The organism is Reichenbachiella agarivorans (assembly GCF_025502585.1).
Taxonomy (GTDB): domain Bacteria; phylum Bacteroidota; class Bacteroidia; order Cytophagales; family Cyclobacteriaceae; genus Reichenbachiella; species Reichenbachiella agarivorans.
Genome location: NZ_CP106679.1, coordinates 1,107,057 through 1,164,727 on the forward strand (window position 1 = coordinate 1,107,057; position 57,671 = coordinate 1,164,727).

At 42.1% G+C, this 57,671-nt stretch carries 47 protein-coding genes (2 of these 47 cut by a window edge); 14 read left to right on the forward strand and 33 right to left on the reverse strand.

Annotated features, from left to right (window positions below; translation table 11 throughout):
• Together N6H18_RS04685 and guaB are read right to left on the reverse strand one after the other, a co-directional pair.
• Positions 1-1,110, reverse strand: partial view of a GAF domain-containing SpoIIE family protein phosphatase gene (locus tag N6H18_RS04685; protein WP_262310674.1) — the 5' portion only. It extends 864 nt beyond the left edge of the window; the window shows 1,110 of its 1,974 coding nt (coding positions 1-1,110); its start codon is at positions 1,108-1,110; its stop codon lies off the left edge, out of view.
• A 255-nt stretch (positions 1,111-1,365) separates the two neighbouring features.
• Positions 1,366-2,835 carry an IMP dehydrogenase gene (gene guaB, locus N6H18_RS04690; protein WP_262310675.1) on the reverse strand — a complete coding sequence of 490 codons (1,470 nt, stop codon included), beginning with the start codon at positions 2,833-2,835 and terminating at the stop codon, positions 1,366-1,368.
• 209 nt (positions 2,836-3,044) lie between these two features.
• Here guaB and hemA point away from each other — a divergent pair, with 209 nt between their 5' ends.
• Together hemA and N6H18_RS04700 are read left to right on the forward strand one after the other, a co-directional pair.
• Positions 3,045-4,319, forward strand: coding sequence for a glutamyl-tRNA reductase (hemA, locus tag N6H18_RS04695; RefSeq protein WP_262310676.1), 1,275 nt, complete (start codon positions 3,045-3,047; stop codon positions 4,317-4,319).
• 2 nt (positions 4,320-4,321) lie between these two features.
• The gene (locus N6H18_RS04700) at positions 4,322-6,523 is read left to right on the forward strand and encodes a WG repeat-containing protein (RefSeq protein ID WP_262310677.1); all 2,202 of its coding nucleotides are present in this window, start codon (positions 4,322-4,324) and stop codon (positions 6,521-6,523) included.
• A 75-nt stretch (positions 6,524-6,598) separates the two neighbouring features.
• Here the strand turns inward: N6H18_RS04700 and N6H18_RS04705 are convergent, their stop codons facing one another.
• The 6 genes from N6H18_RS04705 to N6H18_RS04725 form a co-directional block, all read right to left on the reverse strand.
• Positions 6,599-7,864, reverse strand: coding sequence for a M16 family metallopeptidase (locus N6H18_RS04705; RefSeq protein ID WP_262310678.1), 1,266 nt, complete (start codon positions 7,862-7,864; stop codon positions 6,599-6,601).
• 4 nt (positions 7,865-7,868) lie between these two features.
• On the reverse strand, positions 7,869-8,147 hold the full coding sequence (locus tag N6H18_RS18635) for a PorV/PorQ family protein (RefSeq protein ID WP_316044835.1): 279 nt from the start codon (positions 8,145-8,147) through the stop codon (positions 7,869-7,871).
• Positions 8,134-9,081 carry a type IX secretion system outer membrane channel protein PorV gene (porV, locus tag N6H18_RS04710; RefSeq protein WP_316044836.1) on the reverse strand — a complete coding sequence of 316 codons (948 nt, stop codon included), beginning with the start codon at positions 9,079-9,081 and terminating at the stop codon, positions 8,134-8,136. Before porV ends, N6H18_RS18635 begins: the two co-directional genes overlap by 14 nt.
• A gap of 11 nt (positions 9,082-9,092) precedes the next feature.
• Complete coding sequence (gene porU / locus N6H18_RS04715; RefSeq protein ID WP_262310679.1) at positions 9,093-12,428, reverse strand: type IX secretion system sortase PorU; 3,336 nt, start codon at positions 12,426-12,428, stop codon at positions 9,093-9,095.
• 99 nt (positions 12,429-12,527) lie between these two features.
• Positions 12,528-13,223: a CDP-diacylglycerol--serine O-phosphatidyltransferase gene (pssA, locus tag N6H18_RS04720; RefSeq protein WP_262310680.1), complete on the reverse strand. Its 696-nt coding sequence runs from the start codon at positions 13,221-13,223 to the stop codon at positions 12,528-12,530.
• A complete protein-coding gene (locus N6H18_RS04725) occupies positions 13,220-13,867 on the reverse strand; it encodes an MBL fold metallo-hydrolase (RefSeq protein WP_262310681.1) in 648 nt (215 codons plus the stop codon). Before N6H18_RS04725 ends, pssA begins: the two co-directional genes overlap by 4 nt.
• 36 nt (positions 13,868-13,903) lie before the next feature.
• Between N6H18_RS04725 and N6H18_RS04730 the strand changes: the two genes are divergently transcribed.
• Genes N6H18_RS04730 through N6H18_RS04740 form a run of 3 tightly spaced genes read left to right on the forward strand, consistent with a single transcriptional unit; the run spans position 13,904 to position 19,168 of the window.
• Positions 13,904-14,989, forward strand: a complete 1,086-nt coding sequence (locus N6H18_RS04730) for an NAD(P)/FAD-dependent oxidoreductase (RefSeq protein ID WP_262310682.1) — start codon at positions 13,904-13,906, stop codon at positions 14,987-14,989.
• A 15-nt stretch (positions 14,990-15,004) separates the two neighbouring features.
• Positions 15,005-18,241, forward strand: coding sequence for a TolB-like translocation protein (locus N6H18_RS04735; RefSeq protein WP_262310683.1), 3,237 nt, complete (start codon positions 15,005-15,007; stop codon positions 18,239-18,241).
• A gap of 51 nt (positions 18,242-18,292) precedes the next feature.
• On the forward strand, positions 18,293-19,168 hold the full coding sequence (locus N6H18_RS04740; protein WP_262310684.1) for a YicC/YloC family endoribonuclease: 876 nt from the start codon (positions 18,293-18,295) through the stop codon (positions 19,166-19,168).
• A 155-nt stretch (positions 19,169-19,323) separates the two neighbouring features.
• On the opposite strand, the gene N6H18_RS04745 is transcribed toward N6H18_RS04740, so the two are convergent.
• The 10 genes from N6H18_RS04745 to N6H18_RS04790 form a co-directional block, all read right to left on the reverse strand.
• Entirely contained in the window at positions 19,324-19,998 is a 675-nt protein-coding gene (locus N6H18_RS04745; RefSeq protein ID WP_262310685.1) for a TonB family protein, read from the reverse strand.
• A gap of 78 nt (positions 19,999-20,076) precedes the next feature.
• The gene (locus N6H18_RS04750; RefSeq protein WP_262310686.1) at positions 20,077-20,418 is read right to left on the reverse strand and encodes a VanZ family protein; all 342 of its coding nucleotides are present in this window, start codon (positions 20,416-20,418) and stop codon (positions 20,077-20,079) included.
• A 33-nt stretch (positions 20,419-20,451) separates the two neighbouring features.
• Positions 20,452-20,832: a glycine cleavage system protein GcvH gene (gcvH, locus tag N6H18_RS04755; protein ID WP_262310687.1), complete on the reverse strand. Its 381-nt coding sequence runs from the start codon at positions 20,830-20,832 to the stop codon at positions 20,452-20,454.
• A gap of 106 nt (positions 20,833-20,938) precedes the next feature.
• Positions 20,939-27,973, reverse strand: coding sequence for a T9SS outer membrane translocon Sov/SprA (sov, locus tag N6H18_RS04760; RefSeq protein ID WP_262310688.1), 7,035 nt, complete (start codon positions 27,971-27,973; stop codon positions 20,939-20,941).
• An 81-nt stretch (positions 27,974-28,054) separates the two neighbouring features.
• A complete protein-coding gene (ruvA, locus tag N6H18_RS04765; RefSeq protein WP_262310689.1) occupies positions 28,055-28,648 on the reverse strand; it encodes a Holliday junction branch migration protein RuvA in 594 nt (197 codons plus the stop codon).
• On the reverse strand, positions 28,645-30,918 hold the full coding sequence (locus N6H18_RS04770) for an NADP-dependent malic enzyme (RefSeq protein WP_262310690.1): 2,274 nt from the start codon (positions 30,916-30,918) through the stop codon (positions 28,645-28,647). The genes ruvA and N6H18_RS04770 overlap by 4 nt, the downstream gene beginning before the upstream one ends.
• A 63-nt stretch (positions 30,919-30,981) precedes the next feature.
• The gene (locus tag N6H18_RS04775; RefSeq protein WP_262310691.1) at positions 30,982-32,073 is read right to left on the reverse strand and encodes a DUF4837 family protein; all 1,092 of its coding nucleotides are present in this window, start codon (positions 32,071-32,073) and stop codon (positions 30,982-30,984) included.
• A gap of 58 nt (positions 32,074-32,131) precedes the next feature.
• Entirely contained in the window at positions 32,132-33,496 is a 1,365-nt protein-coding gene (locus N6H18_RS04780) for a lytic transglycosylase domain-containing protein (protein ID WP_262310692.1), read from the reverse strand.
• Positions 33,497-33,500: 4 nt separating this feature from the next.
• The gene (gene gatA / locus N6H18_RS04785) at positions 33,501-34,937 is read right to left on the reverse strand and encodes an Asp-tRNA(Asn)/Glu-tRNA(Gln) amidotransferase subunit GatA (RefSeq protein ID WP_262310693.1); all 1,437 of its coding nucleotides are present in this window, start codon (positions 34,935-34,937) and stop codon (positions 33,501-33,503) included.
• Positions 34,938-34,940: 3 nt separating this feature from the next.
• A complete protein-coding gene (locus N6H18_RS04790) occupies positions 34,941-35,141 on the reverse strand; it encodes a Sec-independent protein translocase subunit TatA/TatB (protein WP_262310694.1) in 201 nt (66 codons plus the stop codon).
• Between the two features lie 203 nt (positions 35,142-35,344).
• On the opposite strand from N6H18_RS04790, the gene N6H18_RS04795 reads away from it, so the two are divergent.
• From N6H18_RS04795 to N6H18_RS04805, 3 genes are all read left to right on the forward strand, one after another.
• Positions 35,345-35,725, forward strand: coding sequence for a VOC family protein (locus N6H18_RS04795; RefSeq protein WP_262310695.1), 381 nt, complete (start codon positions 35,345-35,347; stop codon positions 35,723-35,725).
• A 102-nt stretch (positions 35,726-35,827) separates the two neighbouring features.
• Positions 35,828-36,403 carry a YceI family protein gene (locus N6H18_RS04800; RefSeq protein WP_262310696.1) on the forward strand — a complete coding sequence of 192 codons (576 nt, stop codon included), beginning with the start codon at positions 35,828-35,830 and terminating at the stop codon, positions 36,401-36,403.
• A 116-nt stretch (positions 36,404-36,519) separates the two neighbouring features.
• The gene (locus N6H18_RS04805) at positions 36,520-37,179 is read left to right on the forward strand and encodes a cell wall-active antibiotics response protein (protein WP_262310697.1); all 660 of its coding nucleotides are present in this window, start codon (positions 36,520-36,522) and stop codon (positions 37,177-37,179) included.
• Here the strand turns inward: N6H18_RS04805 and N6H18_RS04810 are convergent.
• Positions 37,176-37,697: a hypothetical protein gene (locus N6H18_RS04810; RefSeq protein ID WP_262310698.1), complete on the reverse strand. Its 522-nt coding sequence runs from the start codon at positions 37,695-37,697 to the stop codon at positions 37,176-37,178. The two genes, N6H18_RS04805 and N6H18_RS04810, sit on opposite strands and share 4 nt — an antisense overlap.
• Positions 37,698-37,815: 118 nt before the next feature.
• On the opposite strand from N6H18_RS04810, the gene N6H18_RS04815 reads away from it, so the two are divergent.
• Positions 37,816-38,904: an NAD-dependent epimerase/dehydratase family protein gene (locus tag N6H18_RS04815; RefSeq protein WP_262310699.1), complete on the forward strand. Its 1,089-nt coding sequence runs from the start codon at positions 37,816-37,818 to the stop codon at positions 38,902-38,904.
• A gap of 4 nt (positions 38,905-38,908) precedes the next feature.
• On the opposite strand, the gene N6H18_RS04820 is transcribed toward N6H18_RS04815, so the two are convergent.
• The 3 genes from N6H18_RS04820 to N6H18_RS04830 are packed head-to-tail and all read right to left on the reverse strand — an operon-like array spanning position 38,909 to position 40,423.
• Entirely contained in the window at positions 38,909-39,358 is a 450-nt protein-coding gene (locus N6H18_RS04820; RefSeq protein ID WP_262310700.1) for a DUF1572 domain-containing protein, read from the reverse strand.
• Positions 39,355-40,053 (reverse strand): GTP cyclohydrolase I FolE, encoded by a 699-nt coding sequence (folE, locus tag N6H18_RS04825; RefSeq protein ID WP_262310701.1) that lies wholly within the window; start codon positions 40,051-40,053, stop codon positions 39,355-39,357. Before folE ends, N6H18_RS04820 begins: the two co-directional genes overlap by 4 nt.
• Positions 40,016-40,423: a 6-pyruvoyl trahydropterin synthase family protein gene (locus N6H18_RS04830; protein WP_262310702.1), complete on the reverse strand. Its 408-nt coding sequence runs from the start codon at positions 40,421-40,423 to the stop codon at positions 40,016-40,018. Before N6H18_RS04830 ends, folE begins: the two co-directional genes overlap by 38 nt.
• 220 nt (positions 40,424-40,643) lie before the next feature.
• On the opposite strand from N6H18_RS04830, the gene N6H18_RS04835 reads away from it, so the two are divergent.
• The 3 genes from N6H18_RS04835 to purB all read left to right on the forward strand — a co-directional run bounded on the left by N6H18_RS04835 (position 40,644) and on the right by purB (position 43,945).
• Positions 40,644-41,300: a phosphoadenylyl-sulfate reductase gene (locus N6H18_RS04835; RefSeq protein WP_262310703.1), complete on the forward strand. Its 657-nt coding sequence runs from the start codon at positions 40,644-40,646 to the stop codon at positions 41,298-41,300.
• Between the two features lie 71 nt (positions 41,301-41,371).
• Positions 41,372-42,292, forward strand: a complete 921-nt coding sequence (locus tag N6H18_RS04840) for an NAD-dependent epimerase/dehydratase family protein (RefSeq protein ID WP_262310704.1) — start codon at positions 41,372-41,374, stop codon at positions 42,290-42,292.
• Between the two features lie 297 nt (positions 42,293-42,589).
• Complete coding sequence (gene purB, locus N6H18_RS04845) at positions 42,590-43,945, forward strand: adenylosuccinate lyase (RefSeq protein WP_262310705.1); 1,356 nt, start codon at positions 42,590-42,592, stop codon at positions 43,943-43,945.
• Positions 43,946-44,111: 166 nt separating this feature from the next.
• On the opposite strand, the gene N6H18_RS04850 is transcribed toward purB, so the two are convergent.
• The 8 genes from N6H18_RS04850 to N6H18_RS04885 all read right to left on the reverse strand — a co-directional run bounded on the left by N6H18_RS04850 (position 44,112) and on the right by N6H18_RS04885 (position 52,579).
• Entirely contained in the window at positions 44,112-44,534 is a 423-nt protein-coding gene (locus N6H18_RS04850) for a hypothetical protein (RefSeq protein ID WP_262310706.1), read from the reverse strand.
• Positions 44,535-44,586: 52 nt separating this feature from the next.
• Complete coding sequence (locus N6H18_RS04855) at positions 44,587-44,847, reverse strand: DUF493 domain-containing protein (RefSeq protein WP_262310707.1); 261 nt, start codon at positions 44,845-44,847, stop codon at positions 44,587-44,589.
• Positions 44,848-44,904: 57 nt separating this feature from the next.
• Entirely contained in the window at positions 44,905-47,004 is a 2,100-nt protein-coding gene (locus N6H18_RS04860) for a peptidylprolyl isomerase (RefSeq protein WP_262310708.1), read from the reverse strand.
• A gap of 92 nt (positions 47,005-47,096) precedes the next feature.
• Complete coding sequence (locus N6H18_RS04865) at positions 47,097-48,368, reverse strand: hemolysin family protein (protein WP_262310709.1); 1,272 nt, start codon at positions 48,366-48,368, stop codon at positions 47,097-47,099.
• 177 nt (positions 48,369-48,545) lie between these two features.
• Complete coding sequence (gene lptC, locus N6H18_RS04870; RefSeq protein ID WP_262310710.1) at positions 48,546-49,157, reverse strand: LPS export ABC transporter periplasmic protein LptC; 612 nt, start codon at positions 49,155-49,157, stop codon at positions 48,546-48,548.
• Between the two features lie 64 nt (positions 49,158-49,221).
• Complete coding sequence (locus N6H18_RS04875) at positions 49,222-50,514, reverse strand: tetratricopeptide repeat protein (RefSeq protein ID WP_262310711.1); 1,293 nt, start codon at positions 50,512-50,514, stop codon at positions 49,222-49,224.
• 87 nt (positions 50,515-50,601) lie between these two features.
• Positions 50,602-51,753, reverse strand: a complete 1,152-nt coding sequence (locus N6H18_RS04880) for an outer membrane protein transport protein (protein ID WP_262310712.1) — start codon at positions 51,751-51,753, stop codon at positions 50,602-50,604.
• Positions 51,754-51,856: 103 nt separating this feature from the next.
• Positions 51,857-52,579: a type III pantothenate kinase gene (locus tag N6H18_RS04885; RefSeq protein ID WP_262310713.1), complete on the reverse strand. Its 723-nt coding sequence runs from the start codon at positions 52,577-52,579 to the stop codon at positions 51,857-51,859.
• A 205-nt stretch (positions 52,580-52,784) separates the two neighbouring features.
• On the opposite strand from N6H18_RS04885, the gene N6H18_RS04890 reads away from it, so the two are divergent.
• On the forward strand, positions 52,785-54,266 hold the full coding sequence (locus N6H18_RS04890) for a sodium:proton antiporter (protein WP_262310714.1): 1,482 nt from the start codon (positions 52,785-52,787) through the stop codon (positions 54,264-54,266).
• A gap of 99 nt (positions 54,267-54,365) precedes the next feature.
• On the opposite strand, the gene ribH is transcribed toward N6H18_RS04890, so the two are convergent.
• From ribH to pdhA, 3 genes are all read right to left on the reverse strand, one after another.
• Positions 54,366-54,842, reverse strand: a complete 477-nt coding sequence (ribH, locus tag N6H18_RS04895; RefSeq protein WP_262310715.1) for a 6,7-dimethyl-8-ribityllumazine synthase — start codon at positions 54,840-54,842, stop codon at positions 54,366-54,368.
• Between the two features lie 75 nt (positions 54,843-54,917).
• Positions 54,918-55,622: a tetratricopeptide repeat protein gene (locus N6H18_RS04900; RefSeq protein WP_262310716.1), complete on the reverse strand. Its 705-nt coding sequence runs from the start codon at positions 55,620-55,622 to the stop codon at positions 54,918-54,920.
• 72 nt (positions 55,623-55,694) lie between these two features.
• Complete coding sequence (gene pdhA, locus N6H18_RS04905) at positions 55,695-56,726, reverse strand: pyruvate dehydrogenase (acetyl-transferring) E1 component subunit alpha (protein ID WP_262310717.1); 1,032 nt, start codon at positions 56,724-56,726, stop codon at positions 55,695-55,697.
• A 107-nt stretch (positions 56,727-56,833) separates the two neighbouring features.
• Between pdhA and recF the strand changes: the two genes are divergently transcribed.
• Positions 56,834-57,671 carry the 5' portion of a DNA replication/repair protein RecF gene (recF, locus tag N6H18_RS04910; protein WP_262310718.1) on the forward strand. 269 nt of this gene lie beyond the right edge of the window, so 838 of the gene's 1,107 nt are visible here — the first part of the coding sequence; the start codon lies at positions 56,834-56,836; its stop codon lies beyond the right edge, outside the window.

Genomic DNA, 57,671 nt, shown 5'->3' on the forward strand with positions numbered 1-57,671 from the left:
GGCCAGACTTCCTATTTTCCTGTTTTTGACCATTACAGGAAAATGCAATACAGATCTAAAAGCTACGTTTTTGAGGTTGGCTGAGAGTTTGGGGTGATCCGATTTTTTCTCAAAGTCCGCATTCAGTATTTTCTTGACACGACTGCTTTTCAACGCCTTGTCTATCTCATGAATATCTCCCTTTTCGAGATTGTACGTCAAGGTGAGCTGGACAGCCTCCTCCTCATCATGAATCTCAAGCCAAGCTGCATCTGAAAACACAGCACTCACAGAACTATCAAGTAAGATTTCGTACACTCTCTCCTCACTCTCGCCAGCAGGTATTGACTGACTCAATCGCTGAAAATTGACGGCCTCTTTTATTTTCCGCTCAAATACAGAAGTAGTAGGCAGGTTGAACAAAATGACTAAGAAGGAAATCAGAGCATAAATAACAATGAAGGTAATGACAGACAAGACATAGACACTGTCTAGTAAATCTCTCACCAAACCTGCCTGCTCCGAGTAAGACATCAAGGTCTTGAAGAAGTACCAGATGTAAATGACTACCAGTAGGATAAAAAGAATGCTACGCCATTTCTGTTTGAAATTGAGATAGGCTATCCACTTGAGATTAAAGGATAGAAGCAATCCCATCAATGCCAAAATCGAATAAACAACCAAAAATGAAGTGTCTCTATAATCATGAGAAAACAAATCATACACCAAAGTAGCCATCAGTGCATATTCGAAAACATGCCATGCAGCAATCAGTGATTTTGACTTTTGATACAGAATCAGCCGCTTCCACACTACAAATGTGGAAATCAAGAACCCAATAATCAGCCCCAGGATGATGTGATAAAAGAAATTGACGATCAGTGCATTTTGTACAAACTTGTGCTCACCAAATATGGTGAAGAAAAACTCTATCGCCAGTGTGACAAGTGTAGCAATCAGTCCAAATACAAATACGCGCCAAAGCATCTCTACGAAATTGACACTTTCGGCCTTGCCAATGTTGTATCGATAAAATGTGAGAACAGAAATGACAAAAAAAGTCAGGAGCATGTTGGCTACAAAGCCTGGTAGCCCAAACTCTATGTTGTTCTCTGCACTGAATAGCGCCATCAGGTCAACTATTGTCAATAGTGACCAAAAGATGGATCCAAAAATAACGCTGATTCTAGTTATGCCTTTTTGAGACAGCATATATGCCAATTATCTATTCGCAGCAAGTTAATAAGAAAAGTGAAATTGAGGTCTTGCCTCAGCCTCAGAGCCTTAGCAGACTCGTTTTTTAACAAATTTTAAAACCTTTGAGCAAAAAAATATCTTGTCAGATAGGATCTGACAAGATATTTTTCATTTCATCTTATCCAAAAACTATCTGGTATAGTTAGGGGCTTCTCTTGTGATGTGAATATCGTGAGGGTGAGACTCTGCCATTCCAGCACCTGTGATCTTCACAAATTTTGCCTTTTTCAAACCTTCGATGTCTCTGGCACCTACATAACCCATCCCAGCTTTTAATCCGCCAGTCAATTGATAGAGCACTTCGGACACCATGCCTTTGTACGGTACTCTACCGACGATTCCTTCAGGAACCAATTTTTTCACATCATCCTCAGCATCCTGGAAGTACCTATCTTTGGATCCATCTTCCATTGCCTCGACAGACCCCATTCCTCTGTAGGTTTTAAATTTTCTACCTTCATAGATGATCACTTCTCCAGGAGCCTCCTCTGTCCCGCCCAACAATGAGCCAATCATGATACAATTGGCTCCTGCAGCGATTGCCTTGACAAAATCACCAGAGAACCTGATCCCGCCATCTGCTATTACGGGAACTCCTCTACCTTCAATGGCTTTGGCTGCTTCGTACACTGCTGATAGCTGTGGCATACCCACACCTGCAATAATTCTAGTAGTACAAATACTACCTGGTCCTACACCTACTTTGATTGCATCCGCGCCTGCATCCGCCAATGCTACCGCTGCTTCTGCAGTTGCGATATTGCCTACGATGACATCCAGCTTTGGAAATTTTTCTTTAATTCTTTTACACGTGTCAATTACCCCTTTGGAATGTCCATGTGCCGTGTCGATAGATACCACATCCACCCCTGCATCTAGGAGTTTCTGTACTCGCAGTTCGATATCGGGAGTCACTCCTACTGCTGCGCCTACTCTCAATCTGCCGTATTCATCCTTGCAAGCATTAGGCTTATCCTTGTTTTTCAGGATGTCCTTGTAGGTGATCAAACCTGTCAAGATTCCAGCATCATTGACGATTGGTAGTTTCTCAATTTTATATTCTTGAAGAATGGCTTCTGCACCATGCAAACCAATCCCATCTTTGGCAGTGATGACCTTGTCTTTGGTCATGATCTCTTTGACAGCCAATTTGACATTCTTCTGAAATCTCAAATCACGGTTGGTCACAATTCCGATCAACTTTCTGTCTTCATTGATGACGGGAATGCCACCAATTTTATATTCTTTCATGCAATTCAGTGCATCTCCGACAGTTGCATCCTCCGGTAGCGTAACTGGGTCTAGAATCATTCCGCTCTGAGATCTTTTGACCTTGCGCACTTGTGCAGCTTGTTGCTCGATGGTCATGTTCTTGTGAATGATGCCGATACCACCTTCTAGCGCCATGGATATAGCCAGTGTCGCGTCAGTGACGGTGTCCATTGCAGCAGAAACCAGAGGAATGTTTAATTTGATATTCTTAGTAAGAAATGTGCTTGTGTCTGTATCACGTGGCAAGACTTCTGAATATCCTGGGAGAAGAAGCACGTCATCGTAGGTGAGGGCTTCAAAAACTAGCTTAGAACTATCGAAATGCATGGGCAAATAACTGTTTTTATTTGCGATGCAAAACTATGGTCAAAAACATGACTTTCATCATAACGCGCTACTTATTTTTCACTTTTTCATTGAAATAAACGATTTAGCACACACTCATTATTTAAAATCAATATAAATAGCAGTATGGCTCAGTCAAGACTTAAGATAATTACGTTTTTGCCTTAATTTTGCGTGTTGGCAAGTGAGTTATGCACAATCAATTTAAAGCAGTAGGATTATCATATAAGAAAACACCCCTCGAAATCCGAGAATTATTTTCGATGGATCAAGAGGCGATCAAAGCATTTTTGAGGCTGTTGGGTGACTATGCGGAAATTTCTGAGGCATTGGTCGTATCTACGTGCAACCGTACTGAAGTGTATTACTCTTCTCCCAATGATCAATTCGAAAACATTGTCAAGCTAATCTGCATTGCCAAGGGGGTCAACGACACACAAGATTTCTCTTCGTATTTCATCAACTATCCTCTGCATGAAGAGGCTATTCAACATTTGTTTGATGTCGCACTAGGGCTAGAGGCTCAAGTAGTAGGTGATTTGCAAATCATCAATCAAGTAAAAAATGCCTACCAGTGGTCTGCTGATGAAAACATGGCAGGACCCTTCGTCCACAGACTGCTACATACTATTTTCTTTACCAACAAGCGTGTAGTTCAAGAAACAGCATTCAGAGATGGGGCTGCATCGGTGTCTTATGCTACAGTAGAGCTCATTGATGAATTGACAGCTGCCATCGACACCCCAAAAATATTGGTTTTGGGTCTAGGAGAAATTGGTGAAGATGTCGCTAAAAATCTAGAAAGAATACAGAACAAAGAAGTCTTTGTTTGTAACCGTAGCATAGAGAAGGCACAGGCTCTTTCGGAAGAGTTTGGCTATCAAGTGATTGATTTTTCAGATTACGCACAAGCAGTAAAAAATGCAGACGTAATCATTTCATCCATTCATGTCACTGAGCCGATCATCACCAAATCAATCTTTGAAAACAACAAAGTACTGAGTCACAAATATTTGTTTGACTTGTCAGTGCCACGTAGTATCGAGCAAGACATCGAGCAAGTCAACGGATTGTTGTTGTACAACATAGACAACATACAAGCCAAAGCTTCCCAAGCTTTGGAAAGAAGGCTGGCGGCCATCCCGCAGGTCAAAACGATCATCACAGAAGCAATTGACGAATTTGGCTCTTGGTCGCAAGAGATGGAGGTCTCTCCGGTGATCAACAAACTCAAAAATGCCCTTGAAGACATTCGAAAAAATGAAATAGCTCGCCACCTCAAAAAGGTCAGTGAAGAAGAGTCTGAATTGATTGACAAGGTGACCAAGAGCATGATGCAAAAAATAATCAAACTACCTGTCCTACAATTGAAAGCTGCCTGTAAAAGGGGTGAAGCAGATTCGTTGATCGAGGTGCTAAACGACCTTTTCAATCTGGAGCAACAAGCTGAAACAATTAAAAAATAAGTGTGAAGGAATTCAAGCGAAGAAGTAGAGCCTTGGCTCTGCTTATATGTCTTCTTCCAATCAGCTCCACCTTTGTCTATGCGCAAAGCCAATACGCCTATTTTCAGGAAAACGGAAAAACTGGATTAAAATCAACCACAGGAGAAGTTGTCATCAGCCCTCGCTTTCAAAAGCTAGGATGGAGTCAAGGACAAAATCTCCCTCTCGCTGAGGTAGTAGGCTACTATGATGGTCTGGCGTGGGGTCTCATCTCTACCAAAGGAAAAAGAATCACTGAAGCAAAATATTACAGCCTAGAGGTAATCCAAGAAAATGTGATTCTGGCCAGCATCAAAGGGCCATTCTCCAACTTGCTCTTCTATGGTACTATCAACACCAAAGGTGAGACCATTCTGGATTTCAAAAATCAATCCATCGAGGTGTACCAAGGACTATTGATCGTCTCTGAGAAAAAAAACCACCAACGCTACTATGGTCTCTATAGTGCTACCAACCAAGAATTACTTCCTAAAGAATACAAGCACATCCATCACCTTCATGGTTCTCTTTTTGTCTTCACCAACAACAAGAATCAAAAAGGGGTCATTCATAAAACCGGAAAGGTCTTGATCAATGCAGAATTGGATAGCATTGGCCGCATGGTAGATGATCATGCCAAAGTCTATCGCTCAGGAAAAACCGGCCTGATCGATGACCAAGGTAACTATCTCTATGAGCCAAAATTCAAAGACATCACCCCTCACAACCGCACCGTACCATTCGATCTGTTTGAGATCAAAAATGAAAAAGATGAGCTAGAAAGTACACATCGTGCTGATTCTGTGGCATGGATAGAAGGTCAATATCTGGTGCTATACCTCAACGGATGGGCGGAAATTTTCAATCTCACAAACGAAAAAGTCTACTCTGGCCCAACTCCCACAGACATCAGCTTATTCAAAGAACACTTAATAATCTCTACACCCACAGAAGCTCAAATCATCACAAAGACACCATATGAGTTCACTCATTTTGATGAAATCAAATTGGAAAGACAATATCTGTTTGGCTACAGAGGTGGAGCATGGAGCATCTACAATGCCTATGGTCGACTCCTGACAGATAAAAAATTTGAAGCCATACAAACAGGAAGCAACAATCTCATACCAGTCAAAAGAAATGGCTACTGGGGCTATGTTGATTTTATTGGAGCGACTGCAGTTGAATTCAAATATGATCAAGTCTCCAACTTCATCGGGAAAATCGCCTCTGTCAGCTACCTCGGTTACAAGCACCTCATCAACCAGTTTGGAGAAGTGGTAGGTGAGGCTTCCTACGATTCCATTTGGATCAATGACAACAACACCGCCCAGGTCAAAATCCGCACAAGAACGGACATCCTCAACTACAATGGAGCAGCACTCTTCCAAACTTACAACCAATTGATCAAGCATGAATTGGGCTATAGAGAAATAACCGAAGAAGGAAAGATGGGTCTCATTAGCCATCATGGTAGGATCATTTTCTATCCAGAATATGAATACATCTCTGACCTGATCAATGACAAATTCCTCATCGTCAGCAACCCTAGAGGTATCAGCGTGACATTAGCTGACGGAGCTACTTTGATTCCCTTTACCAAACGATTTGAAGACATCATATCCATCTCTGAAGGGCTATTGGCGATTCAAAAAAATGGAAAATATGGTTTTATAAATTTTGACCAACAATTGATCATTGCAAACAGATACGACAGTGTGGGTTGGTTTCAAGACGGCTTGGCTCCTGTCAATCTCAATGGTCACTGGGGTTTTATCAACAAGAAAGAGCAACTCGTCATACAACCCAACCTCGACAGTGTTTCACACTTCGAACATGGCATGTCAATCGTCAAACGTGAGCAAGCATACGGTCTCTATACCACTACTGGACAACTCAAAATCCCGATCATCTATGAGCATATTAAGATGACCTCCAACCAACTTTTCATCGCTAAGAAAGAAGGAAAATACGGTCTGTTTGACAGCCACGGCGAAAAACTATTGGACATCTCGTACGAACTAATCACCGAAACCGAAGATGGTCAACTCATCGTACAGAGAAGGGGAAAAACTGGTGTCATCAGCACCCAAGGTCGCTATACTATCCCTCTCAAATATGCAGACATCAAGGAATTGGGAATGAGTAAATATGCCTGCAAAGTCCTAAGCGCTGACAGCTACTGAGATGCTGTTGGCCCAATGCCCATCACTCTGTACAAATCTTGCTTCTTGGAACTAAAATCTGAAATCTGAAAAGAGCTATTTCTTAATCCCAACAATAGAGACGTGTACAGCATCCATGTCAAAGTATTTTTCAATTCCCTGCTGTATTTGTTCAGAATTGACCTGCTGAAGTGCTCGAAAATACTGCTCATAGTAATCGTAGGTCAAACCATGATCATTTATTTTTTTGAACATCTTCATCAATTGGAAGGGAGTATCGATCGACGACAAAAACGAACCTGCCAGGTAGTTACTCACCGTCTCAATCTCATCAGCATCAACCCCTTTGAATTTGAGCAAATCCAGTTCCTTCTTGATCTCTGAGAGGGTATCAAGGGTGTGTTCTGCTTTGATATCCGTAGAGATGACCGCAAAAGAACCGTGATTCAGGTGTAGTGGATAGGAGCTGATCCCATAAGTATATCCTTTTTCCTCACGAATATTTTTCATCAATCTTGACCCAAAATATCCCCCTAAAAAGGTGTTGGTGAGTAAATAATCAAAATACCCCTCTGCTCCTTTATCTGGAATGTGCCACGCCATTCTCAATGAGCTTTGCAAACTTTCCTTCCTCTCAACATAGATTTCAGACTGCCCTATGGTATCAAATGACAAAGAATCCTTGGTTTGATTGGGTAGAGTCACAAACTGCTGCTTGACCTGAGTGATCATCTGATCATCTATCTTGCCAGATAGATACAATTTGGCTTGATTGAATAGATCATTGTGATAATATCCAACGACATCTTCCAAATCAATACAGTCTATATCTGATGCCTTCAAACCATAACCATAGGGATGAGCTACACCATACAGTGCTTCTCGCATCTTTTTGGAGGCGAGCATGTCATTCTTGCCATCATTGACTTTGAGCTGATCTTTTCTGATAGACTGAAGAGTAGCCAATGAGTCCGCTGGAAAAGTAGGTTCTAGTAATATTTCCCTAAATAACTCCAGCACTTGGTCAAAGGTCTTGTTGACGCCATATATCTCAATAGAGACATCGTCAAAACCAGGAGAAACCTCAATAAATGCTCCCAGTGAATCTATTGCTTCGGATATCTCCTTGCCTGATCTCCTTTTGCTACCCTCCAAAAGCATCTTGGCAGTAAACCACGACAGTGCCCGTTTGGATTCGTACCAAGCACCAGATGACAAGACCAGTTCCAATTTGAAAACAGGCTGCACACCGGCATTGATCATGTATAGTGGGATATGATTGTCTAGCTTATCCTCGATTGCTTTTTGTAAGGGAGAATAAGCTATTTCCCCAGCCAATGGGGCAATAGATCGATCAAGCATTCAATTAATTTAAATCTTCTTTGTTTTCTTCCTTGTCAAAATTGAATAACAAGGAGAATCTGATAGTCTCAGCTAATGGGTTGTTTTGCTCGGTTGGGATCAAATAGGAGAAATCAATACCAAATTTTTGATACCTAAAACCCACACCCAATGTAAAATACTGTCTGCCTCCTTTGGACTCTGCTTCGTAGAAGTAGCCCGTACGTGCAGCAAATAGCTCTTTGTACCAGTACTCCGCACCGAAAGAAATCATGATCTCAGCCATCTCTTCAGAAGAATCCATCTGGTGCATCAGAGAATGAACCAAACATGCCGCTGATCAAATTTCTATTGGGATCTTTACCTCTTTCTATGATTCTATTACCATCCTGATCGTAAACAGGTCCATTTTCATCTTCTTCATATACAGGAGGGGTAGGCACCATCAGTTTGTTGAAATCCAAAGCAAAAGTCAGTGTATTGAATGGATCCAATTCCAATTTCAAAGCAGTACCTAATCTCAAATTGATGGGAATAAAATCCTCGAATTCATCCGTACTGTAAGTGACTTTTTGCCCAATATTGGAGATGTGCGCCCCCAAAGCCCAATTAGCGTTGGTTGCTCCCAGTCTTATGTCTTTGTGGTAATAGGTACCAATATCCACTGCTACACTTGTTCCTTTTTGACTGACTCCACTGGTCGCTCCAATCAGATTGGACCAGATGTATCTGGCTGTCACACCAATACCCAAATTTTCACTCAACTTTCTAGAATAAGTAGCATCTACAGCTCCTTCTCTAGGGTTGTCTACCCCGAGCAGATTGCCACTGGCATCTGTCAACTGGATGCTACCCAAATCGAAGTAGCGCATCGATACACCAACAGTCTGAACCCTATCAATTTTGTAAAATCCTGACAAATAATACAATGCCATGTCATTGGTGATGGTCGCCAGCCAAGGAGAATAGGACATAGACGCTCCAAATTTCTGATCAATGAATGCCAATTTACCATTGTTCCAATGGACACTGTTGGCATCAGGAGAAGTTGCCACTCCTGCGTCTCCCATCCCAGAAGCCCTAGAGTCTGGTGCAAAACTTACAAAAGGTACTGCGGTGACGATCACCCTTCTGTCAGGGTCTTGACCGTTGAGCACACCAGATTGTGCCCAAGAATGTGTAGTGCTGATGCACAAAAGCGCTAAAAATATGATGCCTTTGATCCCTTTGTTATTCATACCTCGACTTGTTATTCCAAAACTAGGAGCTTTTGATAGGCCTGTGCTTTGGCACCATCTACCCTGCTTTGAATAAATATTTGATAAATATAGATTCCTTTTTTTACTTTATTCCCATTTGCATCTTGCCCATCCCAAGTAATATCGCTCACCACAAGCGGTGCATCATCCAAATAGTAATCTGTCTTCAATATTGTCTGACCCTGTAAATTCGTAATGGAGATTGATATATCCAACTCTTCTCCCAACCGATCCTGCGAAAATTTAAAGGTTGTTTGATCCAAAAAAGGGTTGGGGTAGTTCATCAAATCAGAAATTTTGATCTCATTCTTGTCTGAGACATAAAACTCGATGCTGCGTTCCACTGGATTATTGTAGGTATCAAAAGCAACCATTTTTAGACGATGCTCTCCTTTGGCCAAATTATACATGGGATAAATGACCCAACCTTCTTGGTAGGTGTCCAGTGCCGCCGTATAATAATTATTCATCTTGATCCCAGTGCTATCATCTAGATACATCACTAGATCATTCCCAAAGCCCAATTTGGAAGTATTGATACCACTTTCGTCAGTGAGTTTGGCCATAAAAACGGTGTTGGAAGCTACCTTTGAACCATTCACAAAATTCACATCTCCCATGTACAGTTCCATGGATGGAGGATCTGTGTCATCTTTGACCCCTTTGACAGATCCACCAATTACAACCTCGTCAAATGCTCCATGTGCATCCCAGGTCTTATTTGTATTCATCGCATAAAAACTGATCTTTCCCTTTCCGAAAGAATAGTTGATGTTTTTTGGGATGATGGTTTCAATGCTAAACACTCCAGCTCTTACTGATGCTTCTCCCTGAAAGAGCACGACATCTCGCTCATCGTAGATGCTCGCACTAGATTGATCACCCAATGTCTTGAATTGTGTAGGTTTGTCAAAAATGGTCACAACTACTGTCCCATCAAAACTGGCATCCAACACCCCGCCAGACATCACCTGCCCTGCTAGCTGATAGCTCCCCAATGCACCCAAACTATCCAGTTGATCCAGCGGCTGGCCATTGATATGAGTCAATTCCACAGCAGCTCCAGCAAATGCCAAACGCATGCTGGCATCACCTAGCAGTGCATAATTTCGATTTCTCGGCCCAGCCAAACTGTTGTTTTTGGTATCTCTCATCAAGTCCCCCAATCTACGGTAGCGACCATCCTCCTTGACCACCAAAGATTCATAAAAAGCTCTATTCATGGTGTAGTTGGTATTAGAAACTACAGCTCTTGTAGACGTCAACATAGCAATCGCTCCCCCTTGGGCATGTCCGAGAATCTGCTCTCCTCCTGATACCTTGGAGGGGTTGTCATAGTTGCCAAATTGGCAAGTAGCAGTGACAAAAAACGGCATCAAATGACGGTTGGACAGCTCTTGGATCATATCCACATCCAATATGCTTTCATCACTGAGTTTGTCTTCATTGCCATGCCCTGTGTAGTTCACAATCAGGGATCCATTGGAAATGGCCTCTGCAAAGGCCGCCTTGGCCTGTGGTGAGCGCTGATCTATGCTGCCAGGTACACCTATCTGCGGATAACTATCGATGAAAACTTTCCTGACATTGAGTTCGGAGTTGGTCGTGTCCAAAAATGTAGTGAGACGATCAGCATCGCGTTGGTGGATATTTGCATCCCCATCATCAGCAATGAAGACTACTTTGTTTCGCCAATTGCCATAAGTCAACTGACTGGACTCATAGCGAATCACCTTGCTGACATACTCACTGAGATCACTGACATTGCGGACAGGAATCCTCCCCACACCAATCTCTAAGGTGTGATCGCCACCAGCACTCTCTACCCACTCCCCTTCGTCATCCTCTAGGAAGCCATAATAATCTTCGGATGAATAACTCTCAATGGGATCAATGGAATTTCTGGCCTCATATACAGGGACATAATTGGTTTTGATAAAAGTACGGTCTTTGTAATCATATGAGCAATCACCCACCAAAGTCACGTAGCGGAGGGTTCCGTACGTATCGTATTGCATTTTGATGAAATCTCTGATCGCTGTGATGTCCTGTCGACCTGAGGCGTACTCGTTGTATATCTGATCCACAGTCACTACGGCAGTTGTGAGACCATCATGAGTTGTCCGAAAATCGGCCAATCGCTGTGCTTCTTGTAGAAACAACCGATGGGTAATGTAGATGACTTCAGCAGCAGCCATGCCATGTAGATTCTGATTGGCTATTTTGGCTTTGGCAATCGGTTTCTTGATTTGAGATTCCTCAAAGGCATAAAAATGTTGTGCATCTCGCTGGGATTGAAATTTCAATACATCACCGGACAGCTGCACCTGTTGTACCATCACTTGAGTGGGATCCGTCACATCCCAGACTTGGGCTGTATTGTCACTTGCTTTGATTTGAAGCACCTCTGCGGTTGTTCCGTAAAAAGACAAAGCACGATGAGCCAGATTCAAGTCATGAACACTCATGACATGGGCATAATCCAAATATCCAGTGCCACTGTTGGACCCGATCACAAAATCAATTTTTAATTCTAGTCGAGTAGCATCAGACAACGTACTTTGAAAAACACTCGCATCAATCACCGCTTGTTCGTCATATTTGTCACCAGAGTAAGGCAACATGCTGAGACTCCCCACACTGTCCCCATTTATGCTAAAGTCAAAGGAAGAATTGACAGTGGCCTTGTACACTGCAGCAGATGCATATACCTTGATGGCAGATCCATCTACCAAGCCTCCCGCATCAAAATTCAATATCAGACTTTTGCTTGAAGATAAAAATGACTCCCCATACCAGTACCTCCCAGAATTGATAAGATTAGTCCTATCTATTTCATGTGCAGAAAATCGTGTGTAGGTAGATTGGGCAACACCCGTGATCTCTCCAACTTGTTGAGAAGACATCCTGATCGCAGGTTCTTCTTTGACAGTCAGAAAATAAAAAGCAGTATCACTGTAAAGATTCTTTTCGTAGAGAAAATCTCCACTGGCTGACTCAAAACTGAGATGATCTGCAGATCTCCCATAAAACAACAGGTAGTCACTTTTGTCAAAAACTCCATCCTCCAAGCCTACCGCCATTATTGCGTTTTCGATCAAATCATCTGGTCTATCTGCCTCATTGGGCTGTGGCAACATCCCGTTAAAAGCATTGCCATAAATGGCGATTTTGCTGACATCCACTTTCTTGCGATCTATTCCTGCCTTGTCTAGCAAACTGGCATCTACACGGTACACGCCGTCTTCCAAAACCGCAATTTTGTACCACGTACCTGTGCTCAGGACAGAGTTGCTCGACTGTCCATAGAGGCAATGAATGGACATCAACCAACAACCAAGAAAAAGATATATATTGAATCTAATCAATGTGTAAAATTATATGGCTCTGCCAGGTTAAGGGATGCCTACCCAAATCATTGACTCTCAAGCTCTGCGTGCATCCAGAAGGTTGACAAAAATAGACCCTATAAAGTAAAACACTATCACAAATGGCAGTGCCAATAACTGAAATGTCGCAATCGCCACTATCGAAGCACCCAAAATGATGTATCTGGCCTCATTGTCTTCCCATCCAAAGTGCTTAAACTTGAGTGCAAGCAATTTCACATCTGTGATCAAAAGACTGGCCATCACTACGGTGATTCCTCCCAACACCCACTGATTGGATAAAATATCTGCGAAAATTGGTTCTACAGCAAGCAGGGGCAGCGTACACAGAAAAAGTGCATTGGCAGGTACAGGCAGACCATGAAAACTATCAGTCTGTCGCTCATCGTTGTTGAACTTGGCCAATCTGAGAGCTGAAAAGACTGCCACAATCAATCCCACATAGGGCAAATACGCCATGACACTGTTGGCCTCAATCATTTTGAACATGACGAATGCCGGCACCACGCCAAACGAAACCATGTCAGCCAACGAATCCAAGTCTTTGCCGATGTTGGAACTAGCCTTGAGCATCCTCGCGGCAAACCCATCAAAGAAATCTGCAATCCCCGACAAAAACACATAGTAGATCGCATGATCATACTGCCCCTCAAAAATGGTAATCAAAGCCAGACAACCAAAGACTAAATTGAGGCAGGTCAGCATGTTGGGGATGAAATTTCTTATGGTCATTTTTTCAAGGCACAAAATGGATTTGAAATTTTCTCTTTACCTATCGTCGTTCTAGGACCATGTCCTGGATATACTTCCATATCATCTGACAGACTAAACAATTTGTCATGGATACTCTGAATCAAAGTATCAAAATCACCGCCTGGCAGATCTGTCCTCCCTACACTCCCATCAAACAACACATCACCACCAATACAAATATTTTGAGCCTTGTTGACCAAGACCACGTGTCCTGGTGCATGACCTGGAGTAAACAAGACTTCCATTTCGCTGTTGCCAAAAGTTATCACATCACCCTCTTTCATTCTGTGCTCAGCCTCCGTTTTTTGATACTCAGTAAAACCATACGCAGGAGCATAGACCTCAACAGACCTCAATGTCGCTTCGTCTTCGGCATGAATATACAGCTCTACGCCATACTTTTTCTTCACAAAAGCATTGCCCAAGACATGGTCTATGTGACAATGTGTATTGATTAGTTTGGTGACTTTGAGCTCATGCTGTGCTACAAAATCCACCAACTCTTGTCGTTCGGTATCCTCGTAACATCCCGGATCTATGATCAACGCCTCTTTGGTTTCATCAAAAAGAACGTATGTGTTTTCATAAAAAGGATTAAAAACGAAATTGTGTATCTCAATCATTGAATTAAATATAATATCTGCAAATTTGACCTAATATTGGTCAATCACAAAATCTCAGAATATTTGAAGGACTATCTGATCATCGGTCATGGTCTGGCGGGGGCTGTGCTTTCTCAACAATTGTTGGAAAAACAACAGCAAATTACCGTCTTGGATCTGCCCACATCCAACCATTCATCCAGCGTCGCAGCTGGACTGTACAATCCAGTCACAGGTCGTAAGATGGTCAAAACTTGGATGGCAGACGAACTATTTCCTGTCATAGAGCCATTTTACCGCCAATTAGAGCAACATCTGAATAGTTCGTTTTTGTTAGACATTGGGATTTATCGCCCTTTTGTTTCCTTTGAAGAACAAAATGATTGGGATGCCAAACAATCAGATGACAAATACACGCCGTTCATCAAATCCATCAGAAAAAAAAATCTGGATAGTGTTTCTCTTCATGATCCTTTTGGTGGCATTCATCTCAACCATGCTGGTTTCGTAAAAATCCCACAGCTGTTGCGAGCCAGTCGGGCGGCTCTCATCCAAGCTCATGTGTGCGAAGAAAAGTATTTTGATCAATCCCAACTAAAAATAAAATCAGACCACATCACCTACGAGAACATTGCCTACAGAAGGCTTATTTTTTGCAATGGCATAGAAGCACTCCAAACCGAACTGTTTGGATGGCTACCCATGCACCCCGTCAAAGGTGAAATACTGAAAGCCAAAATGGGGAAAAAAATCACTACAATACTCAACAGAGGCGTATTCATCCTCCCTCTGGATCATGAGCATGTACGAATTGGCTCCAATTACCAAAACCACTTTGACAATATACTACCCACCGAAAAAGGCAAAGAAGAAATCCTCCAAAGGCTCAATGGAGTCCTCAACGAGCCTGTCACAATTGTAGATAGTACGGCGGGAGTTCGACCTGCGACAAAAGACCGACGTCCGATCATTGGAAAACACCCCGAATATGAACATATTTATATCTTCAACGGTTTTGGATCCAAAGGTGTCTCATTGATTCCTTACTTTTCGAAGCAATTCATGACCTATTTGGAAACAGAAAATGGCCTCATACATGACGTCAATGTATCGAGATATTATAAAGCATACAACAGTCGATAATCAGAAGTCTCTCGAATGAGAAAAATTGTACTTATAGCATACATATTATTCCTGACCTCTCAGGCTGTCATTGCACAGTATCAAAGGCAGAATTTTGGGCAAAACCGGGTGCAGTACAAAGATTTTGACTGGTACTATTACGGAACAGAGGACTATGATATTCATTTTTACAATCAAGGAGAAGAATACGCAGAAGTAACCCTGGAATTGCTAAAAGAAGAATTTGAAAAAATCACCGATCTCATCGGGTATGCCCCCTTTTCCAAAAGTGAGATTTTCATCTACAACTCTCATACCGACCTGCTCCAAAGCAACATAGGGGTAGGCTCTCCTTCTTTTACCATCGCAGGTGAAACGAAATTCGTCAAGCTCCAAGTAGAAATAGCCTATCCAGGCAATATGCTAGATTTTAAGAAAGAACTCAAGTACAAAATCTCCAAAATGCTCCTAGAGGATATGATGTTTGGGGGCAGTTTGACGGAGATGTTTCAGAGCAATTACCTCCTCAATCTACCCGAATGGTTTATCAATGGAGCCGAAAATTATATAGCATATGGATGGGATGTCACCATGGATGATTATGTGAGAGATTATTTGGTCAAAAAGAAAATTCGAAAATTCTCCAAACTAGAAGGAGAAATGGCAACTCTCGTAGGCCAGTCTGTATGGAACTACATCGCTATCAAATATGGCAACAGCAACCTGAGCAACATCCTCAACCTCACCCGAATCATCCGAAATACCGAACACAGTGTCGCCAGTACACTGGGGATTTCGTTTAGGCAGTTTATGTATGAGTGGGCAGAATACTACGGCATCCCCAACGAAGAGTTAGATGCCAGCTACATCTCTCCAGACAAAGATGATAAAATCATAGGTGTCAGAGGCAAAATCACCAAACTCACAGATCTCAAACTCAGCCCTGATGGGAATCAGCTGGCCTATGTTCAGAATTATAAGGGCAAGTACAAAATCATCATTAGAGACATTGCCAAGGGCAAAGAACGTGTGGCCATGACTGGAGGTTATCACTCTATAGACCAAGAAGTATCCTACAAATTGCCCTATATTGATTGGATCAGCAATACACAAATTGGCGTGCTCACCACATGGTATGGCAAAAACTACCTTGTCACTTACGACATTCCTACACGCTCCAAACAAAGAAAATCACTCACCCGATTCAACCAGATCAACCAAATAGACTTCAATGACAATGGCAAACTAGCTATAGTGAGTGCAGATGTCAAAGGCCAAACTGACCTCTATTTGATCAGTATGAAACGCAATGCCATCAAGCGTCTCACCAAAGACAGTTGGGATGACCTCTACCCACAGTTTATTCCTGGTACAGATGCCTTTGTCTTTAGCTCCAACCGAACAACTGACACGCTCAATATCACCACGCCTGCCATCCATGAGATGCCCGAGATTCTCAACCTATTTGCCTACGATTTGGACACCACCACCAATGTTTTGTACAGGATGACCAACACGATCAGCAACGAGACCTACCCTGTGCCAGTAGATGATGAGCACATTTATTTCTTGAGCGATCTCAAGGGAATCAACAACGTCTACAGCTATAGCTTCAAAGACAGTCTGTATCATCAAGTTTCTAATTTCCGCACCAGCCTCAAACAATATGACATCAACCCCAACACGCATGATTTGGCTTTCTTGATGCTCAATGATGGAAAAACCAAACTCTACTTAAACGAAGAATATAATCTGGATCAGCGCCTGTTCACTCCACCCACGCTGAGACATCAAGTCAAACAAATAGAATACATTAGGAAAAAAAGAGAAGAAAGAGCTACACAGGAACTACTAGAGCAGAAAAAAGCTGAAGCAGAATTGGAAAGTCAAATGCAGCATGAAGCCGACAGTACACAGGCCATGATGGATGAGAATTTTATCGATACCGACAATTATCAGTTTGAAGATGAGCCAGAAGAAGAAGAAATAAATCAGCAGCGGTTTTCCTTTCTCTCTATCTATGAAAAAATACAGAAAGAACCAACCGTCACGGGACCTCTGCCATATGAAACGAGCTTCACCGCTGACAACCTCGTTACATCCTTTGTCATCGATCAGTTGCGTGGTTTCGGTATCTTGGTCGAAACCCAAATGACAGATGCACTCGAAAACCATAAATTCAACGGGGGATTCTTGGCCATTACTGACTTCAGGAGTGGCGATTTCTTTGCGGAATACAGCTACCTAAAACACACCATCGACCTTCATGCCCGCTATGACCGAAAAGTTGTGTACAAAGAAAGTTTCAGGCTTTCCAATCAAGCAGGTGATCAAGATATACGCCAAAAATACAAGCTCAATACATTTACCGTGGGAGCAGCACTCCCAACCTCTGTATCATCAAGATTCGAAATTGATGGATTCATGGAATTTACCAACTATTACAATCTGAACCCTGATATTCTGGCTACTAGGCCTGCAAGAGAGGGAATCATTCTAGGTTCCAGTTACACCTATGCGGGATTCAAAGCTGCATGGGTATTCGACAATACTTTGGTCAATGGATTGAACCTATTTGAAGGATCCAGAGGAAAAGTCTCGTTTGAGCATCATCAAGCCCTCAATGATCATACGCGTAGTTTTAGCAATTTCAATGTAGATCTGAGACGCTATCAAAAAATACACCGTGAACTCATTCTAGCCACACGAATATATTATGGCTCTTCATTTGGGCATAGACCCAAAACCTATATGCTAGGAGGAATGGACAACTGGCTATTCAATGACAAAGAAAACTCAAATCAAACCAGTTCTCCGCTGTACTACAGCAACTTCAAAGACAATACAGATGTGCTCTTCACGGAGTTTGTCAACCTCAGAGGTTTCAATTACAATCGCTTCAACGGTGAAAATGTCCTGACTGCCAATGCAGAATTGAGATTCCCAGTAGTCAAATACTTCACCCGAGGGACGATCAAATCCAACTTTCTTAGAAACCTTCAATTCATAGGATTTTATGACATTGGTTCAGCATGGACTGGTGTATCCCCCTTCAATGAAAACAATACTGTGGATACCAAACTCGTCAGAGAGCCTGGGTCACCATTTGAAGCCGTCATCAAAACTAGCAGAAACCCATGGCTACAAAGCTACGGATTTGGTATGCGTACGGTCCTCTTGGGATATTACCTCAGAATGGACGTAGCACGACCCATCGAAGACTACAACCTAGAGTCTATGAAATTTTACCTCTCCTTGGGATATGACTTTTAATCCATAGAAAATCTGATTTTTTAAACTCCCATTTATTCGTGATTTTTGCGCATGATAAAATCAATGACAGGTTATGGGAATGCCAATTTTGAGAATGATCAAATTAGCATTCAGGTCGAAATAAAGACACTCAATTCGAAATTTTTTGACATCAACACCAAGTACCCCAAAGAAATTTCTTCTTTTGAACATGACCTGAGAAAAATCATTTCAGACCGCCTCATCAGAGGAAAAGTCAGTTTTGTCACGGAGCTCACAACCAAATCTGGCACTGCGCAAGCCATGAGGATCAATCCTGAGCTATTCCAGCATTACAAAAATCAAATCCTCGCAGTGACTGAAGGCATGAATGTCTCAGATGCTGACATTCTTCAATCTGTGATGAAAACTGGGGACATCTTCGAACAGCCAGAAGGCAAAAAAGATGTGATCGATCAGCAACTCATGGTCAAACTGGTCAATGAAGCTCTCGACAAATGTGAAGCATTTAGGCTACAGGAAGGCAATTCTGCACAAATAGCACTCAGTGCCTGTTCGGATCAAATCAGCAACAAATTAAAAGAAATCAAAGAGTTGGATCCCGTTAGAATTGTTCAAATCAAAGAAAGAATCAACGAAGGTCTGAAGGAACTCTCTTCAGGAGAAAAATCTGACCCTAATAGATTTGAGCAGGAATTGATCTACTACATAGAAAAATTAGATATCTCAGAAGAAATTGTGAGACTCGAAAACCATATCAAGTTCTTTAACATCACGCTTGACGAAAAAGAGTCTCAAGGCAAAAAGCTTGGTTTCATTAGCCAAGAAATGGGCAGAGAGATCAACACCATTGGCTCAAAAGCGAACAATTCTGACATTCAAAAACTCGTGGTAGAGATGAAAGATGAACTTGAAAAAATAAAAGAACAAGTCCTCAACGTCATCTAGGTTGTAGCACTGCTAGTGATACTGAATTTACGTGCTATCCAGTGTCCTACCCACCATTTGAAGAGAAAATCATGAACACACAATAGGGTATAAAACCAAAGAAGGTCTGACGATATCGTCAGACCTTCTTTGGTTTTATTGAGAATAATTGATGATTAGCTCAACTTGAAAGTGATAGGAAGAATCATCCTTACCTTCACTGCTCTACCTCTTTGTTTTCCAGGCTTCCATTTTGGAGCACCTTCTAGTACTCTTACTGCTTCTTCGTCACAACCTGCGCCGATTCCTTTGATCGCTCTGACCTCAGTAATAGACCCGTCTTTGTCCACAACGAATTGCACAAAAACTCTACCCTCAATACCCATTCTTCTTGCTTGGTTTGGGTATTTCATGTTTTGACCAACATACTTGTAGAATGCTGCCATTCCACCAGGAGGTGCTGGTTGATCTTCAACTATGTCAAAGACCTCGTCTGCTACCTCTTCTGCTGGAGCATCGTCAAATACGATGTCTTCGATGACAGTAGTTTCCGTAATTTCCACATCCAACTCTACTTCGATCTCTTCTTCGATCTCCTCTTCATCAGGCACCTCTACGATCTGAGGTAGCTCAATTTTCGGGGGTGGCGGAGGTGGTTGCTCCGTAGGAGGAATCTCCATAATATCTTCAAAATTGTCATCAACTTGTCCAAGGTCTACCAAGTCACCGTCATCGTAAAACTTCCACTCGAAAGCAGTAATCACGAGAACTAAACTGATAGTAAGGCCAATGTTGAAGAACATCCCTGCCTTTCTTCCAAGGTCAATTTGCGGGTTTTTCTTTACCTCCATTTTCCTATCTTTAGTTTTCTCAAATTCTATTGTCAATAAGTAACTTCAAATATACACAACAGAATTTCATTTCCATATTTATTGATTTATTTTCCAAAACTTTGTCAACACAAGTCCTAATAGGCCGCCAGTTGCATCCGCAAGGATGTCATTCCAGTCAGCTGTTCGGCTAGGCACATATAGCTGCAACCACTCGGTCATGACAGCAAATACTACTACAGCTACAAAAACAAGTAAAAAATGTCTATTAGTAGCCCTTCCATTGCCTATAGCCAAAGTGGCCAAAAAAGCCCAAATGAAGAACAAAGTAAAATGTATGACTTTGTCAAAATGTGGGATCTGCTGTAACCATGACATTTCGCCATCCGAAGGTCTCAACAACAAAAAAAGGATGGTGATTGTCCATCCTAACCACGTCATTCGGTAGCTACTTTGACTCAGTCTGATCACTATTTATTGACCGATGAGTTCTTTGTATGCTTCCGCTGATAGCAACTCATCTACTTCACTCAAATCTGAGGCTTTGATTTTAATCATCCAGCCATCTTCGTATGGAGCAGAATTGACCAATTCTGGTTCGCTCTCTAGCTCTTCATTGAACTCCAACACCTCTCCTGAAACAGGCATAAACAAGTCAGACACAGTCTTGACAGCCTCTATCGTACCGAAAAGTTCACCTTTGGCAATTGTCTCCCCTTCTGTTTCTATCTCTACATAGACGATATCACCCAGCTCTCCTTGGGCAAAATCAGTGATACCTACAGTCGCCACGTCACCTTCGATGCTCACCCACTCGTGATCTGCCGTGTATTTCAAATGATCTGGAATATTCATTTTTGAATAAGTTTTGTTTAAGAATTAATATCCATCAAAATTAAGCCTAAAAAGTAAAATAACGATAGACGGGAATAGATATTCACAATCTCTGCTAGGCGTCTTGCTACTGGGCAAGACTGAAGCGCACTTGGACACCAAATGAAGAAGACGATCTATTGTATGAACTAGAAATTTTAGGTTCGTTGATATTCTTTTCAAAATACATGGTCAGGTTGAGTTTTTGACTGGCCACATAGCTCAACGTAGGACGTACTTGATAATTGATATTACCATCAGTAATGGTGTTTCCATCTTCAATTTTGCGTTGGATCGTCTTGGTATCTCTGATTGTGAAACCCATTCTAAATGCCAGCTGATTGTCTACAGCAATGGTTCTTCCTTTGACTTTGAATGGAATCTTCCAAGTATCTTTGGTGATCCCGATATCAAACGAAATGTTGTTGCTCTTGATCTCTCGGACCTGTGTATTGGACAAATCAAAACTGATACTCCTCTCCTTGGCATAATCAACCTTGCCCGTAAACATCCCTTTGGTTCTGACACTCACACCAATCAATGGGGAAAACCGTTCTACGATATCAACCTGACTGATGATATAGACAGGTATAAGTTTGCCATCATCTCCAGGCTGAGTTGCTCTAGGGTAATCCAATATATCATTGGTCAAATCTAGGTCAGCTACATTGCTGTATTTCAAAGAATTGGAATAATTGGAGACACTAAAACTGGAAGTGTAGGCATGCGTCAAATTGACGGAACTAAATACTTCTTTGATACCCGCCAACTTGCTCAGTCCTGCATAGTCCACCCGCCAGTTGGGCATGGGTGTTTTGGGAAAAGGAAGAAGATTGATAGTATTCGCACTTTGATCGGTATAGGCCGCAATCAATGCAGGAATCAGTACGTCTTGCGAATTGATGGCATACTCACCTGCAGGATTGGCTGCATTTTGTCTTGCTTGTACAATGGCTCGATTCTCCACAAACTGCTCAAACACATCCGAAACATTCTCACTATTGTCCTTGGAAAAGGCAGTAGCAATCGGCAAGAAACTGATCGTATAGCTACCTGTACGGGTTGGGGTGAGAGAATTAAAAGTATTGACTGTCAAGCTATCCCATCGATAGATTTCCTGATATTCTGCTCGATTGTTTCGCTTGGCATCTATTTGGATTCTGAAATCTTTGAACGGTTCTACAGCTGCACGCAGATTGATGTCCTCAGTCCTCGATTGTATAAATGGAGCCGTAAACAATCCATTTTTGACCAACCACTCCTCCTTGGCCGCTCGTGTCCTGATCTCTGGATCTTGGCTACCTAAAACAAAGTCCCAGCCTGGCGCATTAAAATCACGATCCATACCCAGCATATATGGACTAGGCAGCATACCAGGCAGACTCGTCGATTCTTTGAGGCCATAGGTCAAATTGATCGATCGCAGTGCCATCATCAGCCTCATGACCCCCTTGAAAGCATCCATCCCGCCAGTAGATCGGACAGTATCGTAGCGAGACGTCCTAGAGCGGCTCGGTGGCTTGTTGATGTTGCTTAAATACTTGGATTTGTTATAAAGCCGTACAAAATCAACTTTACCACTGAGGTCTTGTCCTCTCTGGTTGGATATGACATTACCAAACTCTTCTACTTGATCGATGTTTCCTCCAGTCCAGGTGTAGTCCACAGAATAACGGTAATCTGCACTCATCCAGTCCGTCAACGGAATTTTGTCCAATGGCAGTCGGTAATTTAAACTGATATTTTGGTTGTAGTTTTTGATCCTACCCAACCTTTTGATGTTGGACCAAATCGAATCTCGTTTGGCATCTGTATCAATATCACCTTCAGGCTCATCAATGATGGCCCTAGCTGTCGCATTGTAATTCAAGCTGAGGTTTTTGAAAAGACTCCATCGTACATTATAGGAGCGATCAAAGGTGAAGTACTTTTCGAAGTTGGGATCTATCCCGTCTGTGGTCAAGTCCGAATTTCGCAATTGAGTCTTTTGAAATCGCCTGTCCATCGATGCTCTGAAGGAGAAGCTATTGGGCAATGGAGAGAAATTGATGTCCTTTATCATCTTGAGATAAGGACTAGAAAAAGCCTTCGTCTCTTTGAAAGGCTCGATGCTCGGTGCCTTGGTTGTATAATTATAGGCCACGCCACCTGAATACTGTTTATCTACCCTTTGGGCTGTGTTGACATTCGAAGATTTTTGCTCTGAGAATGAATAATTGAAAGAGAAATTTTCTACGTCATACACATGAGACTTGGCATCCTGCTTGACTTTTTCCTTCCTGACATTGATGAAATTGATACTCCTGTTAGTCGTCTGAGAGATAACCTTTTCTCGGTATTCATCTTTCTCTTTTTGTGTATCGAACTTCTCCAAAGAGGCCTCCAATGGTATATCATCGTCCAAAGGATCATAACGAGGTGTCTCGACGGATTTAGATGTACTCACGAACATTGGAATTTTAATTCCTGTCTCTACAGGGATGAGTTTGTCTACATTGACGTTGGCCGATAGGTCATATTCAAAAGTCTCCTCTCTGGTTCGCTCTGAGATTGTTTGTTGTATTCCACCAAAACCAACGGAAGTATATCGAGTAGCTGCATTGAGCGTAGCAAAGTCTGCCAATTTCACATTCATCTGTGCATTGGCAGCCCAGCCCTTTTCTTTGTCAAAATCCGTGAGTCGCATTTCGTTCACCCAGATACATACGGATTTGCTCCCCTTATCATCAGAGGTTGGATTTCTCACCCCGATCATCATGTCAGTCACTCCACTCAGCTTGGGATTACCGATGATGCTCAATTTGTATTTACCATCACTAGACAATTGAGTATAACGTCTCGTCACATCAAAATCGTCAGCATTCCGCGCAGACTTGAGCGTATGGAGTTCATTGAGCGCAATGTTCATTTCATTTTCCTCAGGCCAAATATCCCTATCTGTATAACTAGACAAGCCATTGGGCGTGATTTTGAGAGGCACTTCGATTTCGTAGTAATTATTAGTCTGGTCAAAACCCAAGCGTACAAAAGCACTGACTTCATCATCCAAAATCATTTCTCCTTGGTTAGATTCAGCATGGAAAAACATCTTCAACTTGCCATAATTAACCATATCTAGGTTTAAAGAGTTTTTATATGCAGAGCGCGCATCTCCGTCATCCACATCCTCTACACAAAGCTTGAGTGATTGCTCATTGACACGTCGAGTGACCGAAGTAGTGTTGTCTAAATCACGATTGATGCCTGGCGGCACCATATAGGGGGGTACTCCTCCAGCGGGTGAGCTATTTTGTTCTACTCCTACAACCGACAACTCAAAATCCGAAGAGACCACCTCTGGGATCTCACCCAAACCAGACTCGGCTAGGTCCAGAGTGTATTTTCTCCACTGACTGGCGACCATCTGAAAACGCGCCATTCTCAGTACGACTGGATTCTCCCAACCTGTCATATACATCCTCATGTATCTCAAAAATTGCATGTCAGGTGATCCAACTGCCGTTCCTTTGTTGATCGGAATCCTAAACAAGTACCAATTGGCGTCATCATCTATGACCTCATCTACTACATATCCTTCACCCGCTTTCAAAGAGTTCGTATTAATTGGGATTCGGTATTCGAAATAGGATTCTGTCTGGTTGACAAAATTGTCTTGGTTCAAATCTTCATTGTCAGGAATGTTGGTTGCCGAAGAACTATAGGAGCTGTTGTTGGATTCTACTGGAGAGTTGCCTTCCTGTCCATTAAAGTGCTTATACCTCTCCAATATTTTAGCGTTGGAAGCGCTATACTCAGGATCCAAATAATGCTTGAAATCATCCGCAGAAAAATCACTCTTGATTTGATCTCTTACAGCTCCTGATGGCAGTGCACTTTCTGTAATATTGAGTTTATTACTGAAATACTCAAATTCTTCAAAATCAGCACCATTTACAGACTTCAAACCATCCAAGCCCACATCTTGATTGGATCTAGCAGAACTGGAGTTGTCAAAGTATTGAGTCAAAAACTGCTGTGTTGTCACTCTGCCCCACTCGGTATCTTCAGTATTATCTATTCCTCCATTGGCAGGTAGCCCATTCTCAAATGCATGCTTTACATCCGGTAGCACATCCTCAGATACTTCTCCTAGATTAAGAATCAAATACCCATTTTGGTCATTGTTGGGTTGATTGATAGTACCATCCAGTACAGGGTCATTGCTAAAGGGATTCATCAACCAAAATTCGATGTACTCAATGTTGTTTTTGGTGAAGTCTACACTGGTAGGTACGGCTCTTGTAATCGCTCCAAATTTATCAGAGGGATTCCTGAGACGACCGTCTTGATCTAGTTCACTGGTGTTGTAGTTGTATGGTCCTCTTTCACTAGGGTAATACGCCAAATCAAAAATTCTCTCTGGCACATTGACAAAGGACAAGTCTTGTTGTTTGAATATATCTTGTGGATAGACTGGTTTGACATAGTTGTTTTTCAAATCATCCTCCTTGAGACTACTAGGTCTACTGTTCCCATAGAGGGTCTGATCGATCACATACCAAGCCAGCTTGGCTCTTTTGAATCCAGCTCCCAAACTACTATTGGGGTCTGTGACCTGAAATGCTTCTGGAGCAGCTCCCAAACTCCAAGAGGTATGATTACCATCAAGTCGGAAAGGGGTCGCAGCATTCTCAAAGTCATCGACATAAGATGTCCCCTCTCCATCTACTTCATTGGAAGTGCCTGGGATCAATTGTGCAAACTCGCCATTGAAGGTAACAGTCGATGTCTCTTTGGTGCTGATCAGCGGGAGAGCATCCACCATCTTGGTCAGGAGCCGTGAATCTTCCTGAAAATTAACATCAAATCCATATTTGGTATTGCTGATTGGTTCATTACCCATGCTGTAGCGAGATACACCACCAGTTCGCTGTTCTAGATGCAATAGGGTAGCTCCAACATTGATTTTATCATTGAATTGATAGTCCAAACGTGTCCCAGTCAACCATTTGGATTGAAAACTAAACAAGTCATCAACTTCATAGGTGATGTTGATCGTTTTTCCTGAGTTGAGTACCCCTTCGTTGAGAATTGTGACCTGTCCAGATCCAAGGTAGCTTACCTCATAGTCCAACCCTTCGGTGAGCAAGGTACTCCCTGCGGTCACAGTCACTGAGCCTTCTGCAATATTGAAACCTTCTAGATTGTACACATTCCTTGCGCTTGAGGAATAATTGCCTGTCAATCGAAACTTATTTTTGGCAGACACTTGCTCGGCCAGTGTTTTCGTCCTATCATAGAGTTCTGAATAGACATATTTGTCTTTCAAGTTTTGTTCGGTGCTGATAAAAGCCGCTTCCAACGTCGTGCCAAAAGGCTCCAATACAGGGAAAATGATGTTACCATATTCCTCGTCAAAGGTAAGCCCATCTATAAAGTCAAAATTACCATCTGGCTGATTGTCTCCGTTGACATTGAGTTGATCCAATTTGAATACCCGAATCAAAGGAATGTTGTTAGTGTTTTGGCCCTCGTTGAGATTGGGTGCATCGTAGTTGTTGATATCATCTCGGTAATTGATTCTCAACTCAAATCCTTCTTGGTTGATCCGAGAGCCACCTAAGTTGTAGATGTTTTTCATCGCCAAGTCCCAAATCGGTACATCAGTCGTGGTATTCTTGGCAGGCAAAAGGAGTTTCAATACAATCAAATCTTCATCAGGTCGAACTTGGTAGTTCTCAGACAATTCTCCCACCTGATAGGGCGTAGAAATACCGTTGTATGTGTATTCATAAGATACAGCCAAAACCTCTCCTTCTCTCAGACGACTGTTCAAAGTCACATAACCTAACCTGTCATTGAATGTATATTCAGATTGATCCAATTTTTTGACGCTTGGACGTGCTTCAAAATCGACCCCCTCTGTCATCTGGAACTGAGAATTTTTAAGATAGTCTGCAACTGTGGAGATATCCCTGATTGCTGGTGCACCATTGATATCTGCATACAAATTGTTGGCACCATTGTCATTGGGTTCGTTGGCTTGCGCAATCATGCCATTGGTGTTACCTATCTTAACGGGCTCTCCCAGATCTGTAAATGCCACGATACCTCTCAGTCCAGAGGTCTCCGTTTGTTGCTTGACTACATAAACCTCCAATCTAGATATTTTCACTCCAGACACTACGTTGGGAATGTTTTTCAACCATTTTTCATAGTTGTCTCTGAAGAAGTGGCCGAGAAAAAAGTGGCGGTATTGATCATAATCTGAGGCCCTAATATCAAAAGGGGTCCCTTCTGTACCATTGCTGAAAGACTTGGTTTTGGAACTCCCCTGTTGTCTTGATGCCAGTGCTGTCACATAGAGCTTTCCAAACTGCAATTGTGTCTTCACACCAAACAAACTCTGCCCTCCTGTAATCAGTGTATTGGCAATCGGCATGCTGACATTACCTAACTCTATCTTTTTGATAATATCCTCTTCATAACCTGTGTATTCGATTTTCAAGTTGTTTTGAAAATCAAAAGAATTGTTGTTGTCGAAATTGGCTGTCACGGCCAATTTCTCTCCCACTTTTCCTACGACATTCATGGAAATCTGCTGGTTATAATTGAACCCTCCAGTTCGTTGATTTCTAGTTGGTACATTTGGGTTTTCTATGGTTTGCCATCTCCCACCAAAGTCCATATTGACAAACCCTGTGGGTTGAATATCTACATAGTTACCACCAAAAATCCTGTCAAACATCGGGCTGATGTAGATCAATGGTATCAATCTCCTCCCACTGACAGCACTCTCCCCATCCAAACCTGCGGATCGTTCTTGCCAATACTGTCTTTTGAGCTGTTCATCTTGATAGGCTCGGTATTGCTCGAAAGTCATCGTAGACCTAGGGCGGTAATTCAGCGCACCAACCTTCTCATGAATTGTGTAATTGTTGTTGGAATCCATCTCTACCTCCACGGTCATGTTTGAAGGATCCTTGAGCTGCAGGGGGGTATGGCTCTGAGAGTTTGAAAATGGATCCCCATGTCTATCATCATACCTAAAGGTGGGCTGATAGGTAGGTTTGTATTCTTTGGATTGCTTGGTTGTATCAGACTGAAAGGGGATTTGCTGCCACGCATACGCAGAAACACCCATCAACAAGCAATGGGTGAAAATAGTAACAAAGCGTATGTGGAATTTGACTCTGATCAAACTCTTCCCCTATTTATTTGTATGTTAAGACCTTCTCAACGCTAATTTAATTAAATCCTCCAGACCAAGATCTTCATCAGATGATTTCAATATTTTGTCAAGCGTCTTCTCTGCAACTGCTTTGGCTATACCCAAAGTCATCAATGCAGACAAAGCTTCCGACTTAATACTATGCTCCTTCTTAAGGGATAAAATTGGTACACCACTCTCTAACTCCTCTTTTGACATCTTGTCTTTGAGTTCTAAAATGATTCTTTGGGCAGTTTTCAGACCTATGCCTTTGACTCCACTGATCGTCTTGACATCACTGTTGACGATCGCAGCATGCAACTCCTGCGATGACAAGGATGACAAAATCATCAAGCCAGTAGATGGCCCCACTCCAGAAATCGAGATCAACTGCTGAAATCTCTTTTTTTCCTCTCTGTCATAAAAACCATAGAGTGTCTGTGAATCTTCTTTGACGTGAAAGTGCGTAAAAATACTCGCCTCTTTTAAATTTTTTATGTGAGTATATGTATTCAAAGAGATATTGACGTGATAGCCAATACCTCCATTGTCAATGATCGCATAGGTAGGGTCTACCTCGATAAGCTTACCTGAGATGTAGGTGATCATTCCTTGCTTCTACTTTTGGACTGTATCGCATCTACTGCCGCGATAGTCGCCATGTTGAATATTTCTCTCACCGAACTACCACGCTGCAAGACATGTACGGGCTTGTTCATTCCCATCAATACTGGACCGATCGCTTCGCTAGATCCAATTTCCATCAGCAGCTTATAGGCAATGTTGCCTGAAGCCAGATTAGGAAAAATTAAGGTGTTGACACTCTTGCCATTGAGTTCACTGAAAGGATAATCCTTTTCCATCAACTCTGGATTCAAAGCTACATTGGCTTGCATCTCACCATCAATGATGATTTCAGGCCATTTTTGCTTCGCCAATTTTACCACGTCTGCAGTCTTGCTTGGGATTTCTCCTTTGGCAGAACCAAAATTGGAATATGACAGCATCGCCATCCTAGGTTCAAAATCAAAGAATTTCACTGCACGATTGGTCAGCTCAATGATATTAAGCAAGGCCTCCGCATCGGGATTGACATTGACTGTGGTGTCCGCCAAGAAATAAGTTCCTTTTTGATTGCGAATGATGTACATGCCTGCCACCCTTTTCAACCCTGGTTCCATACCAATAATCTGTAAGGCCGGGCGGATCGTATTGGGGTAATCGTTGGACAAGCCTGAGATCATGGCATCTGCATCGCCCTTTTCTACCATCATCGCTCCATAGTAGTTGCGATCCATCATCAAGTGCTGTGCCTCACGCACGGTCATGCCTTTTCTGGCTCGCTTCTGAAACAAGGTCTCTGCATAGACCAAACGCGTATCGCGCTGATGATAGGGATCTATGATTTCACAGTCCAACTCCAATTCGTTCTCTGCAATGAGTTCTTTGATTTTCTCTTTGTTTCCAAGCAATATCGGAATGGCAACTCCTTCGTCAATCACCAACTGTGCTGCTTTGAGAATCGACAGTCTGTCTCCTTCAGTAAACACCAAACGTTGAGGACTCTTTTTTGCTCTTGATGCCAACCTTGAGATGATTCGTTGACCCATGCCCAGTCTTTCCTCCAATTTCAATTTGTACTCATCCCAATCCGTAATGGTGGTACGCGCGACACCTGAATCTATGGCGGCCTTGGCTACTGCAGAAGAAATGCTCGCGATCAATCGTGGGTCCAATGGCTTTGGAATCAAATACTCTTTGCCAAACTTGATGACCTCTGAGCCATAGGCTTTGGATACGGCATCAGGTACTGGCAATTTGGTCAACTCTGCCAAAGCATACACGGCAGCCAATTTCATTTCTTCGTTGATTGTAGTGGCGCGCACATCCAGCGCACCTCTAAAAATATAGGGAAATCCCAATACATTGTTGACTTGATTAGGATGATCCGATCTTCCTGTTGCCATCAATACATCTTTCCTGGTTTTCATTGCCAAATCATAAGGAATCTCTGGGTCAGGATTGGCCAAAGCAAACACGATAGGATCATCTGCCATAGATAGTAAATCCTCAGCAGTCATCACGTCTCCCATCGATAGTCCCAAAAATACATCTGCACCTTTGACCGCATCCGACAAGGTCACCAAGTCTGTTTCTACAGCATATTTGGCCTTCATTGGGTCGAGATTTTCTCTCTTCTTACTGATTACACCTTTGCTGTCGAGCATCATGATGTTTTCCTTTTTGGCTCCCATCTTGACATAGAGATCCGTACAGGCAATCGCTGCTCCACCAGCACCATTGACCACTATTTTGACCTCCTCTATTTTTTTCCCAACGACAATCAATGCATTGAGCAAGGCCGCACTAGAGATAATAGCCGTGCCATGCTGGTCATCATGCATGACAGGAATATTCATTTTTTCTCGTAGCTCTGTCTCGATTTTGAAACTCTCTGGTGCCTTGATGTCCTCTAGGTTGATTCCCCCAAAAGTCGGTTCCAAAGATTTTACAATTTTGATAAACTCGTCTGGGTCTGTTTCGTCGATCTCAATATCGAAAACGTCGATCCCTGCAAATTTCTTGAACAAAACTCCCTTACCCTCCATTACTGGTTTGGATGCTTCTGGCCCTATGTTTCCCAATCCCAATACGGCGGTACCGTTGGTGATCACTCCTACTAGGTTTCCTTTGGATGTATAGCGATATACATCTTCTTTGTTGGCAGCTATCTCCAAGCACGGTACAGCCACTCCTGGCGAATATGCCAAGGCTAAATCATGCTGAGTCGAAAGGGTCTTGGTTGGACGAACTTCAATCTTACCTGGGGTAGGTTTTTCATGAAAATCAAGCGCGTCCTTTTTTCTTATTATACTCATCTTAATATTTGGGATATTATGTTTCTTAGTTTGATTGAGGGGGTATGCCTCCAAGGTTATATTTTACAGACTGAGTCCTGAGGTGAATGTCTGCAAGATCATTTCCATTTCTTGCATGGGTACTCGTTTGTCATCACCAGGATTGTAGACATAGCCTTCTAGATAGTACAGTCGCTTTTGACCTTCATCTACAAACATATAGCTGACAAAAGGGCCTCCTGCAGAAAAGTCACTGAATTTCCAGAGCCCTCTTGCTTCTTTGGCATATTTTCCTTTGAAATTGACCTCTTTTACCTGACTCAAAGTATCCTGTAGTGTCATATAGAGGTCTGGCTTTTCTATGTCTCTCATGAACATGGAAGAAATTTCCTCTCTTTTCCCTAACACATCATCAAATGGAGCATTGCCTGTATAAGGTTGGAAATAAACGAAAATATCACGCTCAAAAGCTGGATCGAGCAACCTGATCCACACAAAGTCCGGTAGTGCTTTGGCTACCTCATAACCATAAGGAATATTCATAGTAAAATCATATTCCTCAGCGAGTCGTTTTTCAATTTGCTTTTCCCTGACTTTGAACAGCCTACCAGCAATCCGGTCATTTTCAACCTTTAAAAAATAGTTCCTTAATAGTTTTTCGTTGGTTTTGATATGAGCAGCAAGCTGCATTTTGGTCTGTCCAAACAGATGCACGATATCCTGCCCTTTGGCATAGACATCCTTTTGAGGTAGCATGTAGAGGGATGAGTCCTTTCTTATTTTTTCCAACGACTCCTCACTGTAGTACTTTTCCATTTGTTGGCTTTGTCTGCCTCGTCCATCGAGTGTATGTACCATGATAATGTTGGTACCTCGCTGAATAATAGAATTAAACTTGAGTGGGTTGATGTTTCTGACCTTGAAATAAGGTTCATTTTGCGGCAATCCAGGCACATAAGCAGACAATGCATCTCTGATAGACTGACCCAGTGCGCCATTCCAATCTGTCGTATCCATTACCACCAAAATGGCGTTGGCTTCTCCACCAGCCTTTGGCAAATACATTTTATCTGTACTAGATTCCTCAGATGAGGAAATCTTATCTGGTGTTGACTTGCAAGAACTGATCAGGCAAATGCTCACCAATAGAAACAAGTAGCTTATTGTCTTAGGCATGCTAACAGGTGTTTTTGGGAATTAAAAAAATTAAGCAATCCGTCCGAAGATCAACAATTTACATGTTGATTAATAATTTTTGTCCGGGTTTAATGTTGGAAGATGTCAGATTGTTGAGCTTTTTTATCTTTTCGATGGATAGATCCTTGTATTGTTGAGCAATACTCCACAGGGAATCTCCCGACTGTACCAAGTGATACTTTCCTCCCTCGACTTGTACAGGTGCAGATTGACTGGTAGTATTGGTTTTGGCTACATAGCTAGATTTTGTATCTGCTGTATAATAAGGTGTCACCCAAATATTGAGGTTCTGACCTACACGAATCATATTGCTGCTGAGGTTATTCCATGCTTTCAAATCTGCCACACTTACATGATGATTTTCTGCAATCGTCCCCAAAACATCTCCTCCTCGGACTCGATAGACTTGCTTGACTCGACCGTACACAGACCCCGGTGTATTCCTCGCTACATATTCCAGTTCTGCCTTGCCTACCTTGCCAGCAGAATCCAGCATGGCTACTTTGTGAATACGCAATGAATCCGCTTTGTCCAATGGGACTTTCAAGGCATAATTGGAGGTGCCTTCTGGAATCGCTCCTCTGATGATCTGAGGGTTGAGTGTCAACAAATCTTCCAAACAAACATCGAGCTGATTGGCTAGTGTCTCCATATGGATGTAATCACTGACATGAACCGTATCATGAGCCATCATGTATCTCTTCTCAGAATTCAAATCTTGGAGGTTATGTTCATCTGCATATTTGATCACATAGATCATCGCGACGAGCTGTGGTACATAAGAGCGAGTCTCCCTCGGCAAGTAATTGTAGATATCCCAAAAAGTCTCCTTATACCCAGATCTTCGTATGGCCTTTCGGACGTTGCCTGGCCCAGTGTTGTAAGCGGCCAATGCCAGCTCCCAATCTCCAAACATTCTGTACAAAGAACCCAAATAGGATGCGGCAGCTTCGGTAGCTTCCCAAGGATTCATGCGTTCGTCGATGTACCAAGATTGTTTGAGTTTGTAGGATTTGCCCGTCAGTGGCATAAACTGCCAGAGCCCTCCTGCTCCCACTCTAGACATGGCATTGGGATTCAATCCAGATTCGATGATGGCGAGATACTTGAGTTCGTCTGGCAAACCCTTCTCAGCCAATACTTGTTCGAAGATGGGGAAGTAAAGATCTTTCTTAGCCAAAATGGCTCTGGTATAATCTCTGTTCCTGACAGCAAAATAGTCTATAAAAGAATAAACACGTTCGTTGAATACCAACGGAATATGCTCCTCTACACAGGACAAACGGTCTTCTACCAGTTCATAACTGTAATCAGGCCATTGTTCTACATCACTCTCTTGCGCCAGCGCAGGTTGTAAAACAGTCACCAAACAAAACAGCAATATGTAAAACTGGTCCCTCATAAAACTAACTTTCTAAGATATGATCTTGCAAATATTTGGAGAAAGATAACAATTTCTCTTCTTCAAACGAATTTCCGATAATTTGAATTCCTATAGGCATACCGTGCTCATCCGTCCCGTTGGGGATAGAAATAGAAGGCAACCCTGCCAATGACGCTTGAACGGTAAAAATGTCTTCTAAGTACATTTGCAAAGGATCTCTGTCATGACTATTGAGATCAAAAGCAGGTGTAGGGGCGGTCGGCATGATGATGAAGTCATTGGTTTCAAACAATTTTTTCATTTCATCTCTGATTAACCTTCTCACCTTTTGCGCTTTGGTATAGTAGGCATCATAAAAGCCCTCGCTGAGCACATACGCTCCCAACAATATTCTTTTGATTACTTCCTCACCAAAGCCTTCCGATCGACTCTTCTTGTACATGGACTCTAGGTCCTTGGCAGAGCTACTGCGGTACCCATACCGCACACCATCGAAACGAGACAGGTTGGCACTCGCCTCAGCAGTAGTCAATATATAATAGGTAGGCAGTACGTAATTGAGATAGTCAAAATTCAACTTCTGAATCTTGTTACCACTTGATTCTATTTTGTCAAAAACCTTGTTTACCGAACTTTGTACGGCAGGATTTAGTGCCTTGTGTGTATTGATGTTGTCAAACGAAACCACACTAAATGTACCTGACCAGGTTGGAGCTTTGGAATATGCTGGTACGCTCAGGTGGCTCACTGTATGATCATACTCATCCGCTCCTGCGATGATCTCCAAGACCAAAGCACTGTCTTCGACCGACTGTGACAAGATTCCTACACAATCAAACGAACTCGCATAGGCGGTCAATCCATGTCTCGAAATCCGTCCGTAAGAAGGTTTGAAGCCAATGATCCCACAAAAAGAGGCAGGTTGTCTTACTGACCCTCCTGTATCAGAACCTATAGATACAAGGCACATATCTGACTGCACTGCCACAGCGGATCCCCCAGATGAGCCTCCGGGAACTTTGTTTTCATTCGCGGCATTTTTGACAGGGCCAAAATAGGAATTTTCATTGGACGAGCCCATCGCAAACTCATCGCAATTGTTTCTACCAATGATGATCGCATCCTCATCCAACAAACGCTGAATAGGTGTCGCCGTAAATTGAGATTTGAAACCTTCTAGGATTTTGCTACCGCAATGGAGAAAATGACCTTCGTGACAATAGACATCTTTGATGGTCACAACCATCCCTGCCAATCGCCCCGCGTTGCCCTTATTTATTTTTTCTTGCACAATAGCAGCCTGAGCCAAAGCTTCTTGTTCGTAAACTTCAGTCAGTGCATTGAGCGTCTTATTCTTTTTCTCAATGTTAGCCAGATAACCCTTGACGAGTTCTACGCAATCTATGACGCCAGATTGTATGTCAGATCGAATCTGAGACAGTGAATGGTAACTCTTCAAAACTTATTTTTTCTCTTCTTTGATTCCAGTCTCTATTTCGTCCTTTATCTCCTTTGAAGCGTCTTTAAATTCTCTAATACCTCGACCCAATCCTTTGGCCAACTCTGGAATTTTTTTCGCTCCAAACAATAAGACAATTACCAGTACGATGATGACCAGTTCCCAACCTCCAGGCATACCTAATGCCAATACTGAATGTATCATATAATTATAGCTTTATTGAATAGCAATATAGGTGCAAAGATATGTAAATACATTCAAGAACGATTGAGCCCCACAGATTTGTTAAAGGCAATCAAGATTAAAGACATTTTGTCCTTTTTTCACCTTCTACAAGATTTTAACAACAGATTAGCATCCCAAACACCCCCTGATCGTAAACACTTCACTCCATCTATGAAATCATTATGAATTTGAATCAAATCACTGTGCCGTCCTCATCATTGGAGCGAGCTGTACCATTCTATCAAAAATTGGGATTGAAATTGATTGTAGACGCCCTGCCTAAATATGCCCGATTAGAATGTCCCGATGGTACAAGTACCTTTTCTATCCATCATGTAGATGATATAAATACTACCAACCAAGGCATTACTGTATATTTCGAATGCGAAGAATTGGACGATGAATATGATCGACTGATTGAATTAGGATTGGCGTTTGCCACTCCACCGACCAATCAAGACTGGCTTTGGAAAGAGGCTAGCTTGTTTGACCCTGATGGAAACCGAATTATCTTATATTACGCTGGAGAGAACCGAAAAAATCCACCATGGAGAGTAAAATAATCTATCATTTTTTGAACCCTCTTTAGAACTTGCCGTATCATTGTTGCAACATTATATGTTGATACATTTAAAATAAATCATAGAACAATAAAATTTAGAATCATGTTGAACGCATTATTAGTACTATTAACATTTATCAGTTTCACAGAAAAAGAAACTATCTCTGTACAAGCTGACGTAAGCAAAAGCACCGTAATATGGAACGCAACCAAAGTAATAGGGGGCGGACATACAGGAACAATCATCTTGTCTGAAGCAAAATTAGACCTGAAAGGGAGTGAATTAAAAGGAGGGTCATTTACCGCAGACATGACCACTATCAACTCTACGGACTTGGAAGGTGATTGGAAAGCCAAACTAGACGGACATCTGAAAAGTGACGACTTCTTTGCAGTTGATAAATTCAAAACAGCGACATTCAAAATCACCAAATTGAAAAAGACAGCGACGGGTTACGACGTGACTGGAGATATGACCATCAAAGGCAAGACCGTAAGTGTGACTTTCCCAGCAACTGTAACGGCAACTGGCGACACAGTCACCGCAACTGCCAAAATCACCTTGGACAGAACCAAATTTGATGTAAAATATGGATCAAACAGTTTCTTTGATAGCCTAGGCGACAAAGCCATCTCAGATGAATTTACATTGGACGTAACCCTCGTTTCTGGTAAATAATCCATCTGCAACTGATTAAATAACTTAAACCCTGATCTGAGATCAGGGTTTTTTCATGTCCCATTGGGAATAAACTCAAGCTTTTCATTACTTTAGTTGTCGCAAATAACAATACTATGAACCATTCCAACAGAAGAGCATCATTAGGTATAATTATGATTGTCATCGGAATTCTATTCCTGCTTGACAATTTCAACATTATCTCTTTTTCGGTACCTCACTACCTATTTACTTGGCAGATGATCTTGGTTGTAGTAGGTATTTTTCAATTTGCCACAGGTAATCAACGGGGCGGGGTCATTCTCATCTCACTTGGCATAATATTTTGGATTCCACGCTACTTCAACATCAGCTTTCATGATTATTGGCCGGTCTTCTTGATAGCGATAGGTTTGAGTTTTTTTTTGAAAAGTCGAACAGGAAAAATCCGTCAAAGTAACTCTGACAGCATAGATCACCTCGCAGTATTGGGTGGCACCAACCAAAATATTGACAGCAAGCAATTTGCTGGTGGACGTATCACCACCATCTTTGGTGGGGTAGAATTGGATCTGAGACACTCCAACCTTGAGAATGGACAAGCGACCATTGACTCATTTACTACTTTTGGTTCGGTGAGGCTATTTGTTCCAGAGGACTGGGTAGTCAACTACGAAGCAACCACCGTATTTGGGGGGTACAAAGACAAACGTGCACACAAACCAACAGAATATTTCGGCAATGTATTGACTTTGAAAGGTCTCGTATTATTTGGCGGGGTAGAATTGATGAGCTAATCCAACTGATTGATTACTGTTTTGATTGGGATAATCATACTCCACATCCCTACAGCCGTACTGTCTGGCAAGCAATCCGTATAAACAGCATCTCGGGCAGGGTATGGTGCTGTGAACAAAGCATATTTGTCATCCATCATCTGTATGGATGATTGACTGACAATGCCATTTTCAGCATTGTATAGATACGCCTCATACAAGTCCCTCTCCTGTTTAGTCATAAAATTAGAATCTGCAAATCCTAAGACAATCTGTCCCTCCATCGCTAGATTCATAGAATCCAGTACCGCAGATTGATTCTTCAGCGCATCGGCACAAGTGATCTTTCCAGAGCGAAAATTCTCGTCGATCACCTTGTCAATTTTCTTTCCGAATTTTTCTGCTTCCACCATGACCTCTGCTTGATTGAGTTGTCTGATCTTCTGAGTTTTGATGATGTCATTGACATTCGTCTTTTGTTCGCCCTCTAGGGCCGAACAAGCAGTTGCAACGAGGCAGAGTATCCAGATTCGATTCATCCCGCAATTTACGCCGAAGTACATTATCTCCATGAAAATCCTTCATGAAAACACGGTCTATAGATGTTTTTTGACATAAAAGTAATATTTCCATGATTAGTCATTATTTTTAGATTCTATGTACGGTAGCCCCGAACCAAATGAATTGAATCCCAACATATTGGGAAGAGACTTTCCTGTATTGGTCACAGGAGGTGCTGGTTACATGGCGTCTTGGTTGGTAAAATACCTGCTCGAAGATGGGTACAAAGTCAGAGTGACGGTCAAAGACATGGAAAAAGAAGACCGCTACCGACATCTGACCAAGATAGCAGAACGCTCCAAAGGAAGTCTGGAAATATTCGAAGCAAACCTAATGGATCCCGAGGCTTTCAAATCAAGCATGATGGGTTGCAACATTGTCTTCCATACAGCCTCTCCCTACATCACCTCTGGTGTGAAAAACCCGAAAACAGAGCTTATAGACCCATCTGTAGAAGGAACCAGAAATGTACTCAATGCAGTCAACAAGGCTCATTCGGTACGAAAAGTGATTTTCACCAGTGCCCTTTATGCCATATATGGTGATGCCACAGACATCATTCACACGCAAGAAAAAGTCTTCAATGAAAGCTATTGGAACAAAAGTTCTACCCTCAAACATTTGCCACTTGGATTTGCCAAAACAGTTGCCGAACGTGAAGCATGGCGCATCCATGACGAACAAACCCGATGGAAAATGGCAGTACTCAATCCAGCACTATGCTTGGGTCCGTCCCTTACTACCTATTCCAAATCAGGTAGTTTTGATTTTATTCGTCAGCTGGCAGATGGCTCCTATGCGTCTGGCGTACCCAACATACAACATGGACTTGTAGATGTCAGAGATGTAGCACATGCGCACATTTTTGCGGCACAGGATGAATATGCAACAGGTCGATTTATGTTGGTCCATGAGACACGAACCATGCTCGAAGTAGCAAAAACTTTGAAACAAAAATTTGGTAGTGCTTTTTCTCTTCCCACGGCAGAACTGTCATATAGAATGCTCTATTTCTTTGGATTCACCAAAGGCCTGTCTCGCAAACTGGTGATAGAGAACGTCGGAAAAAAAATACAGTTTGACAACAGCAAAAGTAGAAACGAACTAGGTGTACGCTACCGGTCCATAGATGAATCTGCCATCGAAATGCTCCAGTTCATACTAGATCACAACATGTTGAAGTAAACAACTAACCTATTAGCCTGCGCAGGTAGTTGATTTGACCCAAATGATACTCGATATGACTATACAATCTGGTCAAGAAATAGGCGCAGGTCATGGGTGATCCGAAAACCTCCAAAGGATAGGTCTCAGCAAGAGATTTTTCATCCAATGTATCCAATGCCGTCAGTACTACTGACTTAGCTCTGGCAATTTCGGACAACAATTCTGTCCGAGGAACATTTCGACGGCTGAATTCTCCCTCTCGATCACGCACATAGCCATCTTGAGAAATCACTGCCCCAAAAAAGTGCTGCAAATTACCACATAAATGAAGCGTCAGATTACCCGCCGAGTTACTGATACCTTCTTGGGTATCCCAAAGTTGAGATTCCTTCTTGTAGAGTTGAATCTCTTCTGCCAGCCTATCAATGCTCAATTCGAATAGACTCTTTAACGCCGCTACTGTTGCACTCATAGGTTACTCCCTGGTGAGTTGATATAGTTTAGAAATTCGTTTTTGTATTTCTCTTCCAAGAACTTGCCACTGAAGTGTGCCGTACCTGTCTTGCTATTGGTATCTCCCACGCCACGCGAGGACACACACATGTGGTTGGCATCTATCACTACTCCCACATGTTCGCTTTTGAGGACGGATTTTAGCTCCGCAGCTATCTGTACTGTGAGTCGCTCTTGCACCTGCGGTCTCTTGGCAAAATATTGGACAATGCGGTTGATCTTGGACAAACCGATTACTTCTCCACTAGAGATGTATGCGACATGCGCCTTGCCATAGATCGGTACAAAATGGTGCTCACAGTGTGAATAGAAGGTGATATCCTTCTCTACCAACATCTGATCATAGCCAAACTTGTTTTCAAACAAACGCGCTTTAGGCTTATTTTTTGGATTCAATCCACTGAAAACCTCCTCCACGTACATTTTGGCAACTCGGCGAGGAGTTCCAGACAAACTATCGTCAGTCAAGTCCAAGCCCATGATCTCCATGATTGCTTTGAAATGTTCAGCAATCAGTTTCTTTTTGGTATCATCGTCCATCTCAAACGCATCCGCTCTCATAGGAGTCTCAGCAGATGAGGCGAGGTGATCATCCATCCAATCATCAATATCTGTATCAGGCGGGATATTCGACATAGTTTCTTTTGGTTTCATACAATAGAATTTTTAAATCATACGCTTCGTCGATTTCCTTCCTCAACAAATTATAGATGACAACAACAATGTTTTCGGCAGTAGGGTTCAAGTTTTCGAACTCTACTACATCCAGGTTCAAATTTTTGTGATCAAAACGATCTACTATTAGTTTTTTAATTAGGTCACTGAGGATTTTTATATCATAGACATAACCAGTCTCTGGGTCGATCTCACCTATGAGCTTGACATGCAACTCATAATTATGACCGTGGTAATTGGGGCTGTTGCATTTACCGAAAACACTCAGATTCTTCTCATCCGTCCACTTGGGATTGTGCAGACGGTGCGCTGCATTAAAATGTTCTTCCCTGATGATGGCTGTTTTCATCCGATATCTTCGTTTTCGAGATTGATGGCAAAATTTGAATCAGCAAATTTTTGCAAAACTGACGAGAAAACAACATTGTTTAATCTTTCAATCAAATCCTAGGACGAAATAAACACAATATTGTTCATCTACCTAAGATTATTATGCGTTAAAAAGTCATTTACAAGATCAATTTATTGAATTGTACTAACTTCGTTTTTTAAATTTTACTCCCTACTATATGGATTTTGAAGAAATCAAAAGTAGTATTTTGAAGTATCAAGAAAATGGCAAGTCCCTTTTCACTACTTCATCTTTTCAAACACACAGTATTGTGCTGTTGCATTTGCTCAGCAGGATAGACAAGACGATTCCGATCTACTGTCTCAATACTGGTTTTTTGTTCCCAGAGACCATCGAGTACAAGGATCAGTTGTCGGAGGTATTTGGACTGAAAATCATGGATATCACACCCGATGTGCCTAAGAGTATTCAAAAAGATGCAGAGGGAAAATTGCTCTTTGCCTCCGACCCAGACAGATGTTGCCACTACAACAAAGTGCAACCTATGGACAAGTTGCTCTCCAACTATGACGTCTGGATCAATGGAATCCGTCGTGACCAAAATGCCAATCGGGCAAAAATGAGAGTGGAGGAGCCTTCTAAAATGAATACCATACGGTTTCACCCCATGCTAGAGTGGACCAACAAAATGATCTTTGATTATATCAAAGAATACAAATTGCCCCGTCACCCACTGGATGCGGTAGGCTACAGCAGTATTGGTTGTGAACCTTGTACACGCAAACCAAGTCTGGAAATGATGGAGCGTGAAGCTCGATGGTATGGCATGAACAAAACCGAGTGTGGACTCCATACCGAACTCGTAAGTAAATAATTAAAAAAACCGCAGGTCTTAATCAGTCTGCGGTATATCTAATCACCCAGCAATGCTGGTAAAATATAGAAATGAAAGTATTAGTAACAGGTGGTGCGGGATACATAGGCACCCGATTGATCAAAAAACTCAGTGCCAACAAAAAGATCGACAAGATCATCGTCTATGACAACCTCATGCGTGGCAACTACAATCTGTTTTTGGGTGACAAATTCATCAATGGAGACTCGATCGAGTTCGTGAAAGGTGATTTGCTGGATTCTAGATCCCTCAAAAATGCCCTCAAAGGTGTCGATGTGGTGTTTCACTTGGCTGCCAAGGCTACTTCCCCCTTTGCCAATGTCAACTTACACTTCTACGAGCAGATCAACAATTGGGGAACGGCAGAGTTGACCTACGCAGTAGAAGAGAGTGATGTGAAGAAATTCGTCTATCTCAGCAGTATGGGTGTGTATGGTTTCTCCGATGATCCGATCACCGAAGATCACCCAGTGAACCCATCTTCTTTTTATGCGATCTCCAAACAACGTGGAGAAGAACACGTCAAGAGACTGAACAAATCGCACAACCCCATCATCCTACGATGTGGCAATGTGTACGGCTATAGCCGCAGCATGCGATTCGATGCGGTGATCAATCGATTTGTCTTCGAGGCGAACTTTGATGGTAGACTTTCTATCCACGGTAGCGGCAACCAACAGCGTGCCTTCATTCACATCAGTTCGATCGCTGACATACTGGAACAAATTGCGGTGACTGACATCCCTGCAGACACCTACAACGTGTCCGAACGCAACATGTCCGTACTCGATATCGTCGATGTACTGAAAGAACTCAAGCCAGAACTTGAATTCCTGTTCATCAATCAGCAAAACAACTACAACCAACAGCTGGTCAGTGCTGAACAAAAACTCAAACAGTACATCCCCTACGATGATCAAGACTCGTTCAAGGATCAAATGATCGAGTTTTTGAATAGTTTTAGTTACTAAGAAAGCAGATAGAATGACTCAAATGGAGTGCAAGAGCCTATGAAAAGTAACCCTACTAGAGTTCTACTATTAAGGATTGTCCAAAACGCTTACAATCATAGAAAATAACTCTTGGACAGTTATTTTCTATGATTGATCCTATTAATGAGTTTATCAGTTTTATTCTCATTTTCTTGAAACATAGAATCTCCAAGGTCTCATTTCAAATCAGTGTCAAGGTCTATAATGTTTGGAATGAATCAAGAAATAGTACTAGATATTGGCTAATTTTGCGCCTCACAATTAGATACATAGACGATGGAATTGAATGCATTGACAGCTATTTCGCCAGTAGACGGCCGATACAGAAGACAAACCAAAGAACTAGCAGAATTTTTTTCAGAATTTGGCCTGATCAAATATAGAGTTCATGTCGAAGTAGAATACTTCATCGCGCTTTGTCAATACCCACTTCTGCAACTAGAAGGGATCGACCAAAGCATGTATGGCAAATTGCGTCAGATTGTCGTGGAATTCTCCGAGGCAGACGCTTTGGGAATCAAAGAAATCGAGAAAACTACCAACCATGATGTCAAAGCGGTTGAATATTTCATCAAAGGCAAATTCGACAACTTGGGTCTCTCTGCACACAAAGAGTTCATTCATTTTGGTCTCACTTCACAGGACATCAACAATACAGCGATTCCGCTGCAACTGAAGCATGCCATCGAAAACGAATACATCCCAACCCTCAATCAAATAGAAGCGCTATTGATGGACATGGCAGAGGAGTGGAAGGACATCCCTATGCTCGCCAAAACACATGGACAACCTGCCTCACCTACACTATTAGGAAAGGAAATATTGGTGTTTCACGAGCGATTGACTCAGCAGGTCAACATGCTGGATTCGGTTAGATATGGTGCCAAATTTGGTGGAGCAACAGGCAACATGAATGCCCACCACATCGCCTATCCAGAAGTGGATTGGATCAAATTTGCCAACAACTTTGTGGACAACACTTTGGGATTGAGACGCAGCTATCCTACTACACAGATAGAGCACTACGACGACATGGCGGCTCTATTTGACAACCTCAAACGAATCAACACGATCCTCATCGATTTTGCTCGTGACATCTGGCAATACATCTCTATGGGCTATTTCAAGCAAAAAATCGTGAAAGGTGAAGTAGGATCATCCGCCATGCCACACAAGGTCAACCCAATCGACTTTGAAAATGCAGAAGGAAATCTAGGCATCGCCAATGCACTCTACGAATACCTCTCAGCCAAACTCCCTATCTCTCGTCTACAACGAGACTTGACTGATTCTACAGTTTTGAGGAACATAGGTGTACCAGTAGCACATGGCTTCATCGCATTGAAATCATTACAAAAAGGAATCAGCAAACTAGAACTCAACAGACAAGCCATCGAGTACGATCTGGATCAAAACTGGGCGGTCGTCTCAGAGGCCATTCAGACCATTCTGAGACGAGAGGCCTACCCAGAACCCTACGAAGCTCTCAAGGCGCTCACAAGAGGCAATCAAGAGATCACACAAGAAAGCCTCAAGGTCTTCATTGATGGATTGGAAATCAGCGATGCACTCAAAGCACAAATGAAAAAAATTACGCCATTCAACTACACAGGAATCAATCCTTTGAAGTAGAAGAAATCAGAAGAAGAGACGTTGGAAGTCAGAAGTAACCTCGGTTGTTTCTGACTTTTTTAGTTTTGGAGAAGGACTCAATAGACAGTACCAATTCCATAGTAAACCGTCTTGTCCCGAAAGTATAGAGCAATAAATTCTTAAAAGTTAGTTCTCCAGTGCTTACTTACCCTGTAAAATCCCCAGTAGATTGGGCGCATTGTTTCAGTCGCTTGTTAAGGGTGGCTTTCCACCAGGGGCCTTTGGTGAATACCAATTTGGTTTTGATTTTTAGGTTGTTGCCAAAGCGTCTCCATTTGGTCCCAAAGTCTTGGTATCGCTTGTCCTCTAGCACGTATTCAAATCCCATCTGATGGGTTTCTTCTATTGCGCATCGATTGCCATAGAGCAATTTCTCTCCATCTTTGACATAAATGTAAGCAATCGCATGCTTGCCGGGTTGATTTTTACGCGTATCCTCTTTGACTTTTCGGTCTACCTTACGAGTAGGTAATTCCTTGTCAGAGACTTCCTGCGCATAAAGCGACCCGCCTATCACTAATAATAGGGATGGGAGTAAGGTGTATTTGATGAAAGAGAAATAGGTCATCGGATCAATGATAATTTAAATATCAATAAGACAGCACATCTCAATGTAGATTTTACAAGGATATGATGCCCTCAATTTTTTTGGCCTTTTCGTAAGTCTCGATCACCTGGTCACTGCTGCCCATCATCACTTGAATAGTCACACTGGAGTATTTGCCATTTTTAGAGGGTTTCAGCTTGACGTCATGTTTAGCAAACAGTGCCTTGACCTCAGGTATCTGCGCTTCTGGCACGATAAACTTGAACAGATACAAAGTTGGAAAGACATGTACGCTATCCAGCTTCTCTTTGAATGATTGTGAAGATTCGTCCATAAATAAAAAAGTCCTGACTTTTTGTGTCAGGACTCAAAGTTATCTTTTGTTTCTCTATTAGAAAAACTTGTATCTCTCGTCTGTGATGTCTGCAAGTTCTCTGACTGCTTGGTCGATGCTATATGACAATCTCGATTGTCTCGCTGCTACGGCTTGGTTTCTATATACCTCGTAATCCGAAATCGGAGACGCTTCCGTTTTGTTCACCAATTCTATCTGAATGACCCCATTGTCAATTGCAAAAGGAGCAGTACGTTCTCCTGGCTCCATTGAGAAAGCTATGCCTACTGCTTTAGGTGCGATACCCACGCTAGTCAATGAGTTGCTGCTCAATTTGAGATCTGTCATGGAATAGTATTTTGCATTGTCACCGTCATAAGCTATTACCTTATTCACCAAGGCTTCCTCTTCGATCGCATTGAGTTTGTCAATCAAGATTTTGGCTTTCTTAGCATCCTTTACTTTTCTGCTCACTTCGTTTTCCACGGCGGCCAGATTGGCTACACCTTCTTTTTGCTCAGATACCAATGTAGCTATGACATACTGGTTTTCGATTTCGAATACATCTGACACATCACCTACACTGGCAGTATTATATGCCCAGTAAACCACACTCCTAGCCTCAGTCAAGCCAGTGATTCTTTTATCATTTGACCCTAACTGACCAGCAGTTTTCACTTTGTAGCCCGCTGCAGCAGCGTTGGCATCAAATTCACTGGCCTTGTTGGTGTCAAACGCAAATTTCTCAGCGTCTCTATAGAAAGTGTTTCTTGTTTCGTCACTCACATATAGCTCCAAAGCCACTTTTGCTACGTTGTATTTTTTGTTGGTCTTCAACTCGGTCACATCGATGATGTGATAGCCAAACTGCGTCTCTACCACGTCAGAAAGCAGCCCTTTGCTTTTTGCATTGAATACAGCCTCTTGGAAAGGTGCCACCATTCTGCCTTCAGCAAACCAACCTAAGTCACCACCTTTAGAAGCAGTACCATCGGTACCATGCAATCTTGCCATCTCAGCAAAATCAGCACCTCCTTTGATTTGTTTCAGGATGTCTTTTGCTTCCGCCTTGGCTTTGGCTTTAGCCTCAGCAGACTCGTCAGCCGATTTGATCAAAATGTGGCTTGCTCTTGCAGCGTACTCATCTCCCTCGGTCTCACCTGACACTTTGTAGATCACATAGCTACCACTCTCTACGATAGGCCCTACGACAGCACCTGCTTCGGCATCTTGTACCACTGCTGGCAACTGATCGATGGTATAGCTCATATAGGCATCACCAGCATCAGAGTTGACCGTAGCAAACAATGAATCATTCTCTGCTTTGGCAAACTTAGCAGCCAAGGCGTCAATGTCCTCTTTGACCGCCAAGGTATCCGCTGCAGATGGTACTACATCGATGATCACATACTTGATCGCTTTGGACGCGTCTCTTTTGTATTCATCCTCATGCTCTGACAAATATGCTTTCAACTCTGCATCAGTCACGCTCACTACACTATCATGGATTGAGTAGAACGGGACATAAATATAGTTTACTTCAGCCGTGTTGTTAGAGTTTTGGTACTCATACATAGCTTCTGCCTCAGTAGCATAGTTTGTTTTCAAAATCAAATTGTTGTACTTGGTTCTTTGTCTAGCTGGAGCCAGACTCTTCTCGAAGTTGTACCAAGACGCTCTCTGCTGAGGAGCTTGATCGCTCAAGCTTTGCAAAAAGCTGATCACATTTTCTTTGTCAAACTGTCCAGTTTCTGGATTGGTAAAGGCTTGTCTGATCTGTGGACTGATGTTGTCCCCCTGTACCATATCTACGATTTCTTCGTCAGAAATTCTCAATCCCAAAATTTTGAACTGATTTTCAAACGCATAGACACTAATCAGCGCATCCCAAGTCTGGTTGCGGATGTACTCCTGCTCAGAAGCAGAAGGGCTTCTGCCTTGATTCAATTGGAAATTGTAGGTCATTTCTTCTTGTTTGTCCAAGAAGTCCTGATAGGAAATAGTCTGTCCTGCTATTTCACCAACCTCGGTAGATCCACCGAAGATTCTAGAATTAGGACCGAGCAAATCTGCCAATACAAAAGCCACGATCGAAAACCCTATGAGTCCGACGATTATCTTTCCCCCCTTATTCCTTAATGTATTAATTAATGCCATGTGTATTTTATGTTAAAAAGATGCGCAAAATAAGAAACCCTCTGGTTAATATCAAAATTTTCCTGTTCTTAGTTAAATCCTTGTATAAGAGGCTATTCTTCTGTCAAAACTCGAAGTTTGATTTTTTCGATTCGAGCTTCTTCCATGAGTAATATTTCAAAACTGTAATTGGGCACTACGATGAGCTCTCCTTGCTCTGGTAGGTTTTCGTTGATTGTCAAGATCAGGCCTCCTAGCGTGTCGTATTCACCTAGTGGGAGATTCAGAGCGTAGGTTTCATTGATGTAATCTACCTCCTGTCTCGCACTAAATATGTATTCGGTAGGACTTAGTTTCAACTCCACCAAATCGTCCTCGTCGTGCTCATCACGAATCTCACCAAATATCTCTTCCATGATGTCTTCCAAACTCACTATACCCGATGTCCCACCATATTCATCCACCACCAAGGCCAAACTCTTGTGCTCGGTGATGAGCTGGATCATTAGCTCATTGGCAGGCATGGTCTCTGGTACGATGATGATTTTGGTCAAGATACTCGCGATGTCCTTGGGCTTCTTGAATAATGCCAGTGAGTGACAATAGCCAATCACATCATCAATAGACTCATCATAAACTAGGATTTTGGAATGTCCTGTCTCCACAAATAGTTCTCTCAAGTCATCTATCGTGTCATTGACATCTACAGCTTTGATATCCGTACGTGGAATCATACAATCTCTTACTTTGATTCCCTTAAAGTCCAACGCATTGTTGAAATATTTGGCATCTACATCTTGGTCTTCATCATCGTCATCATCCATGATGTTTTTGATGTAGTTGTTGAGATCAGTCAATCCGTAGACTGGGCGGTCATCAGAATACTCCAAGCCAAATACTCGTGTAATCAAAAATTTGCTACCCTGCACCACGACGTAAACTATCGGACTGAATAAATAATAAATCACTAGAATGGGAAGTGAAAGCACCGAAAGAAAGATGTATGGATTGATCAGGAATATACTCTTCGGCACATACTCTGCGGTAAACAACACCACAATGGTGGAAATAATCGTCTGGAGTAGCAGCACGACTATGTCATTGTTCATGCTGGGTGGGAGTACAGCCACCAACCAAGGATCTAATAACATAGACATAAAAATACCATATACCACAAGGCATAGGTTGTTTCCAATCAAAGTCGTAGCAATAAAATTGGATGGGTTGTTGGAGAACTTGGATAGCATCCTTGCAGAAAGGCCTCCTTGCTTGCCTTGCAATTCGATATGCAATTTATCCGTGGTGATAAACGCGATTTCGATTCCCGAAAACAGTGCAGAAAATAATACAGAAGCCAGGATTCCTCCTAACAGAAATGTGTCCATAGATTGTTGGATAGCTACTTTTTGTTCTTTTTAAATTGATATAAAAGTAAGAGAGATACGCTTAACATAAAAATCCAATAGGATTGCGCAAAACCATAAGTCATTGTCTGGTGCAAGCCTATCAGAAAAAATCCTGCCGACAAGGTAAAAATAACAATTTGAAATACCGAATTCATATTACTCTTCTATTTCATTTTCATACACTGTAGTGTCCTCTTCAAAAACCAAATCCTCATCAAATCCAGACTCATCTTCGTTTTTCTTTTTATTGGGACTAATATTCATCACCCCAGTAGGATTCAAAATAGTGTACTCATCAAAATCTTCACTCGCCTCCAAGCCTTCTCCCTTCAACAACTCACCATCAGATTTGATGGTTACAAATTTGTCCGTGTGTATTCTTTCCTCCTTAGGTACCCAGTTGAGCAATTCTGTATGCAGTTCATCTCCTTTGGCTATGCCATGCATCTGCACATCGCCCTCTGCTTTGTAGTAATCTTCCTCAGCGAAATAATATCCTGAATTGGCGCGAAGGGTGGAGGAAAGTATCCCTACATCATTGTAAAATTCCAAGTAGATGCCATTCGGAAAATCCCTGTCCTCATTCTCATAAACCATCTGTCTAGGAGCAACCAATCGCAATTTGGTGATTGCAGAGTCTGAAATCAAAACATCAATGCTATCCATCGCTACAGAAGGGCCATCATAGGTCTCTTTTTCCAGTACAGACTTCTTGCTTTCGCATGAAAGAATGGATAACATCAATATCAAGGGAAATATATGTTTCATAGAAAGCAAAAAAAGCACCCACTCAGAAGAAGTAAGGTGCTTTTCAATATTTTTCAATTATCGATTAATTAGGTCTTCTTTCGAGTGTCACGGTCTCGTTGATCCAACAGCCCAAAGTCATTGATTGTCCTTCGGCCAATCCCAATTCAAATATCTCAGAAATCGATGGGAATTGTTCTTGTGCCTTTGCCATCATGGCTGTATTACCTGCTTTTTTGTACTGGTTGTAAGCAGCGATGAAAACCAATCTATCATCTACCTTGCTCACCCCTTGTCTACAATCATTGTAGCTCTGGAAATACAAGTTGCCGATCAAAGTGTATGCCTCACCTGCAGATGGATCATTAGCCAATGCTTTTCTCGCATAGTTTCTAGCTTCTGATTTTTGTCCACTACTAGCAAACATCTGAGCCATATTCAAATAGATTTCGGCCTTTTTCAAATTATCGTCAGACATGCCAACTGCAGCATTGTAATACTCAGCTGCTTTGGAATATTGATTGTCAGCCGCAAATTTGATACCCAGAACCTTCGCCATGCCATAAGAAGGCTCGGCTTTATAAACCAACTCTCCTGCCTGAACAAAGGCTGGGCTGTCTGTACATTTAGCAGATAGCAACAACTGAAAGACCTTTTTAGCCATTTTTGGATCCTTCGTTTCATTCATCTTAGGTACCAATTTGGTCTCCACAAACTCACAGTTGACATCCACAGTAGCAGTCAACAACTTGTCTACGTTTTCTTGGTACACCGTGTACTTCGAATCACTCTTGACTGCATCTTTTTCAGCAATGACATCAGAGATTTTACCGTATCTATCGATTACGTCTTCATCAGAGATGGCACCTCCACTCAGCTTGTATCGTCTCACGACATCCATATAAGCCACCAAGTTGTTGTCCATCGTCTCTACACCATTCATATCAAAGGTTTTGTCAAACAAATCCAACAATTCTTTGTATTTAGACTGATTTCCTTTGTAGAACTTGTAGGCAGCAAATGCCTTTCTGTTCAATACATTGGCCTCATCGCCGAAGTATTTGATTCTATCGTCATACATCTTCAAGGCCTTTTCTTGGTAGGACAACTGCTTAGCTGGATCTGATTCTTTGTCTTCCAATCCCTCGTATATTTTGGCTCCATTTATATACAGAGACTCATTGAGATCAGGACAATTGTCCAACAACCATTGGTGAGGGGCTACTGCTACAGCATATTGTTTGCTTTTAACCGCATCCACGTAAAGCGCATTCTTTTCCTTCGCTTTATCTACTTCTTCTGGCCAGTTCCATCCTGGTTGAGCTATTGCTGCTGCGTTCATACAAACAACGAACCCTATCAATAGTAGCTTTTTCATATTTTGTTATGTTTTGATAGTTGAGTCATAAAAAAGCGAAAAATTATGATGAACAATCCACTTTCTCAACAAATCTCGAACTAATTGTTAATTATATTTTCTCCTAATAAACCACCGATCATTCAGTGTCACACCTAAGTTGAACTTAAAATAGCTTTCTTTAACCAAGCCGTCATCCTTAGTACCTCTCTGTCCGTATTGGAATGCCATATTCAATGCCGAAACAGACTTGACAGGTAGTGACCACCCAAAAGTAATGCCAAAATCATCAATCTTATTGCTTCCCACCAAGTAAGGCAGCTGCTCATAGTTCAATCCAAAGCGATACCTGACCCTGCTCATATAGCTATCTACGTCATTGTACTTGGGTATAAATTCCACCCCAATGGCTGCCTTGTAGGTACTTCTGTACTCTTGTCGGCTGAAATCGCCAAATGCCGCGTCTTTCTTCCAGATATTTCTATTCAGATCCAAACCTACTTTCAGTCTATTGTGATATTCATATGAAATACCAAAGCCAAATTCAGCAGGCATATCAAAAGCACTCTTGAAACTCAGATTGGTCAAAGTATCCCCAGGCAGGGTACTACTCGCCACATAAGTCACCTGCCGTACCAATCTATCTCCTTCTAAACTATTGGCTAAATCATAGGTGGCGCCAACATGCAAACTTCTTTTCTCAGCCAACTCAAACTCATAGGCAGCACCAAAGCCCAATCTGTATCCTTTATAATTAGTTTTTTCCAAAACCCCAGAAGGAACCTGAGAGGGCAAATCGTCTCCCAATAGCAATGTTTTTTCCTCATCAAGAATGAGCCCAAACAAGAATGAGCCCGTCACCCCCAAAGAAAGGTTATCAAAGATTTTGACTCCATTGGACCAATAAACCTCTGTGATCCCCCCTTCTCCTGTACGTTGTGAAAACGAAGACACGTCTGGGTTGCCATTTACCTCACTCGCAGTGGCAAAATTATAGTTCACCGTGCTATAGGGTCTTACGCCAAGGTTGGTCGTCAATCGATCATATAAAATAGGAAAGGCAAAACTCAGGTACTTGAAACCTCCCGAGCCAGTGGTTTGTTTGTCCAAAGCACTAGCTGCGGTGCGACTTTCTCCTTGAAGGCCAAGCTCAAATACACTCAAAGTATTATAGGTCAGCAAAGCGGGGTTCAAGTTGTTGACATGATAAAAACTGGGGGTTGCAATCCCCACTCCTCCCATCGACATTTGATGCGACATACTTTTTGATTGGATATCACCCAGACCAAAAACAGAATATGTGGAAAATGTAATTTGTCCCTGTGCCCAAAAGCTACAGAAAAATATCGCTATAAAAGCTAACTTATTTTTTATCCTCATTGTACTCCAAAATCCTTTTCAGTCCGACCAGCACCAATTCAGGGGATGCAAAGATGGATTCTTTTAATTTAGATTCAAAGCGATTTGCTCCACCTCCACACATAATCACCTTTAAATCAGGCCAACTGCCTCTAAAGAGACCAATCATTCCTTGGATTTCTGCTGCAATTCCGCAGATCACGCCACTAATCAGTGCCTCTCGAGTAGACTTGCCCACCAGATTTGCCTCTTGGTAGTCTGTAATCAATGGTAGATTCTTTGTGTAATCATTCATGGATTTGAATCGCAATTCGATGCCTGGAGAGATGCTGCCGCCGTGGTAATTTTTTTGTCTGTCCAATAGGTCATAGGTGATACAAGTTCCCACATCTATGACCAACACATCTTGCTCAAATCCCAAACTCTCAGCCCCCACCACTGCTGCCAAACGATCTAAGCCCAATGTCATCTTGGACTCATACCTATTATGAACAGGTACTGGAGTGTCAGGTGTCAGATACAATACATTGTAATCTGACAGATACGATCGCTGTTCTGACACGGGCGTGGATACACTGCATGTGATGACCCTTTCAGGTCTTATTTCATTCAGCATAGTTTGGACTTCATGCAGCGTATTTGCTTGTAGCGTTGTAGACAAGACGTCCTCAATGAAGACCCCAATTTTAATCCTTGTATTGCCAATATCTATTGCGACGAGATTCATTTATACTTGATGAGATTATCCAAATATGAATTTAGAGTCAATTCTATAATAATTTGTGTTATCGATTTAATTATTCCTGCATGACTTGATATATTTAATCTAGGTATTTCCACCTATATGCTACGTAGTGTAGTAAATAATCCAATCAGAAGATAGACGGGTTCACCTCATTTATATATTATTGCCTTACGATATAAGTGTCCTCATGCGGAAGTTTTTTATTCTCTTTTTACTACTAATTGTAACACAACTAGCTGTTGCAAATACATTTGAATCCGACATCTACGATGATCATACTGCCAGTATAGCATCAACAGAGGTGAGCGGAGATATAGAAGCGGAACATCACCATGCCCCTGCGTGGACTGTAATTCCCTTTGTGCTATTGCTCCTGATGATTGCAACAGGTCCGCTCTTCTATGAACATTTTTGGCACAAGAACTATCCGATAGTTGCTTGTGTTTTGGCGGGAATAGTGGTCATCTATTATTTATTCGTCTTGCACAATCACCATTCTCCCGTACATGCTGTTGCAGAATATTTGCAGTTTATTGCTTTGCTGAGTGGACTTTTCATTGCCTCTGGAGGCATCATGATAGAAGTAGACAAAGAGGCCAAGCCATTCACCAATGTGATCATATTACTAATAGGTGCTCTTATTGCCAACATCATTGGCACAACAGGAGCTTCTATGCTTTTGATCCGTCCCTTTATTAGACTAAACAAAAACCGCATCAAACCTTACCACATCATTTTCTTCATTTTTATGGTAAGCAACATAGGTGGTTCTTTGACACCTATCGGTGATCCTCCATTGTTTTTAGGTTTTCTCAAAGGTGTGCCGTTCTTTTGGACGCTGAAGCACAATTTGATTCCATGGCTTTTTGCCAGCTCAATACTGGGTGTCATTTTCTATATCATTGACAAAAGAAACAAAACGGACTACAGTTTTGGTGAGGATACAGACATCCCAACAGGGAAGATTACTTTTACAGGGACGAAAAATTTTGCTTGGCTAGCAGTCATCGTGGGTTCTGTATTTTTAGATCCCAACGTATTGGAATGGGTTCCAGCGATCACCTATGAAGGTCAAAAGTTTTCTTTTGTTCGCGAGCTGATTATGTTGTCTTGTGGTTTCTTGTCCTATAAGATGGCTGACAAAAAAGCTCTTGAGGGTAATGAGTTCAATTTTGAACCCATTAGAGAAGTTGCTTTTATATTCATTGGCATCTTTGGTACCATGATGCCTGCTTTGGAATTGGTAGGTAATTTTGCTCAATCAGATGCAGGTGCGGCTATGATTACACCCAACACCCTTTTTTGGGGCACTGGCTTGCTGTCTGGTTTTCTTGATAATGCACCTACCTACATCAACTTTTTGACTGCTGCAATGGCCTCACAGGGAGCATCCATCAATAGTTTGGTTCAGGTAGTAGATTTTGCCAGAGGAGGAAGTGATTTTGTCAACTCTATTCTATCATTGAAAGCGATCTCTGTTGCAGCTGTGTTCTTTGGGTCTATGACCTATATTGGTAATGGCCCTAACTTCATGGTCAAATCAATTGCTGAGCAGGTTGGCATCAAAATGCCATCTTTTTTTGGTTACATCATCAGATTCTCTATCCCTGTGTTACTACCGCTTTTCCTACTGGTGTGGTTAGTTTTCTTCTACTGGGGAATTTTGTAGTAGGTAGTATTGACAACTACTGTTTTGACATCAGGTCTGTGAACCACAGACCTTGAAACAGAGCTAAATCTATCTTAATCTCAGTTTTGGGTAAAGCGACTAGAGGGCTAGCATCTTGATGGCGGTAATTGCGGCTTCATCACCTTTGTTGCCATGTTTGCCTCCTGCACGATCCATTGCTTGTTTTTGATTTTCTGGAGTCAGCACACCAAATATCACAGGCTTGTCATATTTCAATGAGACATTGGTAACTCCATGAGCAACTGCATCACAGATGAAATCAAAATGACGGGTCTCGCCCTGTATCACACAGCCCAAACAAATCACTGCATCCACATCCTCTCTCTGCGCCAATTTTTGCGCCCCAAGACTGAGTTCAAAACTACCCGGAACCTCTACTTTTACGATGTTTTCCTGTTTCGCACCATGGCTCAAGAGCGTTTGGACAGCTCCATTGTACAATGAACCTGTTACCTCTTCGTTCCACTCTGCAACCACAACTGCAAAGATTTTATCGCTGATGTCTACCAGGTTTTTGGAACTGTAATCACTCAGATTTTTTAACGCACTCGCCATGACATTTCTAATTTTTGTGCAAATAAAAAAGGGATGGATAAAAATCCATCCCTTTTTTTCAATATTATTTCTTGATTACTTGCTTGAGCCTTCTAGTCTAGCCACATGCTTGATCGCATCTTGATACACTGCTGAGCTGGCATAATCGCTCACAATCTCTTGATAGTTTTTCAACGCATCTTTAATACTGCCTGATTTTTCGTTGGCAATAGCCGCTTTGATCAGATAGTAAGGAGAAAATTGATCGTTTTCTTCATTATCAGCTGCCTTTTCGTAGTAGCTAGCTGCATCCGAAAACTTACCCAATTCCATGTATGCATCTCCTGTCAACAGGTATGCTCTAGACTGAATCAGATAATCTGATGCGCTGAAGTCTTTCAAATACTTCAAGGCATTGTCAAAATCACCCAATTTCAAGTACGTCGCGCCTGCATAGTAGTTAGCCAAGTTTGCAGCTTCTGTCATCGGATATTGATCTATGATCTCAAGCAGGCCATAATTGTTGCCATCACCGTTGAGCGCCAATCCCAAGCTGTCTGCTTCAAAGTAATACACCGCCTGAAACATATCGGCATGTGCACTCTTATTCTGGTTGTCTATATAGTATCTACCAAACACAAATCCCAACACAACTACAGCAATCACCACCCCTACAATCGAGACGAGGGCTTTATTTTTTTCTAAAAACTTCTCAGTTCTAGACAATTGCTCCGCAAGAGCTTCTGGATTTTCAAGCAAATCACTACCGTGCTTCTCTGCGTCTTTTCTCTTTTTCGTCATTGTTATTCAAATTCAAGGCGGCAAATCTAATAAGTTTTTGAATCACCACCATCTTTTGTATTTCCAGCCTAATTAATCCTCCAAGAATGGATAGGAAGTATCAGCGTACACGTCGGTGTAAGCTTTGTCTGCTGTAGGATATGATGACTCCTCGGCAAACTTGACAGACTCGTCCACGATTACTTTGATCTTGTCTCCTATGGCTTCCAATTCCTTCTCCGTAGCAATTTTTTGATCGAGGATTTCATACTTGATTTGCTCGATTGGATCTCTCTGCTTGTATTTTTCCAATTCCTCCTTGGTTCTATACTTTGCAGGGTCAGACATAGAGTGTCCTTTGTATCTGTATGTTTTGAATTCCAATAAAGTTGGTCCCTCACCCGATTTGGCTCTTTTGGCAGCTCTGGCAACAGCATGATGTACGTCGATTACAGACATCCCGTCGACAGACTCTGAAGGCATCGCATACGCACTTCCTAATTGTTCGAGGCTAGTCACGTTGGATGTTCTAGCTACTGATGTACCCATGGCATAGCCATTGTTTTCGATACAAAAGATAACTGGAAGTTTCATGGTCATGGCCATGTTTAAAGCTTCGTGAAAAGCTCCTTGTCTCACGGCACCATCTCCCATATATGTCATACAAAGTTTGCCAGTGTTATTGTACTGTTCTGCAAATGCAATACCAGCTCCTAACGGCACCTGACCACCTACGATACCATGTCCGCCAAAGAAACCGTTTTCTTTATCAAACATGTGCATAGATCCGCCTTTCCCTTTAGAAATACCCGTTTCTTTGCCATACAACTCTGCCATGATTGCTTTAGGATCAGACCCCAACGCCATCGGATGTGCGTGATCTCTATAGGCAGTGATCATCTTATCACCTTTTTCCAACGCAGAAACTGCTCCAGCCACACAGGCTTCTTGACCTATATAAAGGTGACAAAAACCTTTGATCTTTTGCTGACCATATAACTGACCTGCCTTCTCTTCAAATTTTCTCATCAATAACATGGTTTCGTACCACGTCATATAGGTCTCTTTTGGAAAATCACTTTTGGATTTTGCTCTTGTAACTTTTTTATCTTTTACACTTGCCATTTCTAATAGGGTTTAAAGCGTAAATACGCAATATTTTCAAGGTTTGATCTTAACACTAGGTCAGCGAAGTGCGAAATTAGTTAATTTCACAACTTCAGCAAAAATATATGTTTCTTCAGTCGCTCAAACTCAGTAATTTTAAAAACTATCAATCAGAGGAAGTTGATTTTTGCGATCACATCAATTGCTTTGTGGGATTGAATGGTAGTGGCAAAACGAACATTTTGGACGCCATTTATTACCTGTCTCTCACGAAATCAGCTTTCAACTCCATAGATAGTCAGAATATTCGTCATGGAGAATCCTTTTTTGCTGTAAAGGGCAATTTTCTTTTGAAAGAAAGAGAACGCCTTGTTCATTGCAGCTTGAAATCTCAGGAAAAAAAGCTCTTCAAAGTAGATGGCCAAGAATACGAAAAACTGAGTCAACACATAGGGCAGTTTCCTGTGGTGATGATCGCACCCAACGATGATGAACTGATCCGTGAGAGCAACGAGGTACGTAGAAAATTTTTTGATAGCATCATTTCACAATATGATCAGGAATACCTCAGCTGGCTCATCAAATACAATCACCACCTCAAGCAAAGAAATGCCTTGCTTAAAACCTTTAAAGAAAGCAGGCGTTTTGATGACACGTTGCTGACAAACTATGATCATACTCTTATTCATGTGGGGAAATTGATTGCTGGAAGACGCCAAGCTTTCATCCAAGAGTACCAGCCCTACTTCCAACGCAACTATCACATGATATCAGAGGACAGAGAGCAGGTACAGATTACTTACAATTCCAAAGGCTTAGCTTCTGACTTTGAGGCACAATTCAATAAAAGCCGTGAGCGTGACATGGTCATGCTCAGAACACTAGTAGGTGTACACCGAGATGAATACCTATTCTCCATCAATGGTCAAGCGCTCAAAAAATACGGCTCACAAGGTCAGCAAA

What these genes read in the sequence shown, in the direction of transcription:
- gcvH (WP_262310687.1), bottom strand. Translation starts at nt 20,832, where the DNA reads ATGAATATTCCAGATCATTTGAAATACACGGCAGATCACGAGTGGGTG.
- N6H18_RS04865 (WP_262310709.1), bottom strand. Translation starts at nt 48,368, where the DNA reads ATGGACACATTTCTGTTAGGAGGAATCCTGGCTTCTGTATTATTTTCT.
- N6H18_RS04780 (WP_262310692.1), bottom strand. Translation starts at nt 33,496, where the DNA reads ATGAGGGACCAGTTTTACATATTGCTGTTTTGTTTGGTGACTGTTTTA.
- guaB (WP_262310675.1), bottom strand. Translation starts at nt 2,835, where the DNA reads ATGCATTTCGATAGTTCTAAGCTAGTTTTTGAAGCCCTCACCTACGAT.
- N6H18_RS04830 (WP_262310702.1), bottom strand. Translation starts at nt 40,423, where the DNA reads ATGAAAACAGCCATCATCAGGGAAGAACATTTTAATGCAGCGCACCGT.
- porV (WP_316044836.1), bottom strand. Translation starts at nt 9,081, where the DNA reads ATGAATAACAAAGGGATCAAAGGCATCATATTTTTAGCGCTTTTGTGC.
- N6H18_RS04850 (WP_262310706.1), bottom strand. Translation starts at nt 44,534, where the DNA reads ATGACCTATTTCTCTTTCATCAAATACACCTTACTCCCATCCCTATTA.
- N6H18_RS04835 (WP_262310703.1), top strand. Translation starts at nt 40,644, where the DNA reads ATGGATTTTGAAGAAATCAAAAGTAGTATTTTGAAGTATCAAGAAAAT.
- porU (WP_262310679.1), bottom strand. Translation starts at nt 12,428, where the DNA reads ATGTCCATTCATTGCCTCTATGGACAGTCGAGCAACTCTGTCCTGAGC.
- pssA (WP_262310680.1), bottom strand. Translation starts at nt 13,223, where the DNA reads ATGACCATAAGAAATTTCATCCCCAACATGCTGACCTGCCTCAATTTA.
- purB (WP_262310705.1), top strand. Translation starts at nt 42,590, where the DNA reads ATGGAATTGAATGCATTGACAGCTATTTCGCCAGTAGACGGCCGATAC.
- N6H18_RS04705 (WP_262310678.1), bottom strand. Translation starts at nt 7,864, where the DNA reads ATGCTTGATCGATCTATTGCCCCATTGGCTGGGGAAATAGCTTATTCT.
- N6H18_RS04880 (WP_262310712.1), bottom strand. Translation starts at nt 51,753, where the DNA reads ATGTCGCATCAAATGTCGATGGGAGGAGTGGGGATTGCAACCCCCAGT.
- N6H18_RS04875 (WP_262310711.1), bottom strand. Translation starts at nt 50,514, where the DNA reads ATGAAAAAGCTACTATTGATAGGGTTCGTTGTTTGTATGAACGCAGCA.
- N6H18_RS04775 (WP_262310691.1), bottom strand. Translation starts at nt 32,073, where the DNA reads ATGCCTAAGACAATAAGCTACTTGTTTCTATTGGTGAGCATTTGCCTG.
- N6H18_RS04735 (WP_262310683.1), top strand. Translation starts at nt 15,005, where the DNA reads ATGAGAAAAATTGTACTTATAGCATACATATTATTCCTGACCTCTCAG.
- N6H18_RS04890 (WP_262310714.1), top strand. Translation starts at nt 52,785, where the DNA reads ATGCGGAAGTTTTTTATTCTCTTTTTACTACTAATTGTAACACAACTA.
- N6H18_RS04815 (WP_262310699.1), top strand. Translation starts at nt 37,816, where the DNA reads ATGTACGGTAGCCCCGAACCAAATGAATTGAATCCCAACATATTGGGA.
- N6H18_RS04900 (WP_262310716.1), bottom strand. Translation starts at nt 55,622, where the DNA reads ATGACGAAAAAGAGAAAAGACGCAGAGAAGCACGGTAGTGATTTGCTT.
- N6H18_RS04855 (WP_262310707.1), bottom strand. Translation starts at nt 44,847, where the DNA reads ATGGACGAATCTTCACAATCATTCAAAGAGAAGCTGGATAGCGTACAT.
- N6H18_RS18635 (WP_316044835.1), bottom strand. Translation starts at nt 8,147, where the DNA reads ATGGATTCTTCTGAAGAGATGGCTGAGATCATGATTTCTTTCGGTGCG.
- N6H18_RS04805 (WP_262310697.1), top strand. Translation starts at nt 36,520, where the DNA reads ATGAACCATTCCAACAGAAGAGCATCATTAGGTATAATTATGATTGTC.
- N6H18_RS04810 (WP_262310698.1), bottom strand. Translation starts at nt 37,697, where the DNA reads ATGAATCGAATCTGGATACTCTGCCTCGTTGCAACTGCTTGTTCGGCC.
- hemA (WP_262310676.1), top strand. Translation starts at nt 3,045, where the DNA reads ATGCACAATCAATTTAAAGCAGTAGGATTATCATATAAGAAAACACCC.
- N6H18_RS04860 (WP_262310708.1), bottom strand. Translation starts at nt 47,004, where the DNA reads ATGGCATTAATTAATACATTAAGGAATAAGGGGGGAAAGATAATCGTC.
- sov (WP_262310688.1), bottom strand. Translation starts at nt 27,973, where the DNA reads ATGGGTGTTTCTGCGTATGCGTGGCAGCAAATCCCCTTTCAGTCTGAT.
- N6H18_RS04725 (WP_262310681.1), bottom strand. Translation starts at nt 13,867, where the DNA reads ATGATTGAGATACACAATTTCGTTTTTAATCCTTTTTATGAAAACACA.
- N6H18_RS04750 (WP_262310686.1), bottom strand. Translation starts at nt 20,418, where the DNA reads ATGACGTGGTTAGGATGGACAATCACCATCCTTTTTTTGTTGTTGAGA.
- ruvA (WP_262310689.1), bottom strand. Translation starts at nt 28,648, where the DNA reads ATGATCACCTACATCTCAGGTAAGCTTATCGAGGTAGACCCTACCTAT.
- N6H18_RS04770 (WP_262310690.1), bottom strand. Translation starts at nt 30,918, where the DNA reads ATGAGTATAATAAGAAAAAAGGACGCGCTTGATTTTCATGAAAAACCT.
- N6H18_RS04885 (WP_262310713.1), bottom strand. Translation starts at nt 52,579, where the DNA reads ATGAATCTCGTCGCAATAGATATTGGCAATACAAGGATTAAAATTGGG.
- N6H18_RS04790 (WP_262310694.1), bottom strand. Translation starts at nt 35,141, where the DNA reads ATGATACATTCAGTATTGGCATTAGGTATGCCTGGAGGTTGGGAACTG.
- ribH (WP_262310715.1), bottom strand. Translation starts at nt 54,842, where the DNA reads ATGGCGAGTGCGTTAAAAAATCTGAGTGATTACAGTTCCAAAAACCTG.
- folE (WP_262310701.1), bottom strand. Translation starts at nt 40,053, where the DNA reads ATGAAACCAAAAGAAACTATGTCGAATATCCCGCCTGATACAGATATT.
- N6H18_RS04795 (WP_262310695.1), top strand. Translation starts at nt 35,345, where the DNA reads ATGAATTTGAATCAAATCACTGTGCCGTCCTCATCATTGGAGCGAGCT.
- pdhA (WP_262310717.1), bottom strand. Translation starts at nt 56,726, where the DNA reads ATGGCAAGTGTAAAAGATAAAAAAGTTACAAGAGCAAAATCCAAAAGT.
- lptC (WP_262310710.1), bottom strand. Translation starts at nt 49,157, where the DNA reads ATGAAACATATATTTCCCTTGATATTGATGTTATCCATTCTTTCATGC.
- N6H18_RS04840 (WP_262310704.1), top strand. Translation starts at nt 41,372, where the DNA reads ATGAAAGTATTAGTAACAGGTGGTGCGGGATACATAGGCACCCGATTG.
- N6H18_RS04820 (WP_262310700.1), bottom strand. Translation starts at nt 39,358, where the DNA reads ATGAGTGCAACAGTAGCGGCGTTAAAGAGTCTATTCGAATTGAGCATT.
- N6H18_RS04745 (WP_262310685.1), bottom strand. Translation starts at nt 19,998, where the DNA reads ATGGAGGTAAAGAAAAACCCGCAAATTGACCTTGGAAGAAAGGCAGGG.
- N6H18_RS04740 (WP_262310684.1), top strand. Translation starts at nt 18,293, where the DNA reads ATGATAAAATCAATGACAGGTTATGGGAATGCCAATTTTGAGAATGAT.
- N6H18_RS04800 (WP_262310696.1), top strand. Translation starts at nt 35,828, where the DNA reads ATGTTGAACGCATTATTAGTACTATTAACATTTATCAGTTTCACAGAA.